At 57.3% G+C, this 57,671-nt stretch carries 53 protein-coding genes (2 of these 53 cut by a window edge); 28 read left to right on the top strand and 25 right to left on the bottom strand.

Translation table 11 applies throughout. The features are described from left to right. On the top strand, positions 1-81 hold the 3' portion of the coding sequence (crcB, locus tag AC2TCY_RS09745; RefSeq protein WP_480847120.1) for a fluoride efflux transporter CrcB. It extends 291 nt beyond the left edge of the window; the window shows 81 of its 372 coding nt (coding positions 292-372); its start codon lies beyond the left edge, outside the window; its stop codon occupies positions 79-81. Here the strand turns inward: crcB and AC2TCY_RS09740 are convergent. Genes AC2TCY_RS09740 through AC2TCY_RS09725 form a run of 4 tightly spaced genes read right to left on the bottom strand, consistent with a single transcriptional unit; the run spans position 74 to position 4,071 of the window. Then, entirely contained in the window at positions 74-400 is a 327-nt protein-coding gene (locus tag AC2TCY_RS09740; protein WP_480847119.1) for a cytochrome o ubiquinol oxidase subunit IV, read from the bottom strand. The two genes, crcB and AC2TCY_RS09740, sit on opposite strands and share 8 nt — an antisense overlap. Beyond that, entirely contained in the window at positions 393-1,025 is a 633-nt protein-coding gene (locus tag AC2TCY_RS09735; protein WP_480847118.1) for a cytochrome c oxidase subunit 3, read from the bottom strand. The genes AC2TCY_RS09740 and AC2TCY_RS09735 overlap by 8 nt, the downstream gene beginning before the upstream one ends. Continuing rightward, entirely contained in the window at positions 1,022-3,112 is a 2,091-nt protein-coding gene (locus AC2TCY_RS09730) for a cbb3-type cytochrome c oxidase subunit I (protein WP_480847117.1), read from the bottom strand. Before AC2TCY_RS09730 ends, AC2TCY_RS09735 begins: the two co-directional genes overlap by 4 nt. After that, on the bottom strand, positions 3,109-4,071 hold the full coding sequence (locus tag AC2TCY_RS09725; protein WP_480847116.1) for a cytochrome ubiquinol oxidase subunit II: 963 nt from the start codon (positions 4,069-4,071) through the stop codon (positions 3,109-3,111). The genes AC2TCY_RS09730 and AC2TCY_RS09725 overlap by 4 nt, the downstream gene beginning before the upstream one ends. 162 nt (positions 4,072-4,233) lie before the next feature. Here AC2TCY_RS09725 and AC2TCY_RS09720 point away from each other — a divergent pair, with 162 nt between their 5' ends. The 8 genes from AC2TCY_RS09720 to AC2TCY_RS09685 all read left to right on the top strand — a co-directional run bounded on the left by AC2TCY_RS09720 (position 4,234) and on the right by AC2TCY_RS09685 (position 15,249). After that, complete coding sequence (locus AC2TCY_RS09720; RefSeq protein ID WP_480847115.1) at positions 4,234-5,469, top strand: lytic murein transglycosylase; 1,236 nt, start codon at positions 4,234-4,236, stop codon at positions 5,467-5,469. 392 nt (positions 5,470-5,861) lie between these two features. Next, entirely contained in the window at positions 5,862-7,490 is a 1,629-nt protein-coding gene (locus AC2TCY_RS09715; protein WP_480847113.1) for a peptide ABC transporter substrate-binding protein, read from the top strand. 65 nt (positions 7,491-7,555) lie between these two features. After that, positions 7,556-8,479, top strand: a complete 924-nt coding sequence (gene oppB, locus AC2TCY_RS09710) for an oligopeptide ABC transporter permease OppB (RefSeq protein ID WP_480847112.1) — start codon at positions 7,556-7,558, stop codon at positions 8,477-8,479. Positions 8,480-8,489: 10 nt separating this feature from the next. Then, a complete protein-coding gene (locus AC2TCY_RS09705) occupies positions 8,490-9,419 on the top strand; it encodes an ABC transporter permease subunit (protein WP_480847111.1) in 930 nt (309 codons plus the stop codon). A 1-nt stretch (position 9,420) separates the two neighbouring features. Then, a complete protein-coding gene (locus AC2TCY_RS09700) occupies positions 9,421-11,226 on the top strand; it encodes an ABC transporter ATP-binding protein (RefSeq protein ID WP_480847110.1) in 1,806 nt (601 codons plus the stop codon). A gap of 304 nt (positions 11,227-11,530) precedes the next feature. Next, a complete protein-coding gene (galU, locus tag AC2TCY_RS09695; protein WP_480847109.1) occupies positions 11,531-12,424 on the top strand; it encodes a UTP--glucose-1-phosphate uridylyltransferase GalU in 894 nt (297 codons plus the stop codon). Positions 12,425-12,496: 72 nt separating this feature from the next. After that, positions 12,497-13,933: a mannose-1-phosphate guanylyltransferase/mannose-6-phosphate isomerase gene (locus AC2TCY_RS09690; RefSeq protein ID WP_480847107.1), complete on the top strand. Its 1,437-nt coding sequence runs from the start codon at positions 12,497-12,499 to the stop codon at positions 13,931-13,933. 239 nt (positions 13,934-14,172) lie between these two features. After that, positions 14,173-15,249, top strand: coding sequence for a DUF2793 domain-containing protein (locus AC2TCY_RS09685; RefSeq protein WP_480847106.1), 1,077 nt, complete (start codon positions 14,173-14,175; stop codon positions 15,247-15,249). A 30-nt stretch (positions 15,250-15,279) separates the two neighbouring features. On the opposite strand, the gene fcl is transcribed toward AC2TCY_RS09685, so the two are convergent. Together fcl and gmd are read right to left on the bottom strand one after the other, a co-directional pair. Then, entirely contained in the window at positions 15,280-16,257 is a 978-nt protein-coding gene (gene fcl, locus AC2TCY_RS09680) for a GDP-L-fucose synthase (protein ID WP_480847105.1), read from the bottom strand. Positions 16,258-16,266: 9 nt separating this feature from the next. Next, positions 16,267-17,391 carry a GDP-mannose 4,6-dehydratase gene (gene gmd / locus AC2TCY_RS09675; RefSeq protein ID WP_480847103.1) on the bottom strand — a complete coding sequence of 375 codons (1,125 nt, stop codon included), beginning with the start codon at positions 17,389-17,391 and terminating at the stop codon, positions 16,267-16,269. Positions 17,392-17,551: 160 nt separating this feature from the next. Between gmd and AC2TCY_RS09670 the strand changes: the two genes are divergently transcribed. Further along, the gene (locus AC2TCY_RS09670) at positions 17,552-18,856 is read left to right on the top strand and encodes a UDP-glucose dehydrogenase family protein (RefSeq protein WP_480847102.1); all 1,305 of its coding nucleotides are present in this window, start codon (positions 17,552-17,554) and stop codon (positions 18,854-18,856) included. Between the two features lie 18 nt (positions 18,857-18,874). Here the strand turns inward: AC2TCY_RS09670 and AC2TCY_RS09665 are convergent, their stop codons facing one another. Together AC2TCY_RS09665 and AC2TCY_RS09660 are read right to left on the bottom strand one after the other, a co-directional pair. After that, positions 18,875-19,699, bottom strand: coding sequence for a 3-methyl-2-oxobutanoate hydroxymethyltransferase (locus AC2TCY_RS09665; RefSeq protein ID WP_480847100.1), 825 nt, complete (start codon positions 19,697-19,699; stop codon positions 18,875-18,877). Positions 19,700-19,768: 69 nt separating this feature from the next. Next, positions 19,769-20,770, bottom strand: coding sequence for a sterol desaturase family protein (locus AC2TCY_RS09660; RefSeq protein ID WP_480847099.1), 1,002 nt, complete (start codon positions 20,768-20,770; stop codon positions 19,769-19,771). A gap of 108 nt (positions 20,771-20,878) precedes the next feature. On the opposite strand from AC2TCY_RS09660, the gene AC2TCY_RS09655 reads away from it, so the two are divergent. Continuing rightward, positions 20,879-21,769 (top strand): LysR family transcriptional regulator, encoded by an 891-nt coding sequence (locus tag AC2TCY_RS09655; protein WP_480847097.1) that lies wholly within the window; start codon positions 20,879-20,881, stop codon positions 21,767-21,769. On the opposite strand, the gene AC2TCY_RS09650 is transcribed toward AC2TCY_RS09655, so the two are convergent. The 3 genes from AC2TCY_RS09650 to AC2TCY_RS09640 are packed head-to-tail and all read right to left on the bottom strand — an operon-like array spanning position 21,742 to position 24,181. Then, positions 21,742-22,815: a helix-turn-helix domain-containing protein gene (locus AC2TCY_RS09650; RefSeq protein WP_480847096.1), complete on the bottom strand. Its 1,074-nt coding sequence runs from the start codon at positions 22,813-22,815 to the stop codon at positions 21,742-21,744. The two genes, AC2TCY_RS09655 and AC2TCY_RS09650, sit on opposite strands and share 28 nt — an antisense overlap. A 59-nt stretch (positions 22,816-22,874) precedes the next feature. Continuing rightward, positions 22,875-23,612 carry an anti-sigma factor gene (locus AC2TCY_RS09645; protein WP_480847094.1) on the bottom strand — a complete coding sequence of 246 codons (738 nt, stop codon included), beginning with the start codon at positions 23,610-23,612 and terminating at the stop codon, positions 22,875-22,877. Then, positions 23,609-24,181, bottom strand: coding sequence for an RNA polymerase sigma factor (locus tag AC2TCY_RS09640; protein WP_480847093.1), 573 nt, complete (start codon positions 24,179-24,181; stop codon positions 23,609-23,611). Before AC2TCY_RS09640 ends, AC2TCY_RS09645 begins: the two co-directional genes overlap by 4 nt. A gap of 48 nt (positions 24,182-24,229) precedes the next feature. On the opposite strand from AC2TCY_RS09640, the gene AC2TCY_RS09635 reads away from it, so the two are divergent. Continuing rightward, positions 24,230-24,811: a YceI family protein gene (locus AC2TCY_RS09635; protein WP_480847092.1), complete on the top strand. Its 582-nt coding sequence runs from the start codon at positions 24,230-24,232 to the stop codon at positions 24,809-24,811. Here AC2TCY_RS09635 and AC2TCY_RS09630 read toward each other — a convergent pair. The 7 genes from AC2TCY_RS09630 to AC2TCY_RS09600 all read right to left on the bottom strand — a co-directional run bounded on the left by AC2TCY_RS09630 (position 24,745) and on the right by AC2TCY_RS09600 (position 31,227). Continuing rightward, positions 24,745-25,017 (bottom strand): hypothetical protein, encoded by a 273-nt coding sequence (locus AC2TCY_RS09630; RefSeq protein ID WP_480847091.1) that lies wholly within the window; start codon positions 25,015-25,017, stop codon positions 24,745-24,747. The genes AC2TCY_RS09635 and AC2TCY_RS09630 overlap by 67 nt on opposite strands. 27 nt (positions 25,018-25,044) lie before the next feature. Next, positions 25,045-26,079 carry a trans-3-hydroxy-L-proline dehydratase gene (locus tag AC2TCY_RS09625; protein ID WP_480847089.1) on the bottom strand — a complete coding sequence of 345 codons (1,035 nt, stop codon included), beginning with the start codon at positions 26,077-26,079 and terminating at the stop codon, positions 25,045-25,047. A gap of 10 nt (positions 26,080-26,089) precedes the next feature. After that, on the bottom strand, positions 26,090-27,325 hold the full coding sequence (locus AC2TCY_RS09620) for an NAD(P)/FAD-dependent oxidoreductase (RefSeq protein WP_480847088.1): 1,236 nt from the start codon (positions 27,323-27,325) through the stop codon (positions 26,090-26,092). After that, on the bottom strand, positions 27,325-28,257 hold the full coding sequence (locus AC2TCY_RS09615; RefSeq protein WP_480847087.1) for a 4-hydroxyproline epimerase: 933 nt from the start codon (positions 28,255-28,257) through the stop codon (positions 27,325-27,327). Before AC2TCY_RS09615 ends, AC2TCY_RS09620 begins: the two co-directional genes overlap by 1 nt. Continuing rightward, on the bottom strand, positions 28,248-29,207 hold the full coding sequence (locus AC2TCY_RS09610; protein WP_480847086.1) for a dihydrodipicolinate synthase family protein: 960 nt from the start codon (positions 29,205-29,207) through the stop codon (positions 28,248-28,250). Before AC2TCY_RS09610 ends, AC2TCY_RS09615 begins: the two co-directional genes overlap by 10 nt. A gap of 158 nt (positions 29,208-29,365) precedes the next feature. Continuing rightward, positions 29,366-30,424: an ABC transporter ATP-binding protein gene (locus tag AC2TCY_RS09605; RefSeq protein ID WP_480847085.1), complete on the bottom strand. Its 1,059-nt coding sequence runs from the start codon at positions 30,422-30,424 to the stop codon at positions 29,366-29,368. Positions 30,425-30,429: 5 nt separating this feature from the next. Beyond that, positions 30,430-31,227 carry an IclR family transcriptional regulator gene (locus AC2TCY_RS09600; protein ID WP_480847083.1) on the bottom strand — a complete coding sequence of 266 codons (798 nt, stop codon included), beginning with the start codon at positions 31,225-31,227 and terminating at the stop codon, positions 30,430-30,432. Between the two features lie 142 nt (positions 31,228-31,369). Here AC2TCY_RS09600 and AC2TCY_RS09595 point away from each other — a divergent pair, with 142 nt between their 5' ends. The 13 genes from AC2TCY_RS09595 to AC2TCY_RS09535 all read left to right on the top strand — a co-directional run bounded on the left by AC2TCY_RS09595 (position 31,370) and on the right by AC2TCY_RS09535 (position 46,239). After that, positions 31,370-32,629 (top strand): ABC transporter substrate-binding protein, encoded by a 1,260-nt coding sequence (locus tag AC2TCY_RS09595; protein ID WP_480847082.1) that lies wholly within the window; start codon positions 31,370-31,372, stop codon positions 32,627-32,629. A 60-nt stretch (positions 32,630-32,689) separates the two neighbouring features. Next, entirely contained in the window at positions 32,690-33,616 is a 927-nt protein-coding gene (locus tag AC2TCY_RS09590; protein WP_480847080.1) for a carbohydrate ABC transporter permease, read from the top strand. A gap of 1 nt (position 33,617) precedes the next feature. Then, on the top strand, positions 33,618-34,466 hold the full coding sequence (locus AC2TCY_RS09585; RefSeq protein ID WP_039543893.1) for a carbohydrate ABC transporter permease: 849 nt from the start codon (positions 33,618-33,620) through the stop codon (positions 34,464-34,466). A gap of 22 nt (positions 34,467-34,488) precedes the next feature. Next, complete coding sequence (gene melA / locus AC2TCY_RS09580; protein ID WP_480847078.1) at positions 34,489-35,829, top strand: alpha-galactosidase; 1,341 nt, start codon at positions 34,489-34,491, stop codon at positions 35,827-35,829. 25 nt (positions 35,830-35,854) lie between these two features. Further along, positions 35,855-37,564 (top strand): IlvD/Edd family dehydratase, encoded by a 1,710-nt coding sequence (locus AC2TCY_RS09575; protein ID WP_480847077.1) that lies wholly within the window; start codon positions 35,855-35,857, stop codon positions 37,562-37,564. Next, complete coding sequence (locus AC2TCY_RS09570; RefSeq protein ID WP_480847075.1) at positions 37,564-38,331, top strand: SDR family NAD(P)-dependent oxidoreductase; 768 nt, start codon at positions 37,564-37,566, stop codon at positions 38,329-38,331. The genes AC2TCY_RS09575 and AC2TCY_RS09570 overlap by 1 nt, the downstream gene beginning before the upstream one ends. A 4-nt stretch (positions 38,332-38,335) precedes the next feature. After that, positions 38,336-39,229: a 2-dehydro-3-deoxygalactonokinase gene (locus AC2TCY_RS09565; protein ID WP_480847073.1), complete on the top strand. Its 894-nt coding sequence runs from the start codon at positions 38,336-38,338 to the stop codon at positions 39,227-39,229. Then, entirely contained in the window at positions 39,226-39,831 is a 606-nt protein-coding gene (locus tag AC2TCY_RS09560; RefSeq protein ID WP_480847071.1) for a 2-dehydro-3-deoxy-6-phosphogalactonate aldolase, read from the top strand. The genes AC2TCY_RS09565 and AC2TCY_RS09560 overlap by 4 nt, the downstream gene beginning before the upstream one ends. Beyond that, positions 39,828-40,688 (top strand): SMP-30/gluconolactonase/LRE family protein, encoded by an 861-nt coding sequence (locus AC2TCY_RS09555; protein ID WP_480847070.1) that lies wholly within the window; start codon positions 39,828-39,830, stop codon positions 40,686-40,688. The genes AC2TCY_RS09560 and AC2TCY_RS09555 overlap by 4 nt, the downstream gene beginning before the upstream one ends. Beyond that, a complete protein-coding gene (locus AC2TCY_RS09550) occupies positions 40,685-42,589 on the top strand; it encodes a beta-galactosidase (RefSeq protein ID WP_480847068.1) in 1,905 nt (634 codons plus the stop codon). Before AC2TCY_RS09555 ends, AC2TCY_RS09550 begins: the two co-directional genes overlap by 4 nt. A 95-nt stretch (positions 42,590-42,684) precedes the next feature. Beyond that, positions 42,685-44,589 (top strand): family 1 glycosylhydrolase, encoded by a 1,905-nt coding sequence (locus AC2TCY_RS09545; RefSeq protein ID WP_480847066.1) that lies wholly within the window; start codon positions 42,685-42,687, stop codon positions 44,587-44,589. A 41-nt stretch (positions 44,590-44,630) separates the two neighbouring features. Continuing rightward, complete coding sequence (locus AC2TCY_RS09540; protein WP_480847065.1) at positions 44,631-45,557, top strand: carbohydrate kinase family protein; 927 nt, start codon at positions 44,631-44,633, stop codon at positions 45,555-45,557. 16 nt (positions 45,558-45,573) lie between these two features. Next, positions 45,574-46,239: a D-lyxose/D-mannose family sugar isomerase gene (locus AC2TCY_RS09535; protein WP_480847064.1), complete on the top strand. Its 666-nt coding sequence runs from the start codon at positions 45,574-45,576 to the stop codon at positions 46,237-46,239. Between the two features lie 113 nt (positions 46,240-46,352). On the opposite strand, the gene AC2TCY_RS09530 is transcribed toward AC2TCY_RS09535, so the two are convergent. Then, on the bottom strand, positions 46,353-47,267 hold the full coding sequence (locus AC2TCY_RS09530; protein ID WP_480847062.1) for a GlxA family transcriptional regulator: 915 nt from the start codon (positions 47,265-47,267) through the stop codon (positions 46,353-46,355). A 102-nt stretch (positions 47,268-47,369) separates the two neighbouring features. Between AC2TCY_RS09530 and AC2TCY_RS09525 the strand changes: the two genes are divergently transcribed. From AC2TCY_RS09525 to AC2TCY_RS09515, 3 genes are all read left to right on the top strand, one after another. Continuing rightward, entirely contained in the window at positions 47,370-48,530 is a 1,161-nt protein-coding gene (locus AC2TCY_RS09525) for an acyl-CoA dehydrogenase family protein (protein ID WP_480847061.1), read from the top strand. 101 nt (positions 48,531-48,631) lie between these two features. After that, positions 48,632-50,647, top strand: a complete 2,016-nt coding sequence (locus tag AC2TCY_RS09520) for an acetate--CoA ligase family protein (protein WP_480847059.1) — start codon at positions 48,632-48,634, stop codon at positions 50,645-50,647. Positions 50,648-50,650: 3 nt separating this feature from the next. Beyond that, positions 50,651-51,430: a carnitinyl-CoA dehydratase gene (locus AC2TCY_RS09515; RefSeq protein ID WP_480847058.1), complete on the top strand. Its 780-nt coding sequence runs from the start codon at positions 50,651-50,653 to the stop codon at positions 51,428-51,430. 36 nt (positions 51,431-51,466) lie between these two features. On the opposite strand, the gene AC2TCY_RS09510 is transcribed toward AC2TCY_RS09515, so the two are convergent. From AC2TCY_RS09510 to AC2TCY_RS09485, 6 genes are all read right to left on the bottom strand, one after another. Further along, entirely contained in the window at positions 51,467-52,279 is an 813-nt protein-coding gene (locus AC2TCY_RS09510; protein ID WP_480847056.1) for an HpcH/HpaI aldolase/citrate lyase family protein, read from the bottom strand. Beyond that, a complete protein-coding gene (locus tag AC2TCY_RS09505) occupies positions 52,273-53,109 on the bottom strand; it encodes an HTD2 family dehydratase (protein WP_480847055.1) in 837 nt (278 codons plus the stop codon). Before AC2TCY_RS09505 ends, AC2TCY_RS09510 begins: the two co-directional genes overlap by 7 nt. Before the next feature lie 9 nt (positions 53,110-53,118). After that, positions 53,119-54,231 (bottom strand): CaiB/BaiF CoA transferase family protein, encoded by a 1,113-nt coding sequence (locus AC2TCY_RS09500; protein ID WP_480847054.1) that lies wholly within the window; start codon positions 54,229-54,231, stop codon positions 53,119-53,121. Then, positions 54,231-55,391, bottom strand: a complete 1,161-nt coding sequence (locus tag AC2TCY_RS09495) for an acyl-CoA dehydrogenase family protein (protein ID WP_480847052.1) — start codon at positions 55,389-55,391, stop codon at positions 54,231-54,233. Before AC2TCY_RS09495 ends, AC2TCY_RS09500 begins: the two co-directional genes overlap by 1 nt. Before the next feature lie 140 nt (positions 55,392-55,531). Further along, positions 55,532-56,470 carry a LysR substrate-binding domain-containing protein gene (locus AC2TCY_RS09490; protein ID WP_480847051.1) on the bottom strand — a complete coding sequence of 313 codons (939 nt, stop codon included), beginning with the start codon at positions 56,468-56,470 and terminating at the stop codon, positions 55,532-55,534. Between the two features lie 267 nt (positions 56,471-56,737). Beyond that, positions 56,738-57,671, bottom strand: partial view of a ferritin-like domain-containing protein gene (locus tag AC2TCY_RS09485; protein WP_480847050.1) — the 3' portion only. Its footprint extends 155 nt past the window's final position; 934 of the gene's 1,089 nt are visible here — the last part of the coding sequence; its start codon lies off the right edge, out of view; its stop codon occupies positions 56,738-56,740.

Genomic DNA, 57,671 nt, shown 5'->3' with positions numbered 1-57,671 from the left:
GCCGGAAACATCCTGCTCAGTCTTATGCTGTGCTGGCTGGCCTTGTGGGTGGGATTGGTTCTTACGGGCGGTATTACATAACGTGCATATGCATGCGGATTGCCAGATTCCCCAGGATCCAAACTGTTCCACCAATGATGATCAACAATACAAGCGTTGAAAAAAGGATCAGATCCAGATCTTCGCGGCTGCTTCGGCGTCGATCAATGTGCAGGAAATACACCAGCTGTACGACCAACTGCGCCAGGCCCAGCAAACCAATGGACAGGTAGACACCCTTTGTTTCTATCCCGACCCAGTAGGCGATTAGAAAAACTGCCAATGTCAGCAACAACGACCCGCCATAGCCGATCACATACCGCCGACGCTCGCGATGGTGCATCTCGGTTCGTCTATCCATAGGCCAACCCTCCGAAATACACGATGGTGATGATGCCGATCCAGATCAGGTCGAGGAAATGCCAGAACAGAGCCAATCGCACGACGCGCGACATCAGCAGATCAGTCAGGCCCATCACCCGCAACTGGATGCCCAGCACGATCAGCCAGAGGCATCCTGCCGCCACGTGCAGACCGTGCAATGGCACCAACCCATAGAATGCCGACAAGAACCCGCTACGCTGAGGGATACCTCCCTTTTCGGCCATGGCCATGAAGTCGCGGATTTCAAGAACCAGAAAGCTGAGGCCTAACAAAAGCGTCACTGCGAACCAAAGAACAATGCGCGCCCGCGGCAAGTTGTATTTCAGTGCCAACATGGCCAGACCGACCGTCAAGCTGCTGGTCAGCAGGATCATGGTTTGGGCAAAGATGCTTTTGAGGTCAAACAGCTCGTGCGGTCCGGGCCCGCCAGCTTGCGCATCAATCATCGTGATGTAGATGGCGAACATCAGACCGAAATAGACCAGGTCGCTCATCAGAAACACCCAGAACCCAAATGTGACAACCTCAGAGAACTTGTCGGCGCTGGCGTGGTCTTCACCAAGGTTCAGGCCCGGATAACTTTGCGATGGTGCGCGTCTCATGTCGCGGCCTCCATGTCAGGACGAGCAAGGCCGCAGTTTTCCGTTGCTGTTTCATGATCGCGGTCAACTGCGCTTGAACTGTGAACCAGTGCCAGCCAGGCCTCGTGTTCCTTTCGGACTTCTTCCGCCGGGATGACCAGTTCAGTACTGGTATCAAAGGTCCAGACAATGATGGACAGGATGATTAGAACGGTGATCAACGCCGCCAGCCACCAGATCCACCAGACCAGTGCAAACATCCAGATGCCGCTGAGAACACAAAGGACAAAGCCAATACCGGTGTTGCGCGGCATTTCAATATCTTCATACGCGTCGGGCGTCGGATAGGCCTCGCCCCGTTCTTTGGTAGCTGCAAAGTCATCCCTATCAGTGACTTCAGGGATAATAGCAAAGTTGTAGGGCGGTGGCGGCGATGGGATTGACCACTCTAACGTGCGCCCGTCCCAAGGGTCGCCCACAGGCACGCGTGTCTTATCCCGGTCTCGGATGCTGACCCACAGCTGGATCAGGATCGAGAACAGCCCGCAGGTGATAACCAATGCGCCGATGACGGCGACGATCATATAAGGTTGAAATGATGGGTCAGCGTAACTGAAAGACCGCCGGGGCATCCCCATAAGCCCGACAAAGTATAGCGGCATAAATGTCAGCAGGAACCCAACGGTCCAGCAGAAAACTGAGACGCGGCCCCAGAATTCGTTCAGACGGAACCCGAAAGCCTTGGGGAACCAGTAGTTGTAGGCCGCCAACAGGCCGAACAGCACACCCGGCAGCAGCGCGTTGTGGAAATGCGCCACCAGAAACAGGGTGTTGTGAACCTGATAGTCCACAGTCGGGTTGGCCAGTACAACACCACTGAGCCCGCCGATCACAAACAACATCAGAAACGCCAGGCTATAGAGCATCGGCACCGAAAACCGAATGCGCCCACGCCACAGCGTCGCCATCCAGTCATAGACTTTTACGCCGGTCGGGATGGCAATCAACATGGTCGCGATGCCAAATACCGCATTGATCAAAGCGCTTTGCCCCATCGTGAAGAAATGGTGCAGCCAGACCGTGAAGGACAACACCGCAATCGACATGGTGGCGATGACCAGTGAGTTGTAGCCGTACAGCCGTTTGGCTGAGAATGTGGCGAAAACCTCGGAATAGATTCCATAGGCAGGCAGGACGAGCAGATAGACCTCTGGGTGGCCGAACAGCCAGAACAAATTGGCATAGTTCATCATGTTGCCGCCGAGGTCGTTCGTGAAGAAATGGAAGTCCAGATATCGGTCGGCAGCTAGCAGTAGCGCGGCAACCCCTAAAGGCGGCATTGCAAAGATGATCAGGATCGAGCTGCATATGATCGTCCAACAATACATCGGCAACCGCATGAACTTCATCCCAGGCGCACGAAGCTTATAGATCGTCACGGCAAAGTTTATGCCTGTCAGGGTGGTACCGACACCTGAAACCACGATGGCCCAGATCCAGTAATCCGGCCCAACGCCAGGATTGAACGCGGCCCCGGTATATGGCGGATAGGCAGTCCAGCCGCCAGTCGAAAACTCTCCGACCACCAGCGAGACCATCAGCATCATCCCGGCCGAGACGGTAATCCCAAGCCCGATCTGGTTTAGTCTGGGAAACGCCACGTCCCGCGCGCCGATCATCAGCGGGATCACATAGTTCGCGACGCCAAAGACAAAAGGTACAGCCACAAAGAAGACCATGATCGTGCCATGGGTGCTGAACAACTCCGCGAAATGTTCGGCCTCAAGAAATCCATCGCCTGGCCCCACCGCCTGTTGCGCGCGCATGACCACGCCTTCCAACACCCCCCGCGCCAGCATCACGATGGCAAAGACGATATACATGATGCCGATTTTCTTGTGATCCGCGCTGGTCAGCCAGTCTCGCCACAGCGGCCCCCAAAGTCTAAACCATGTCAGCAAGCCGACCACCGCCAGAACACCAATAATGACAATTGCCGCCGCAGCATTGGCGATAATCTCGTTTGTGCTTGGGTTCTGGATCAGCCCAGCGACAGGAAACGCATCCCAAGTGAGGCGACCAAAGAACCCAGTATCTGTGGTTGTCATTGACTAGCCTCCTGCCCGAAGGTTGACGTTCCGGGTTGTTGGTCCTGTGGCAGCGGCTTGCCATTGTGGTAACGTTGCAGAATGCTGTGGAAAAGATCGCCGTCATCCAACGTAAAATACAACGCGGTTTCAGGCATCTTATCTGTCCCGAGTGCGGCCTGAACCTCGTCCCGGTCCGTGCGCATGGCAAGCGTCTCATACGTTGGCGGATCCAACGTAATGCCGTTCTGACGCACGCCCTCGACCCATGCGTTGAATTCATCCGCTTGCATGGCGACCGTACTGAATTTCTGCTTGGTAAAGCCGCGTCCGTTATACTGCGTGTTTTCGCCTTGCATCGTCTCGGGCGTATCGGCCACTACATGCAGCTGCGTTGTCATCCCCGGCATGGCGTAGATCTGGCCCGCCAGCGCCGGGATCATGAAGGATTGCATAACGGTGTCCGTCGTCAAGGTCATCGCGACCTGCTGTTTCACTGGGATGCCCAGCTCTCCGACACTGGCAATGCCGAGATCGGGATAGATGAACAGCCACTTCCAATCCAATCCGACAACCTGCACCCGCAGCGCTGGTTCTTCGCCAAAAGGGGCGGAATAAGGATCCAGTCGGTGTGTAGCTTTCCAAAGATAAAACGACAGGATGGCCACGATGACTACAGGCACACCCCACATAAGAAACTCCAGCCCGGGTGAGAAATCCCAATTGGGCCTGTAGGCGGCGGCACTGTTCTTACGCCGGCGATAGCGCAGAGCAATCAACGGAACCAGAACCAGTACCGGAATCACTGCGATCAGGATCAGCCCCGTCGCACGCAGCAGATGCGTTTTTTGCACCGCTGCAATCGGTCCTTGAGGATCCATGAAACTGTCACTGGCCAATGCGCCCTGCGAGGATGCAAGAACCGCAGCAACACCCAAAAGTGCTGGCACGGTTGCACAGAACATCCTGAAAATGGTCACGCCTGCTCGCCCTCAAATTATAAGTCCAATACGGTCAACTATCGGCAGAGTCTGACAATTTCTCAAGGAATATTCCGAACGACACCGTACAGGGACAGATAATGGTGGCCCGTACTAGTACATTATTGACATGCAATAGCCGTCGGGCGAGACCTGAGGGTGATGTTTCGGTTTGCTATCACCTTTCTGTTCTGCCTGCATGCAACAGCAGCACTGGCGCAGGATCGAGCGGCAATCGAGCGGCAGTTTCAGGACTGGATCTGGCAAAATGTATGGCCACAGGCATCGGCCAAAGGCGTGTCCCGCAGCACTGTTGAGCAGGCCTTTTCCGGAGTGACATTGAACTGGGATCTGCCGGATCTAGTGCCCCCCGGTCACAAACCCATTGGTCGCAAAAAGCAGCAACAGGCCGAATTTGGCTCTCCTGGCCGGTATTTCAATGCAAACGCGGTGCAGGGCGCCACGTCCGTTGGCCGGAAGATGGCCAAGCGACACGCACAAATTCTTGCACGGGTCGAGACGGAAACGGGTGTTCCGTCAAGCATCCTGTTGGCGATCTGGGGCCGCGAAAGTGGGTATGGCCAGGTGCCGATCCGCCACGATGCGTTTCAGGTTCTTGGCACCAAGGGGTTTATGAGCACCCGAGCGGATTTTTTCACGGGCGAACTCATCGCCGCTTTGCAGATTGCCGAAGCGGGCCATGTCTCGGGGCGGGGGATGAAAAGCAGCTGGGCCGGAGCATTGGGGCAACCGCAGTTCATGCCGTCCAGCTTTCTGACCTACGCCGCCGATGGCGATGGCGACGGTCGCGCCGATATCTGGGCATCGCCTGCAGATACACTCGCCTCGATCGGTAATTATCTTGACAGGCACGGCTGGGTCGAAGGGCGGGACTGGGGGTTCGAGGTGGTCGTGCCAGGCGATGTGTCCTGCACTTTGGAAGGCCCGGATCAGGGGCGGCTGATTAAAGATTGGGCTGCCATGGGGATCACAAGAGTATCGGGGCGACCGTTTCCGGCACATGAACTGTCGGCAGAGGGCTACCTAATGATGCCTGCGGGGCGCAATGGTCCGGCCTTCATCGTTACTCCGAATTTCTATGTCCTTAAAGATTACAACACCAGTGACCTCTACGCGCTGTTTGTCGGCCATGTAGCGGACCGTATCCACTACGGTGTCGGGGATTTCAGCAATCGGTGGGGCAATGTCGGTGGCCTCTACCGTACGGACATCGCCAGAATGCAGCAGGCGCTGGAACAACAGGGGCATGATGTCGGCGGCGCGGACGGGCTACCGGGTTACAAAACCCGCAGATCCATCGGGCGCTGGCAAGAGGCAACCGGTCGCGCGCCAACCTGCTTTCCTGAGGCCCGCATGAAAGCCCAACTGGCCCCCTGAAAGCCCAAGCGATTCGCGGCGGACAACGGCTGCGCGGGACTCATATAAACAGCTGAATATTTGTGCTTCACGAAAATGTCATGGCTGCCGGGAGTTTCAAAATATTATTTCAGCGGCCGACCCTGTTACGGTTCCATTCGGCCTTCCCCCGCTCATTTCACCACAAAACCTTTTACCTTTGTTAAAAAGGTGCCACCTTCCGCCGCAGTGAAAGAAGGCTTTCGCAATTGGATTTCCGACATATCACTGGAGTCAGTACGACACGAGTTTCGCGTTCCCGCACGATCTGGATCAAAGCGAATCCCAATTGATTACCGGAAATACAACAGATCAGGGTCGCCACGCACCTGAAGTTGCGAGCACCCGACACCAAAAAAATGGGAGTAAGACATATGAAGAAAATCATCCGAACCTCACTGGCAGGACTATTGTCCTCAACCATGATCACCGGCGCTGTTATGGCGGCCGGAACTCATCCTGTTACCGGCGAAGCGCTGGCAGATGATCAAACCTTTACCTATCGCATTCTGGACGAACACAGCTCGGTTGACCCGCAGGTCGTCGAAGACGTTTCTGGCGCGGAAATCGTACGTGACCTGTTCGAAGGTCTAATGAACCAGGACGAGGACGGGAATCTGGTTCCGGGTGTTGCCACAGGCTATACCACCAACGACACCAAAGACGTCTATACCTTTACTCTGCGCGACAATGCGAAGTGGTCGAATGGTGATCCGGTGACCGCAGGCGACTTTGTGTTTGCCTGGAAACGCGCCGTCGATCCCGCCCTGTCGTCGCCCTACGCGTGGTTCATGGAACTGATGTCGATCGAGAACGCCGCCGAGATCATCGCAGGCAACGCATCGATTGACGATCTGGGCGTCAAAGCCATCGACGACAAAACGCTGGAAGTCCGTCTGAGCGCACCTCTGCCCTACTTCCCGCAGATGACAACGCATTCGACCACCTTCCCTGCGCCGCAAAAAGTGATTGAGGAATTTGGTGACGCCTGGACGAAGCCGGAAAACATCGTTTCGAACGGTGCCTATGTTCTGACCGAGCACCTTCCGCAGGAACGTTCCGTGCGCGAGCGTAACGAAATGTACTGGGACAACGACAACACTATCGTTGAAAAAGTTGTGGCGCTGGTCATCAACGACGAAAACGTCGCGCTGACCCGCTATCTGGCCGGTGAGCTGGATCGCACTGAAATCCCAGCCGGTCAGTACCCGCGGCTGAAGCAGGAGCATCCGGACGAGGCCATCAGCTTCCCGCGCCTGTGTAACTACTATTACACCTTCAATGTGTCCGACAGCGGCCCCGAAGCCTTCAAGGATCCGAACGTCCGTCAGGCCCTTTCGCTGGCTGTAGACCGTGCGATCATCACCGAAAAAGTATTGGCTGGTGGTCAGCCCGAGGCCTACACTTTCGCGCCCGAAGCAACTGCGGGTTTCACCGTACCGGCAGTCGAAATGGCGTCGATGTCTCAAGCCGAGCGTGACGAACTGGCGAAGGAACTACTGGCAGAAGCCGGTTATGGCCCGGATAATCCGCTGAGCTTTGAAATGGTTTATAATACCGCAGAGAACCACAAGAAGGTCGCCGTTGCGTTGAGCCAGATGTGGAAACAAAAGCTGGGCGTAAACGCCGAACTGGCCAACATGGAATGGAAGGTCTTCCTGGAAGAACGCGGTAACCAGAACTTTGAACTGGCCCGTGGCGCATGGTGTGGCGACTATAACGAAGCGTCCACCTTCCTGGATCTGCTGCAGTCGGACTCAGGCTACAACGACGGCAAGTACAACAACGCCCGCGTTGACGAATTGCTGACCGAGGCGAAAACCTCGGATGATCCGGCCCCGCTGTACACCGAGGTCGAGCGCATCATCGCCCAGGAAACTCCGGTTATCCCGATCTACCACTATGCTGGTGTCTACATGATGGATAGCGACGTCGGGAACTGGCCGGTGAACAATGTCGAGCAGAACTGGTACTCGAAGAACCTGTACAAGCTCGCAGATTAATCATCCTTTGATCACGCACTGCCCCGGGACACTTTCCGGGGCAGCGCCAATAATGGGGGCATGGAATGCTTGCCTATAGTTTGCGGCGACTGCTGGTTGCCATTCCGACGATCCTATTGCTGATCGTCGCCTGTTTCTTTCTGATGCACTTCGCGCCCGGAGGGCCCTTTACCTCAGAGCGGCCCTTGCCGCCGCAGGTTCTGGCCAACATCGAGGCGCGGTACGGGCTGGACCAACCGCTGTGGAAACAGCTGTGGGATTACCTGTACAACATCGTCGTGCATTTCGATTTCGGCCCGTCCTTCAAGTTCAAGGACCGGGACGTCAATGACATCATCGCGCAAGGTTTCCCGATTTCGCTGACTTATGGCTCGCTGTCGTTTCTTCTTGCGACCGCAGTGGGCGTCAGCCTCGGCATCGCGGCGGCGATCAAGCATAATAGCTGGATCGATTACTTCGCCGTGGGTCTGGGGATTGCGGCGCAGGCGCTGCCGAACTTCATCATGGGACCGATCCTGATCCTGACCTTCACCTTGTGGCTGGGATGGCTGCCGGGCGGTGGCTGGAACGGTGGTCAGTGGCAATACCTGATCATGCCCGTTATCGCACTGGCGACGTCATATATGGGATCTATCGCGCGGATTACGCGATCATCGATGCTTGAGGTTCTGAACTCGAACTTCATTCGCACCGCGCGGGCGAAAGGCCTGCCCACCAGAACCGTGATCTGGCGCCATGCGCTGAAACCCACGCTGCTTCCGGTCGTGTCCTATCTGGGGCCAGTCTTTGTCTACGTGCTGACAGGTTCTGTCTTTGTCGACATCTACTTTTCGACCGGCGGCCTGGGCCAGGCCTACGTGGGCTCTGCTCTGTCCCGCGACTACGCGGTGCTACTGGGGGTAACGATCCTCTATGGCGCGCTGACTGTAATCGTCAACCTGCTGACCGATCTGGCTTATGCCTGGTTCGATCCGAAAATCCGGTACTGAGGGACTGGCAATGCTTGGAAAATCACAAAAAGCCGCCCATCTGGCCGAAGAGATCACCGATTACACGGTCGTTCAGGGGCGTTCACTCTGGCAGGACGCGCGCATGCGTTTTGTCCGAAACAAAGCTGCAATGGCAAGCGTTTTCATTTTGGGTCTGATCGTGCTTTTCACGATCATCGGTCCCTATTTCGCGGTGTGGAGCAACGAGGAAATCGACTGGAACGTCATGGGTGACGTGCGCGGGATGGGTATGCCATCCGTCGAATCCGGACACTATTTCGGTGTCGATGATCTGGGGCGTGATCTATACAGCCGGGTCATTCAGGCGACGACCACGTCGCTGCTGGTTGGCCTGATCGGGGCAGCGACAGCTCTGATCGTCGGAACCTGTTACGGCATTGCTGCCGGGTATATCGGCGGCCGGACGGACAGCGTCATGATGCGGTTCGTGGATATTTTGCTGGCGATCCCTGCAACACTTGTCATCATCCTTCTACTGGTTGTGGCCGGGCGATCATTCTTCATGCTGTTCATCGCGCTCGGTGCGGTCGGTTGGCTGACCATGGCCCGGATTGTCCGAGGCCAAACACTGACCTTGAAGAACCGCGAATTTATCGAGGCCGCGCGTGCCGCCGGTGTCAGTGAATTTACGATCATGTACCGTCACATCCTGCCCAACTTGCTGGGTGTGGTGATCGTGTATGCCTCGCTGCTGGTGCCCGAGATGATCCTGACAGAAAGCTTCATCTCATTCCTGGGACTTGGGATTTCAGAACCCTACACCTCGCTGGGCCGTCTGATCGCCGAAGGGGCTGGAACCATGGGCTATGGCACCCTGTGGCAGCTGATATACCCCCTGACATTCTATGTCGCCATCATCATCACCATGTTCTTCATCGGTGATGGTTTGCGTGACGCTTTAGACCCGAAGGATCGTTGATATGAGCCTGTTCTCTGTTAAGGACCTGAGCGTCCGCTTTGATACACCTGATGGTGTGGTCGAGGCCGTCAAAGGCATCAGCTTTGACATCAATCCCGGCGAATGCCTCGGCATCGTCGGCGAAAGCGGGTCGGGCAAAAGCCAGACTTTCATGGCCGCGATGGGGTTGTTACCGACGGCCGGGCGTGCATCCGGATCAGCCCTGCTGAACGGCAAGGAAATCCTGAACCTACCCGTGAACAAGCTGAACAAAATCCGCGGTGACGATGTCGGCATGATTTTTCAGGATCCGCTGACCGCCCTGACCCCGCACCTGCGGATTGGCCAGCAAATGCGCGAAGTGTTGCAGGTGCATGAAGGCCTGCAAGGTTCAGCTGCGCGGGCGCGCTGCCTGGATTGGCTGGATCGTGTCCGCATTCCAGAGGCAAAGCGCCGCCTGGATCAGTATCCGCACGAATTATCGGGCGGTATGCGCCAACGGGTCATGATTGCCATGTCGATGCTGTGCAACCCAAAGCTGCTGATTGCGGACGAACCGACGACTGCGCTGGACGTCACCGTACAGGCCGACATTCTTGATCTGATGGTACGCCTGCAAAAGGACGAAGGCACCGCGATCGCCCTGATCACCCACGACATGGGCGTCGTCGCGCGGATGTGCGATCGGATTCAGGTCATGCGGATGGGTGCATTCGTCGAAGCCGGAGACACGCGTGAAATCTTCCGCGCACCGCAGCACGAGTACACCCGCACGTTGCTCGAGGCGATGCCGCGGATCGATGCCGGTGACGCACCCAAAGCATTGGGCAAGACGGATGAACCGCTGCTTAAGGTCGACGACGTCAAAGTTCACTTCCCGATCCATGTTCCGGGCGGCCTGTTTGGGCACAAGGTACCGCTAAAGGCCGTTGACGGAGTCAGCTTTGATATCCGCAAGGGCGAAACGTTGGGAGTTGTGGGTGAATCCGGCTGTGGCAAGTCCACGCTTGCGCGTGCGGTACTGCAACTGATCGAACCCAGCGGCGGCAATGTCAGCTGGCTGGGCCATCCAATCGTCGGGCTGAAACGGGCCGAACTGAACAAGTACCGTAAGGATCTGCAAATTGTATTTCAGGATCCGCTGGCCAGTCTTGATCCGCGCATGACGATTTCAGCTTCGATTGCCGAGCCACTGAAGACCTATCGCCCCGACCTGACCGAGCGTGAACGTAAGGAATTGGTCGCCGAAATGATGGAGAGGGTGGGGCTGAAGGCCAATATGATCAACCGCTACCCTCACGAGCTATCTGGAGGGCAGAACCAGCGTGTGGGAATCGCGCGGGCAATGATCAACAAGCCCAAGCTGATTATCTGCGACGAGGCCGTTTCAGCCTTAGACGTGTCCATTCAAGCTCAAATCGTGGAATTGTTGCGCGAATTGCAACAAGAGTTCGGCCTGTCGATGATCTTCATCAGCCACGACCTATCGGTGGTTCGGGCGGTGTCGAACCGGATCATGGTTCTGTATCTGGGACGCATTGTCGAGCTGGGCGATGGTGAAGTGATCTGCTCTGAGCCGATCCATCCCTACACGAAGTCGCTGATCTCGGCCGTGCCGATTCCCGATCCGGATGTGGAGCGCAGCCGCACACGCCTGAAACTGCCCGGTGAGTTACCCTCGCCCATGGACCCCAAGGCGGCACTTCGGTTTTTGCCCAGTCGCTTAGCGGCTGGTGAGGCAAACTACGTTCCGAAGTTGAGCGAAATCGCTCCGGACCATTTCGTAGCCGAACACGACCCGCTCGAAACCATTATGGGCAACGCGTAGACTGTTCCCCAAAGCCGTCAAACCGGCTTTGGGGATGCTTTGTGTGACGTGTCGCAAATGTTTTTCCACTTGCAGGCCAGAGCAATGCAAACTTCGCGACAACCTGCCGCAATTCAACAGTGTTTAGCACGATACCGGCAATTTCCCGCGCTCAAGCTTTTGACTCTGCCTCCCGGAAAATGGCAGATTTTAACTAATACGAGTCAGCTACGTTGCACGACATTGATTAACCTGGCTTCGCAGAATATGAGCTATTCTCAAAATGCTGCGGATTGTCCAAAGTAAATTGAATTTGAGAGGTCACATGACACGTAAGGTCACTAAGGCGATTTTTCCCGTAGCAGGGCTGGGCACCCGGTTCTTGCCAGCGACAAAATCTGTCCCCAAAGAGATCATGACACTTGTTGACCGACCCTTGGTTCAATATGCGATCGACGAGGCCCGGGCAGCCGGTATCAAGGAATTCATCTTTGTGACTTCGCGCGGGAAGTCCGCGCTCGAGGACTATTTCGACCATAATCTGGTGCTCGAACAGGAACTGAAGGCCAAAGGCAAAGACGAATTGCTTGAGACCTTGAACGCAACAAATATGGAAAGCGGTGCTATCGCTTATATCCGACAGCACAAAGCGCTGGGTTTGGGCCATGCTGTCTGGTGCGCACGGCGACTGATCGGGGACGAGCCCTTTGCTGTCATGCTGCCTGATGACGTCATCGCTGGCGACAAGCCTTGCCTTCAGCAGATGATCGAGGCGTATGAGGAAACCGGAGGCAACATGGTTGCCGCGATGGAGGTACCGGCGGAAATGACAAGTTCTTACGGCATCTTGGATGTCAGTGAGAACGTTGGCGCCGTGACCCGTGCGAAAGGGATGATCGAAAAGCCAAAGCCAGAAGAGGCCCCGTCAAACCTTGCGGTAATCGGGCGATATATCCTCGGGCCTTCGGTTCTGTACAATCTGAACCAGATGAAAAAAGGCAGCGGGGGTGAAATCCAGCTGACCGATGCCATCGCAGAGGACATCGGGAACGGTGTGCCAGTCTTTGGCTACAAGTTTGACGGGCAACGGTTTGATTGCGGGTCCAAGTCGGGTTTTCTGCAGGCAACGGTGGCATTTGCGCTGGCCCGAGATGACCTGCGCGATGATTTGAACCGGTACCTGCATGACCTCATTGTTGCGAACAGGGCTGCTCAGTAACTGAATGCCTTGCGCTAATCCGGCAACTCTCAAGAACCTCGGGTTTCAATGCGGTCACACGGCGGGTGCACCATGAAGAAAATTTGCCCTGTCATCCTTTGTGGCGGATCCGGAACGCGCCTGTGGCCACTCTCGCGCAAGAGTTACCCCAAGCAGTTTGTGCCCTTGATTGGCGACAACAGCCTTCTTCAGGAATGTGCCGACAGACTTCGTGGACCGGCAGAGGCGCGTTATGCCAAACCTTTGATTCTGACCAACGAAGCCTTTCGCTTTGTAGTGCCTGAACAACTGGCCGCAGTTGACATCGATCCCGGACCGGTTCTGATCGAGCCCGAGGGGCGCAACACGGCTCCGGCCGTTCTGGCCGCAGCCTTGTATCTGGCAGAGTCCGATCCTGATGCTGTGATGCTGGTGGCACCGTCCGACCATGTCGTTCCAGACAAGCCTGCTTTTCATGCGGCCGTCGCGCGAGGCGCCGAAGCTATAGAAGAACGAGGCGATCTGGTGACCTTCGGCATCACACCTGACAGGCCAGAAACGGGATATGGCTACCTAAAGCTCCGCCACGCACCTGACATCACAGACGCCACGGTTCCGCTGGATCGGTTCGTTGAGAAACCAGATCTGAACAGCGCCCAGGCCATGGTGGACGAAGGCACATACCTTTGGAATTCAGGTATATTCCTTTTTGGCGTCAAAGATATCATTGCTGCCTTTCAACAGCACGCTCCTGATCTGTTGGGCCCGGTTCAGGCCGCTGTCAAAGGGGCCAAAACGGATCTTGGCTTTTTGCGCCTCGACGCTGATGCATGGGCAAAGGTTCAGGATATCTCGATCGACTATGCCGTTATGGAAAAAGCCAGCAATCTCAGCGTAGTACCTTATGCGGCCGGGTGGTCTGACGTCGGCAGCTGGTCTGCCGTGCAAGAGCTGAGCAATCCTGATGCTAGTGGCGTTGCCACAACCGGCGAAGTCACCGCCATTGACTGCCACAACGTGTTAGTGCGCTCGGAGTCGCCCACGCAAGAAGTGGTTGCGATGGGTCTTGAGAACGTAATCACAGTTGCCATGCCTGACGCTGTTCTTGTTGCAAGCATGGACAAGGCGCAGGACGTCAAACAGGCAGTTGCAGCACTGAAGGCAAAAGGCGCGAAACAAGCCGAAGAATTACCCGTCGATCATCGCCCGTGGGGCTGGTTTGAAAGCTTGGTCGTCGGAGAGCGGTTTCAGGTCAAACGCATTCACGTCCATCCGGGCGCGGCACTGAGCCTGCAATCGCATCATCACCGATCCGAGCATTGGATCGTGGTCGAAGGCACGGCCAAGGTTACGATCGGCGAAGAAGAACGCCTCGTGTCCGAAAACGAGTCCGTTTACATCCCACTGGGCGCGGTTCATCGAATGGAGAACCCCGGTAAGGTCCCCATGGTGTTGATCGAAGTTCAGACCGGGACCTATTTGGGTGAAGACGACATTGTCCGTTACGAGGATATTTACGCCCGAGATTGAGGGGCGTTACAGGATTCCCCGGTGATCACCGCAATACCTGCCGATAGGTAGAATCCATCACTCTGCCCCACCAACTTGCGAAACAATAGCCGCGCTTCCATAGCTTCTGTTTCGACGATGGAAATTCACTGGTTAACAAAGTTCTTCCGGGGAGTGCGCCCCGGTGAGGCGGGATTCAGACCTGCCACGGCAGTTTGGCGCGCAATCATTGATGGACCGATGGTCTCAGGAGGACGCCCATGTCGCAAAGCTCACCCCGATTGAACCTACCCTATCTGCAACCTGCACAGGCGCAGAAACACGTCACCCATAACGAAGCGCTGCGACAGCTGGATCTGGTCGTGCAGCTGACTGTTGCTTCGCTGCAAGCAACAACCCCGCCCGCCGTTCCCGAGCAAGGTGAAGTCCACGCGCTTGGCGGCAACCCTGTCGCTGAATGGAACGGTCAGGCGGGCAAGCTGGCCGCATGGCTGGATAATGCCTGGCATTTCGTCGTGCCCGAAATTGGGTGGCGGGCGTGGGATCAGGCAGCGAAGCAGCTGAAAGTCTGGGATGGCACAAACTGGATCGATCCGCCAATCGCGGCCCAGAACTTAGGCGGTCTGGGCATCGCAACCGGGTATGACAGCACCAACCGTCTGTCCGTTCGGTCTCCGGCCACGTTGCTAAGCCATGACGGCGGCGGTCATCAACTGAAAATCAACAAGGCAGGTGCCGGTGATACTGCCTCGCTGTTGTTCCAGTCGAACTGGATGGGACACGCGGAAATGGGCCTGTCGGGCGGCAACGGTTTCTCCATCAAGGTCTCAGCGGACGGAAGCTCTTGGACCGAAGCACTGAGTTTCGATCCTGCAACGGGTATTTCCAACGGGGCAGCCGTTCAGGCAAGCGCAGATGACACGACCATGGGCCGTCTCATGCGCGCGGATTACGGGTATGGGCCCGGCAACTTATTGGGGTCAGTATCCGAAAACGGCGGCGCCCCTACCGGCGCAGTGATTGAACGAGGCAGCACAGCCGATGGCGACTATGTCCGATTTGCCGACGGAACGCAGATTTGTTCCGCTGCGTTGACCGCAGTCGGATGCACCGCAACGGACGGTGCTTTGTTTGCAAGTAGCTCAAGTACGTGGAATTTCCCGTCCAGTTTTGCTGCAGGCACCACACCTGTCCTAAGCGGTACCGCTGGCAAGATCGCGCGGTTCCTCAGCTTTGATGCCGCTTCTACCACGGACGTCACCTGGCAGGTGCTGTCAACCTCTTCAGATGCCTCGTTGGCCGTTCCGGCGCTCACGGCAATCGGGCGATGGTACTGAAAACCACCGCCCGGGCGTGAGTCCGGGCGGTTATTTGTTGCGTAGGTCCGTGTCGGCCTGCTTAAGAAACCAAGCATAGGTTTCGCGGATACCGTCATCCAGTTGAATTCGATCCTGCCAGCCCATATCACGCAAGCGGGACACATCCATAAGCTTGCGCATAGGGCCATCCGGTTTGCTGGCATCCTGCGTTATGCGTCCGGTAAAACCTGTCGTTTCAGCGACCAGCACGGCGAGATCGGCAATCGAGATATCATGTCCACTTCCGATATTGATATGGCTGAGCATCGGTTGGGTGTTCGCATCATAGACGTCGCGCGGAAGGTCCAGAACAAACAGCGCCGCATCGGCCATGTCATCCACATGCAGGAATTCGCGTCGCGGGGTGCCGGTGCCCCAGATCACCACCTCGTCAACCCCATCGCGCTGTGCTTCGTGACAGCGACGGATCAGGGCGGGTAGAACATGGCTGTTTTCCGGGTGAAAGTTATCTCCGGGCCCGTACAAGTTGGTCGGCATGACTGAGCGATAGTCGACCCCGAATTGCCGGTTGTAGCTTTCACACAGCTTGATCCCGGCGATCTTGGCCACCGCATAAGGTTCGTTTGTGGGCTCGAGCACACCGGTCAGCAGCGCATCCTCGCGCATCGGCTGGAGAACATCTCGCGGGTAAATACAGGAACTGCCAAGTTGCAGAAGGCTTTGAACACCAGCGGCAAAGGCCTGATGAATCACATTGCATTCGATCATCAGGTTTTCATAGATGAAATCGGCCGGAAAGGAGTTATTGGCATGAATGCCGCCCACCTTTGCGGCCGCCAGGATTACGACATCCGGACGTTCGGCCTGCATGAAGGCGCGCACTGCGGCCTGATCGGTCAGGTCCAGTTCGGCGCGGGTGCGGGTGACCAGCTCCAACGCTTCACCTGCTGATTGACGCTGCTGCAACCTGCGCAGGATCGCACTGCCAACCATACCGCGATGCCCTGCGATATAGATCTTGCGCATATCGTCCCCTTAGCCATTTTCCAATGTGACGGGTATTTCCAGACCGTGCTGTTTCAGCAAGGCATGGCGCTTGGCGGTTATCAGGTCTTCGGCGACCATTTCCGCACACATCTCCTGCACGGAAAGCTCGGGCTCCCAGCCCAGTTTCTGTTTCGCTTTTGATGCATCACCCAACAAGCTGTCCACCTCGGCGGGGCGGAAATACTGGGGGTCAATCCGCATGATCACGTCGCCCGGCTTTAGGGCTGGGGCATTGTCACTTTCAACGGCGGTGACCGTCGCAATCTCATTCACGCCTTCGCCGGAAAACTCCAGACGGACGCCAAGCTCGACCGCGGACCATTCGATGAACTGACGCACCGAATATTGCTTGCCCGTGGCAATTACATAATCTTCGGGCGTTTCCTGTTGTAGCATCAGCCACTGCATCTGCACATAATCTTTGGCATGACCCCAATCGCGCAGGCTGTCGATATTTCCCATGTAGAGACAATCTTCGAGCCCCTGGGCGATATTGGCCAGCCCCCTAGTAATCTTACGGGTGACAAATGTCTCGCCCCGACGCGGGCTTTCGTGATTGAACAGGATGCCGTTGCAGGCATACATCCCATAGGCCTCACGATAGTTCACTGTGATCCAATAGGAATAGAGCTTGGCCACCGCATATGGCGAACGAGGGTGAAATGGAGTTGTCTCGCGTTGCGGCCTTTCCTGCACCAGCCCGTATAATTCGGAAGTCGAAGCCTGATAGAACCGGGTTTTCTTCTCAAGCCCCAGAAACCGGATCGCCTCAAGCAAGCGCAACGTACCCAAGGCATCAACGTCAGCTGTATACTCCGGCGCTTCGAAACTGACGGCAACATGGGATTGGGCGCCCAGGTTATACACTTCATCCGGCTGAACCTGCTGCATGATGCGGGTCAGGTTCGATGTATCGCTTAGATCGCCGTAGTGCAGACGCAGCTTGGGGTCCGGCTCGTGCGGGTCCTGATAGATATGGTCGATCCGCTGAGTGTTGAACGAAGACGCGCGCCGTTTGATGCCATGAACCTCATAGCCTTTACTCAGCAAAAGCTCGGCTAGGTAAGACCCATCCTGACCTGTAATGCCTGTAATCAACGCAGTCTTGGCCATGAATACGCCCCGCCCTGTTCCAAAACACTTTTCTTCTGTTCCAAAGACAGTAAGAAGCCGCGGAAAGCAACCCAAGGTCCCATAAGGGATTGAATCCATCTTCGGTTTCTAGGACTGTGCCTTCTCTAAGGGCGCCTATAACAAAAAAGGAATTTGAACTATGCGCATTGCGATGATTGGCACCGGGTATGTGGGGCTTGTGTCGGGTGTGTGTTTCTCGGATTTCGGGCACGATGTGATCTGCGTCGACAAGGCCGCCAACAAGATCGAGATGCTGCAGGCCGGCGAAATTCCGATCTACGAGCCCGGGCTGGATGTCTTGATGGCCAAGAATGTCGCCGCAGGCCGTCTGAGTTTCACCACCGATCTGGCCGCGGCCGTGAGCGGCGCGGATGCTGTGTTCATTGCAGTTGGCACGCCTACCCGTCGCGGCGATGGTCATGCAGACCTGACTTATGTCACAGCCGCCGCAAAAGAGATCGCGCAGGCTGTCACAGGCTATACTGTGATCGTGACCAAATCGACGGTGCCGGTCGGAACAAACCGGATGGTTCATAATGTGATCTCAGAAACAAATCCGCAGGCCGAGTTTGATGTTGCCTCGAACCCGGAGTTCCTGCGTGAAGGGGCCGCCATTGACGATTTTATGCGCCCCGACAGAGTGGTTGTCGGCGTTGAAACAGATCGCGCCGCTGAAGTCATGAACGAGGTTTATCGACCCCTTTACCTGCGCGACTATCCAATCCTGACCACCGATCTGGAAAGCGCGGAAATGATCAAATACGCCGCCAATGCCTTTTTGGCGACCAAGATCACCTTCATCAATGAAATTGCGGGTCTGTGCGAACGGGTCGGCGCGGACGTCAAGGAAGTGTCGCGTGGCATCGGCCTGGATGGACGGATTGGCAACAAATTCCTGCACGCTGGCCCCGGGTATGGCGGCTCATGCTTTCCGAAAGACACCGCGGCATTGGCTCGGATCGGTCAGGAATATGCCTACCCGATGCAGATCACCGAGACAGTCATTCGTGTAAATGACGGGGTCAAGAAACGGATGATCGAGAAAATCCGCGAGGCCTGCGACGACAATTTCAACGGCAAGACCATCGCGGTTCTGGGCGTCACCTTCAAACCCAATACCGACGACATGCGCGACGCGCCGTCGCTGACCATCGTGCCCGCGCTGATCGGCGGAGGCGCAAAGGTTCGGGTTGTCGACCCGCAGGGCCGGTCCGAGGGCGAAGCTCTGCTGCCCGGCGTTGACTGGGTCGAGGAGCCTTATGCGGCGGCCAAAGATGCGGATGTCGTGGTATTGCTGACCGAGTGGAACGAATTCCGCGCGCTAAATCTGAATGAGATGGCTGAGACCATGCGAACTGCCCGCATGGTTGATCTGCGCAACATCTATTCTGAAAGCCAGGTGCTGAAATCCGGTTTTGATACCTATGTAGGCGTCGGGCGCTGAGAGCACCGGGTAGGGTCGTCAGACTTTATCCAACGCTTCCTGCAGCTTTGCCAGCTCACCGTCGCGCATCGCAATAGACTGTGCCGGATAAGGAAAATTTCTGGCGCGGACTTCGGACTGGAACTCTTTTAGCGCCGCTACCCGTTCCTGATACACTTGCTTGTGCAGACGACCCAGATCGCCAAAGGCATGCGCGTGGCGCGGAGGGTTTTCGGCCTCGCCGCATATGTCGGCCATAAACAGGAAAATCACATCGCCCGCATTGCCCGACCCCAGCGATATGGTAACGATCGAGGTCTTGTCGTTCAGCAAGTTCAGCGTGTCCTCGGCCACGCATTCGATCTCGCACGCTATGGCGCCAGCATCTTCGTAGCGTTTGAAGGTTCGATAGATCTGCATCGCCTCATCTGAGGTCCGACCAAAGGCACGCAACCCGCCCGCCCAATGGCTGAGAGACGGAACCAGACCCATGTGAACCTGCACTGGGATGCTCTCACGCGCCAGCATTTCAACCACCTCGTATGAGCGGTTGGTAAAATACATGTCGGCGCCTTTTTCCATGCACTCGATAGCGTGGCGCATGATTTCGTCATTGGTGGAAAACTGGCCCCAATTCATCGCGGTGCCCGCGAAATGGTTGGGTGCAATCTCTCGCGCCATGTCCAGATGCACGTCCCAAAGTGTCAGCAGGTCAATTCCGGCGTCAACGCATGCCTGGATTTCGGCCTCGTTCACCGGATTGCACATGGTCAACCGCTGGTCAGTTTTCTTAAGGTCCAACAGGTCTTTGACGGTGTAGTTCCTCTGCGCCGGGCGGCGGCCAAATGTGTAAATATTCTTCATGAAGATCCCTGTTGTTAGATAGCAATAGCCGGGTCCCGAAAGACCCGGCAGCTGAGAATTGCTGATTGATTATTCGGCAGCCCAGATTTTGCGGCGGCGTTCCTTGACCATTTCATTCCCTTCGTCTGTTCCGTCATGGAAGGTGTTAAACCATTCATCCCAGGGCGTTTCCCAGGTGCCATAATTGCAGTCGAAAAACTTGTGATGCAGTTGGTGGAAGAAATCACCCACCTGGAACTTGGCATTTTTGCCGAGTTTCAAGTGCTCAAATCCGGCGTGAGACACAGGCGCACCGATCCCATGATGGAACAGCAGGAAGATGGCGTGGATCGGGTGCGACGGCAGCAGGAAAAAGATCATCGTATCGAACATCAGAAAGAAGCTCTCGACCGGGTGCATCGCCAGTCCGGACCACGGCCCGGTATTGATATTGCGGTGATGCCAGGCGTGGACTTTGGTATAAAGGGTCCCGACATGTAGCAGGCGGTGCAGCCAATAGAAATGAAAGCCCGCCCAGATCGGAATGAAGACCACCATCGCGACAAACCAGACCGGGTAGCTGTCGAAGGTGATCATTGTGACCCAGCCATTGGCGTAGGAATAGAGGATGAAACACTCCCAAAACGTCCAGAAGGTCAGTGCCGGCCCGAGGGTCCAGAACATGTTGTCCCAGACCTGATTTTTAAAGGTAAAAATCTTGGCACCCTTCATCATCGGGCGCATGTCGTAACGGTATTCGTCCTGCTGCGTGCGGAACTTCCACAATGCCAGGTGAAGACCTCCTGCAACCACCATCAGAATGCAGAAATTGCGAAACCAAATCTCGGCCACCCAATCCCAGCTTAACGTCTCGATCCGTGCCAGCGAAGGGGTCAGGTAAGTCCACGTTATGATGGCGAACACCAACAGAAACGCGCGCAACGCCAGTGGATTCCAGCTTTGCAGCAGGTATTTCAGCACAGCCAGCGGCTTCATCGGCCAGTCCCAATAGGGAGAGGTCTGGATTGGCAGTTGCGGTGTGTAGTTCCAAATCTTGCGTTTGGGGCGTGTGGGTAAGGTCGGTTCGGTCATGGCGTGACTCATCTGTTCTATTCGCTGGTCGAATTCTTACCTGCAATCGCGGATACCTCAGAACGCTATGTCTTGCAGGTCAGGCCAAGTTTTGCTTAGCCTGCACACATGACCACTCGTATCCCCTCTCTCAACTGGTTGCGCGTGTTCGAGGCCGCGGCCCGCACCGAAAGTTTTGCACGGGCGGCGGTACAACTGAACATGTCCGCAGCCGCCGTCAGCCAACAGGTCAAGGCGCTGGAAACCCGATTGGGCACGCCCCTGTTTCACCGACACGCCCATGCAGTGACACTGACCGAGACCGGGCGGGCCTATCTTCCCTCGGTACAGCAATCGCTGTTGATGCTTGAAACAGCCACCACCGGGCTGTTCGGGGAAACGCGGGAACAGAGACTGTTTGTGCAATCCGTCCTGCTGTTTGCCCATGGGGTGCTGGCGCGGGGATTGCCCGAGTTTCAGGCCACGCAACCACAAATCAACCTGTCGCTCTCCACGGGCAACTTGATCTCGGATTTTGCCAATCGTTTTACCGACTTGCAGATCGTTTTCGGAAACCCTGCATTGTTCGGTACCGAAAGCGACGAACTGTTGCGCGAGCAACTATACCCGGTTGCGCCGCCGGATATCGCTGCTCAGATCACCAAACCGCAAGATTTGCTGAGGTTCACTCTGATCGAAGTCTCGACCCACCGCGCAAGTTGGCCGCATCTATTCGAAACGCTCCGGTTGTCGACGGGTCAGGCACACTATTTCTTTGCCGACAATTCACTGATGGCCGCCGAGCTTTCAGCTTGCGGAGGCGGTATCGCGCTGGCCCGCGCGCCTGCCTCGGATCGGATCATGAGCCTGTCCGGACTTGTGCCCTGTCTTCCGGACATCATCTGTCCGGGGCAAGAGGCCTATCATCTGACCTACCCATCCCGCACCGCTTTGCGTCCCGCAGCGCGCGTATTTAGAGAATGGTTGCTGGACTACAGCGCAGCGCTCCAGACGCGATAGCGCCCTTGTCCAGTGACCTCACGGATCAGGCCGCGTTTGGTGAACAGGTCCAAGTTTCGTTGCACCGCAGCTCGCGAGGCTTTTGTCAATTCTTCGGCCAGAGGGGCCGAGACCATTGGCCAAGCCGTCAGGACCTCGATCAGAACTGGCGGCGTGCGCCCGCTCAGGTCCGCGGTGGCCTCTGTCGCGCGCTGTTCCCATGTGCGGACCCGATCAAGATGGAGCAACGCCGCCAGTGCCGCTTGACCAGCACCACGAATCCAAGCGGACAGTTTTTCATTCGGCTCTCCAGCACTACGCAAAGCGCCAGGACCAGATAAGGTAAGCGGCATAAACAGTGCACCGCCCCGACCCATAGTCGCAGCGTGGCGTGCTGCAATTATAGCGGCTTCTGTATCTTGCCCGATGCCCTGTGACAGTGCGCGCCAGGCGTGGAAGGCGATCGCAGATTGAGTTACCGGATGTAGGCCAGCGGCGTTGCCCATCAATTCCGCCAAATCAGCGACGGTTTCTGGTATCTCATCAATGCCTTGCGCAATACGGTCAAGAAATGCGGTCAAACCGATCTCCCACCCTCCGTCTGACGGTTCGGCTCCGGACGTCAGCCGCCGGACCGCCCATCCGGCTCGGAACAGGGCCTGCACGTCGTCGCCGGTCGCCCCGATCCGCAGCCCTGTCCATAAGGCCAGGCGGTCGACACTGATCCGGTCGCCGGTCCACCATCCGAGGTCTGAAACCTCCATCAGCGCCAGACGATGGCCCCACCCTTTGGGCCCTGCGCGTAGACGTTCGTCCAGCGCCCCAAACGTCGCCGCCAGATCGGCCAGCTCAAAAGACAATTCTGCTTGCGCCGCGCGCCAGTCTCTATGATCAAACAGCAGCCGCTGGTCCGCACGTCTGTCGGGGAACAGAAAATCGCTTTCGGAGTCTTCGTCCAAAGGCGGCATGAACCACAGGTCTTCGTCCTCGGGCGGCTCTGTGTCATAGATACTTGCCGGGCCATCCTCGGCCTCTTCCAGTTCGGGTAGGATGCGCTTGGATTTCATGGCCGGTATTCTTCGGGCATTTCGGTTCGTTCTCAAGTGGTTTTACGACAAAGAACCCATCATCCGGCAAAGCTGGATGTAAGAACGTTTAGCTGACCTATCAAATCGGTCTGTGCATCATGGCCTAACACCATATAGCCATACCCGCCCTGTGCCCAGGTTGCGGTTGCCAACCCGCTGAGAACAGCGTGTTTTACCGGCTTATCCTCGGCCGCAGGCCCTTGTCGAATGACGCAGAACGCAAAAGGCTGCCCTTGGTCATCCGAGTATACGACCTGAACCAGAGGCTTTCCGTTGAACGACAATACCTGCGCCCGCTTTAAATCGAGACCCGGTAAGTTTTCCAACACCTCACGGTTTAGGGAACGCCCCAGCTGCGCCTCGGCCAGTGTGAACTGTGCGTCTAGCGTAACTGGAGAGTTGTCCAGCTCTGCAATTGTGTCCGGCACATAGAGCGATTGGTAGATCGCAGCCTGCTCAGCCCAACCGAGATCAGACGGCCGTGTAGCCCAGAAAGTCGCGGAAACAGCAATGATCGCCACAGACGCCGCCACCCCGATCAGACGAAAAGTGCCAGCCGCATGCGACACCGGCGCCGGGGTCGGCAGATCTATTTCAGGGGGTTTCGCCGGGACGTTCTGGAACACCTCCTGAACTACATTCGCAATCGGGTCCAATGCCATCAGGCGGGCCTCGAGCGTGGGATCGGCCTCAATTGCATCCTCAATTACGCGGCTCTGGTCTTCGTCCAGATCGCCTTCCAGATACGACAGCAGCGTCTCATCAGAAAACTTCATTTGCCACCCCGTCGAACGGTGTCAGGTGCATCGTGCTGCATTGCGGTTTTCAATTTCTGCCGGGCATTTGACAGCCGACTCATGATTGTGCCGATGGGAACCTCGAGCAACGCCGCGGCCTCGCGGTAGCTGTAGCCTTCGACAAACACAAGCATCACTGTTTCCCTCTGCGCTTCTGGCAGTTGCATCACTAGGGTAAACACTTCAGCGGCAAAAATATTCGTTTCTGCATCCGGGCCTGTCGCCACCAGTTCTGCCTCGGGCGTGACCGACAGCGCCTGTGCCCTGCGAACGGACCGGGCGCGCAGTTCGTTCAGCCAAATTGAACGGCAGATCGTCATCAGCCAACTGTCCAGCCGCGCATGCGACGTCACCTGATGATGACGCTCCAACGCGCGCAGGCAAGTTGCCTGCAACAGGTCATCGGCAATGTCCGAAGCCCCAGACAACGCAAGACCAAACCGCCAAACGCGTTTGGAGTGCGTCTGGATCGCGCCGCGTACGGCCTGTTCGGAACTCAATTCACCGCTCATCGAATAAATTGCGACCTGTGTGTGTTTGTCTTTCACGAGCCGGGCCCGCGGGTTCAGGACTGACACAGACTCTGGAGGAAAGAAATGAAACTTCTGTTCAAGGCGATCACGATTGCGTCGATAATTATTGCAGCTCCGGCCTTTGCGGCCAATTGGACGCTGAACTCGGATGCTTCACATCTGGCCTATGGTACGGTCAAAATCGACGACATCGGAGAGGTCAATTCCTTCACCAATCTGTCCGGTCACGTAAGTGAGGACGGTTGGGTAAAGATTGATGTCGACCTGTCCTCGGTCGAGACCAATATCGACATTCGCAATGAACGCATGATCGAGCACGTGTTCCGCAAAGCGGCATCGGCCACATTGTCAGCACGGATTGACATGGACGCAGTCTCGAAACTTGACGTGGGCAAAAGCGAGACCCTCGAGGTCGAGGCCAAATTGTCGCTTGTGGGCACCGATGTGGATTTCACGACCGAGATGTTCGTTCTGCGCATATCCGAAAATTCCGTCATGGTCTCAACCAATGACATGGTCTTTATCAGCGCCGAAGACGCCGGCGTAACTGCAGGCGTGGACAAGTTGATGGAACTGGCTCAGTTGCCGGGCATCACGCGGACTGTGCCTGTGACCGCTCGGCTGATGTTCACTCTGGACAGCTGAGACCGCTGAAACTCTGTGCCATGTCGGGCAGCCATCAGTGTCAGCAACCGCTCCTTCGCTTCCCCGATATGCGCCGCCAACTGAGCGCCGGCCACGTCGACCTGACCGGCCTGAGCCAAGCGCAGCAATTCCTGATGATCCTGCCGCTTATTCGCCAACACCACCAGCCCTTCGGCATCCAGCTGCTTTGGCAGCTTGTTTCTCATTTCGTTGCCAACGGACTATCCGCTTTCTTAGGGCGAACCAGCCCCCCAAGTGTCGCTTAGGCGGTATCCACCGGGCCAGGGATCGTCCGGGTCCAGCATGTGCTGATGCACACCGGTAATCCAGCCCCGGCCAGAGACTTCAGGTATGATCGCATTGCGATCGCCGATACGGGCTGCCTGTACAATCCGGCCCGTGAACTGCGATCCGATGATGGAAACCGCCTGAAAACTCTGCCCAATTTGCATTTCGCCCTTTGCCGCCATCAGCGCCATGCGCGCCGAAACCGCCGTTCCGGTCGGGGATCTGTCGACCTTGCCCGGCTGGATCGCGACCGCAGATTTTCCGCGCAGGCCAGTTGCTGTCTTTTCCAATGGGCCGCAAAACGCACAGAACGAGATGTGATCCCAATCGGGGTTTTCAGGATGCGAAAAGCCAAGCTGGTCATTCGCGGCATTGGTGATCGCGACGCCCAGACACGCAATATCGCGGGCCTCGGCCTCGACAATATCAATGCCCAACGCAGCGGCTTCGACCACAACAAAGCTGTCCCCGCCATAGGCCGTGTCCACGCTCAGAGTCCCAACTCCCGGCACTTCAAGCGGAACCGCGATCTTGTCCGCAAAGCTGGGTAGGTTCTGCACAAAGATCCGCTCGGCCTTGCCATTACGGCATTCGGCCCGAACCCGAACCAGGCCGCCAGGGGCTTCAAGGGTCATACGGGTTTCCGGCTCCTGCATAGGGATGATCCCGCCGTCCAACAGAACGGTTGAAACACAGATCGAATTCGAACCGGACATAGGCGGAGTGTCTTCCGGTTCCATAATGATAAAGGCAGCATCAGCCTCAGGGTGTTTGGGCGGCACCAACAGATTCACATGGCGAAAAACGCCCCCTCGGGGCTCGTTCAGCACAAAGTTTCGTAATGTCTGATCACGGGCGATGAACGCGCGCTGATCCCAAACCGTATCACCCGGTGGCGGAGCCACCCCACCGACGATCACGTCGCCGACTTCGCCCTCGGCATGGGCTGAAATGACATGAATGGTTTTGCTGCTGCGCATTTTTGCCCTTTCAAAACCGTGTTGCAGAGAACGCGCCAGGTGAAATCGGCGGCATTTGGCAAGCGACCATTGCCCCTACCATCTCGGCCGTTCCGGCCGATTGCGTCAGACCCAGGTGGCCATGCCCAAACGCATATATAACATTCGGGGATTTCGGCGACGCACTGATAACCGGAATGCTGTCTGGCAGCGATGGACGAAATCCCATCCATTGCGTACCGCCCTCGGTTTTCAGTCCCGGCAAGAATTTCTGCGCCTTCTTCAACAGCGTTTCGGCGCGTTTGTAATTGGGGGGCAAGTTCAGTCCACCCAATTCAACCGCTCCGCCGACACGCACGCCGCCGTTGATGCGGCTGGCCACAAAACCGTGACTGGAAAATGTCAGATGCATCCTAAGATCGAACGCCCCTTCCGGAAGGGTCGTATTATAGCCTCGCTCTGTCTCGAGCGGAATTTTATCACCGAGCGTCCGGGCCAGATGGTGGGACCACGCGCCCGCCGACAATACCACTTTGGCCACTTCTGTCGTGCCATTTGCGCAGGACACTCGAACACCATTGGAAATCGGCGCTAAACCCAACACTTCCTGTTGCTCGATCTGCCCCCCGCGGTCGCGGAAGACCCGGGCCAGATGCTCGACCCATGTTTTCGGGTCGACGACATTCAGCCAATTGGGCGTGAATCCTGCATGTGTGAATCGCGGGCACAGGCCTGGTTGTTTCTCGGCTATCGCCTCAGGGCTTTCCAGCAGTTCGAATTCGATCCCGTGGCGGCGGCGCAATTCCCAAGTGGGAAGGCTGGCATGGTATTCCGCCTCGCCTTCATAGAGTTGCATCTGGCCGTCGCGTTGCATCAAAGCCTCGCCATCAACCGAGACAATCTGCCGTGTCAGGGCTGCGCTGGACAATTCCATCAGGCTGGCCTGGGCGCCCAACAGGTTTTGATAGCGATCCGGGCGGCTAGCGCGCCAGAACCGATACATCCAAGGTGCAATCTGAACCGCATATGCTGTCGGAATCGACAGTGGACCCAACGGATCCACCAACCATTTTGGAGCCTTACGCATAATGCCCGGCGTCGCCAGCGGCTCGACTTCTGAAAAGGCGAAAGCGCCTGCGTTGCCAGCCGACGTCTCCGCCGCCACGCCCTTGCGATCAAAAACGCGTACTTGGTGACCCAGCCGTTGCAGCTCGAGCGCTGTGCTGATGCCGATGACGCCTGCCCCAATGACGATAACCTGCGGCATCAGGTTTCAATGCCTTCTCTGAACGGGTCTTTGGGGTCAAAGATCAATCGCCCCTCGGACATCACAAAGGCCTGCCCCGTGATCATGGGGATGACGCCCCCGCCCGGCCCCGACCGATAGGACAGATGATAAGAGCTGCCAATGACGCTTTCCTGCACGATTTCTTCTCCGGCGGCCAATTGACCTTCGGCCGCCAGACAGGCCAGCCGCGCGGAGCTACCGGTCCCGCATGGGGATCGGTCATAGGCGTCATCCGGACAAAGGACAAAGCTCCGGCTGTGCACGCCTTCATGCGGAGAAGCGCCCTGAAAGATCACATGATCCACAGGCTCGCCCTTCTCGCCCCCAATCCCCTGCGCGATTGTGGCCTCGCGAATGGCAATTGCGGCGTCGGTCATCTGACGAATGTTGCCGGGCTCAACAGGGATCGGGCTGGGATCGATGATGAAGAACCAATTGCCACCATAGGCGACATCTCCGGTCACTGACCCGAAACCGGGCACGTTCAGCGTTACTGCACGGCGCACCCGACGACTTTCGATATTCGTTACTGTCACGGTGTTTGGATCATGCAACTCAACCGTGACGACCCCAGCCGGGGTTTCAATGCGATGTGTGCCGACATCGATCCGCCCCAAATGCGCCAGCGTCACCGCCAAACCGATAGTCCCGTGGCCGCACATGCCCAGTACGGCATCCACATCGAAGTAAATCACGCCAGCCACGCATGTGGGATCTACCGGTTCAACCAACAAAGCCGCGACCATTGCCGGCTGCCCGCGCGGCTCCAGCATGACCGAGCGGTAAAACACTTCGTGCTCGGTCGCCAACTGGTGGGCACGTATGGCCAATGGACCGGATCCCAGGTCAGGCGCTCCGTCTAGGATCACCCGTGTGGGTTCACCTCCGGTGTGGCTGTCGATCACATGCATTCAGCAATCACTCCGCCTTGCTTCGACCAGTCGGCAAACCAGTTGCGGAACAGGGCATATTGTTGTTCGCAATAGTTGCGCTGTGCATCGGTCAGTTCGTCGGTTTCATTGAAGTGTAGACGGTATTCGGGTTCTCCGTTCAAGACCAGCAGGTGCTTGTAATAGAGAACCAGATCCGGCCCTTCATCGAAGCTGGACAGAACATGGAAGGCATCGGTCAATTCTTGTGCGCGCTGGCGTGCTTCGGCATGACCCTGAGCTGCTTTTTGCGACAGAGCGGCCAGCAACAGCGCCGCATGCGGCAGAGCAGTGCCGATTCCGGTGATTGAGCCGGTTGCGCCGCAGTTGACAAAGCCATGATAGACCTCGGTATCGACACCGACCATCAACGTGACCTGATCATCCTGGCTGGTGATGTTTTCAGCCGCATATCGCAGGTCGTCCTTACCACCGAACTCCTTGAACCCTAGCAGGTTAGAGTGTTCGGCTCGCAGCGCAAAGAACAGGTCTGCCCGTGTCGCAAAGCCATAATACGGGCTGTTGTAAATGATTGCGGGCACATCCGGTGCGGCGGACAGGATTGCTTGGAAGTGGTTTTTCTGCGCAGCAGGAGAACTTCCCCGCGACAGAACTCGTGGGATCACCATCAGACCTGCCGCGCCCACTTTCTGCGCGTGTGCAGCATGAGCTACCGCAGATTTCGTGTTGATAGCCCCAGTGCCGACCACAACCGGAAGACCAGCGCCAATCAGTCGCTCGACCCCTTCCATCCGCTGCGCGTCCGTCAGCAGTGGCCAGTCGCCCATCGAACCGCAGTAGACAACGGCCGACATCCCGGCCTCAATCATCTGTTGACCCTTGCGTACCAACGCGTCGAAATCAGGCGCGCGGTTTAGTGTACAGGGTGTCATGAGGGCAGGCATGGTACCGGAGAAAACGTCTGATTGCATGAATTCTTTCCTTTGACGGGCAATTGCGTGTGCGCTGGTTTCGCGTTCAAATACGGCGTATCGGTTATTGGATACGCGAACCATTGGATTCGTTCGAAGAAAAAAACGCGGTAACCCGTGTGGGGCACCGCGCTCATTTCTGCTTCAGGGTTTTACGATTACCGCAGCCTCAGCCCGGTGTCCGGATCAAACAGCATCGCACGTTCCGGACGGACAGATATACCGATCATGTCACCCTGCTTGCTACGCTGATCATCGCGCTCTTCCACAATCAGCTTGTCGCCGTTTGGTGTCAGCAGATAGGAATACGACACGCCGCCCAAGGCCTCTGTAAGATCGACGGTGCATACACCGCCAGAGCGATCAACTTGAATGTGTTCCGGTCGGATACCCAATGTCACCTTGGCTGCATCCGCTGGCACCGAATTGGTGACCGGAATCGAGTCGGTTAACGCGGGGTGACGGACAAATCCATCTACTACATCGCACTCGAGGAAATTCATCGCGGGCGACCCGATGAAGCCCGCTACAAAGCGGTTATCGGGATCGCGATACAGGTCCATCGGGGCACCGACCTGTTCGATGCGCCCATCGCGCAGCACCACTATCTTGTCGGCCATGGTCATCGCCTCGACCTGATCGTGAGTCACATAGATCATCGTCGCGCCAATTTCGTTGTGCAGACGTGCGATTTCCACACGCATCTCAACGCGCAATTCGGCATCAAGATTGGACAGAGGTTCGTCGAACAGAAACACTTCGGGGCCACGCACGATGGCCCGTCCAATAGCGACACGCTGACGCTGACCGCCCGACAGGGCCTTTGGTTTGCGTTTGAGATATTGATCCAGTTTCAGAATGCCCGATGCCTCCTGAACCTTTTTGTTTATCTCGGCCTTTGGCACCCCGTTCATACGCAGACCAAAACCCATATTCTCCGCCACACTCATGTGGGGGTAGAGAGCATAGGTCTGGAACACCATCGCTACGCCGCGCTTGGCCGGGTCCATGTGGGTGACGTCGCGCGCACCGATGTGGATTTCCCCCTCGGACGTTTCCTCAAGCCCCGCGATCATGCGCAACAGCGTGGATTTTCCACAACCCGAGGGACCAACAAAAACGCAGAATTCGCCGTCTTCGATTTGTAGATCGACGCCGTGGATCACTTGCGTCTGGCCATACCGTTTGATCGCACGGTTCAGAGTTACACCTGTCATGTCGCTTACATCCTGTCGTTATTGGCCATCCGGCGGGTTTCAGGGAACCGCCATGCCTGTGCCTCGGTCCCGATCTGTTCAGCCACGTGCCGCACGCGGGGAACCCAGGCTTCCAATTGATCGAAATCCATACGTCCGGTCGAACCTGTCACTGAAATCGCACCCAGCATCCGCCCACCCGAAGTCAGGATAGGGCAAGCGATACAGATAATGCCGGGTTCATGTTCTTCGTCGTCGACGGCGTATCCACGGCTGCGGATCAAGTCGAGATCAGCCCGCAGTTCTTTCTCAGAGGTCAGCGTCTTGTCGGTAAAGCGGTGAAAGCTCTGCTGAGACATCGCCTTGTTCAGTGCATTTTCATCAAGAAATGCCATCATCGCCTTGCCGACCCCAGTGCAATAAGCCGGGCCAACCTTGCCAGCCTGCGAATACATCTCGACCGGCTGCGCCGCGTTCCGCTTGTCTACATACAGGACCTGGCTGGAATCGAGCTGCGCCAGATGAACCGTTTCTCCGGTCTCGCGGCTAAGCGCATCCAAAAACGGCCGCGCAATAGGAGCCAGCGAACTCTGCGTCCAGGCCGCATGGGCCAGCCGCACCAATCTTAGGCCCGGGGCATAGGTCTGCCTGTCTGGGTCATATGACAACATTCCCTGATTGGTCAGGGATTGCAGAAAACGATACAGCGACGCTTTAGGAAAATCGCTGTTGTCCAGCAATTCCGCAAAGCGCACCGGGCGTTGAAACGCCGCTACTTGCTCAAGCACGTCACATGCTTTGCCTATTGTTCCGTCGCCAGCCACGGGTGCTTGATCTCCTCCACATACCCCACAGCGTCAGTGCGGGGGTCTTGACAACGCTAACCGATTCGATGTGTAGTTTTCAATATATAAAACTTGGTTTCATTATTTGGAACCTCAAAAATGGAAGCTAAGGGAGGAAACCATGCATTCCATCTTCAAGCGCACTGCGGCAGCACTGGCTGCCAGTGTGGCAATTGCAGCGCCGGCGTCGGCTGAACTGACCGGCGAGCTGCGGATCTTTCTCGACACATCGAACCCGGCGCCCCGCGCGACGATGGAAGCGATGATCGAGCGGTTCCAGGCACAGCACCCGGACCTGACCATCGAAACCACCGTTATCGACCGTGAGGCTTACAAGACCCAGATCCGCAATTTTCTGACTGCGGACACGCCCGACGTTGCGACATGGTACGCGGCAAACCGGATGAGACCTTACGTCGAGGCGGGATTGTTCGAGGACGTATCGGACCTGTGGGCAGAGCCTGCGATTGGCGACAATCTGGCCTCGACCAAAGGTGCGATGACCATCGATGGCAAACAGTGGGGTGTGCCCTATTCCTACTACCAGTGGGGCGTCTACTACCGCAAAGACATCTTTGACGAACTCGGTCTGAGCGAGCCGACCACCTGGGAAGAAGAGCTGGCCAACTGTCAGAAGATCATCGATTCCGGGCGCGCATGCTACACTATCGGCACCAAGTTCCTGTGGACCGCGGGCGGCTGGTTCGACTACCTGAACATGCGCACCAACGGGTTCGATTTCCATCAGGATCTGGCTGCAGGCAAGGTCAGCTGGGAAGATGACCGGGTCAAACAGACCTTCGCCAACTGGAAACAGCTGATCGACATGGGCGCCTTCATCGACAACCACCAGACCTATAGCTGGCAGGAAGCCCTGCCCTTCATGGTCAAGGGCGATGCGACCGCTTACCTGATGGGCAACTTTGCCGTGGCACCCCTTCGTGAAGCGGGTCTGACCGACGATCAGCTGGACTTCTACCAGTTCGTAGCGATCAATCCCGATGTCGAACTGGCCGAAGACGCGCCGACCGACACGTTCCACATTCCAGCAAACGCTTCGAACAAGGAAGCCGCACGCGAGTTCCTGCGCTTTGTCGTTTCCCCGGACGAACAGACCGAGATCAACAATGGCAAGAACCTTGGGCAGCTGCCTGTGAACGCCAATTCCTCAGTTGATGACGACAAGTTCCTGAATCAGGGATTTGAAATGCTGTCGTCCAACAGCCCCGGAGGCGTCGCCCAGTTCTGGGATCGTGACGCGCCTGCGGAAATGGCCAAGGCCTCGATGGAAGGTTTCCAGGAATTCATGGTCAAACCTGACAACGTGGACAAGATTCTGGCCAAGCTGGAACGGGCCCGCGGTCGTATCTACGACCAGTAATCTCTGGACCAGGGCCGGGCAGCAGCCCGGCCTACCCCCAAAAAACCGGAAAATCTATTCATGACCGTTGCCGTCGACATCCCCGAACAGGAAAGCTGGTTCCATCGCAACCAGCAACGCCTTGCCCCCTGGCTGTTTCTCGCACCGGGTCTGCTGTTCTTCATGGTCTATGTGATCATCCCGGTATTTCAGTCCTTCAACCTGTCGCTTTACGAATGGGACGGGCTGGGCGCCGCCGAATATGTCGGCGTTCGAAATTACGAGGATCTCTATTGGGAATGGGTCGACCGCGATGCGTTCTTCATCTCGCTCAAGAACAACCTGATCTGGCTGATTCTGTATCTCGCAGCGATCCCGGCGGGCCTGTTCATCGCGTTGTTCCTGAACCAGACAGTTGTTGGCATCCGCCTCTATAAATCGCTGTTTTTCTTTCCTTTCGTGATTTCTCAAGTCGTTGTGGGCCTTGTGTTCACATGGTTTTATGATCCGACCTTCGGCCTGCTGAACGAATTCCTCGGGCTGTTCGGAGTGGGCCCGCTGAATGTTCTGGGCGATGAGCGGTTCGTGACCTACGGCATTATCTTCGCCGGTCTCTGGCCGCAAACCGCCTATTGCATGATCCTGTATCTGACCGGTCTGAACGCCGTCGACCCCGAACAGATTGAGGCCGGCCGTCTCGACGGTGCCAAAGGCGCGCGGATGTTGTGGCACATCATCCTGCCGCAGCTGCGCCCCGCCACGTTCATCGCCTTTGTCGTCACAATTATCGGCGCGTTGCGGAGCTTCGACCTGATCTCGATCATGACCCAAGGCGGCCCGTTCGGCTCGTCCCGCGTGTTGGCCTATTACATGTTCGAGGTCGCGCTGTCCGAATACGGTTTCCGCATGGGATACGGAGCGGCCATCGCCGTGATCCTGTTCCTGATTATGCTATGCTTCATCGCCTATTTCCTGTGGTCGATGTACCGCGAAGAGAAGGGGCACTGAGATGTTTCCCAAACCTATCGAAAAACAACCCCGCGCAGCGCAGATCACTTATCAGGCCATGCTTCCCTTGGCATTGTTGTTGTGGCTCGGCCCGCTACTGGCGGTCGCCCTGTTCTCGGTCAAGCCCGAGGCGGACTTCACCAACGCAAATTACTGGGGCATGCCGTCCAGCTTTGAAGGCGCGTTCAACTATGGGCAGGTGTTCTTCAACTCAGACATGCCGCGCTATCTGCTGAACTCGTTCCTGATCACGGTCCCCACGGTGATCGGAGCCGTGGCGCTTAGCTGCATGACCGGCTTTGCGCTGGGGATCTACAAGTTCAAATCGAACCTCTGGATTTTCTTCATGTTTGTGGCGGGCAACTTCGTCCCGTTCCAGATCCTGATGGTCCCGGTGCGCGATCTGACCCTGCAACTTGGCCTGTACAATACAAAAACCGGCTTGGTTTTGTTCCACATCGCGTTCCAGACCGGGTTCTGCACGCTGTTCATGCGCAACTTCATCCGCGCCCTGCCCTTTGAATTAATCGAGGCCGCCCGGGTGGAAGGCATCAGCGAATGGCGCATCTTCTGGTATGTGGTCCTGCCGCTGATGAAGCCTGCAATTGCGGCGCTCAGCGTGCTAATCTTCACCTTCATCTGGAACGACTATTTCTGGGCCGTTGTTTTGACCCAAGGCGCGGAAAGCCAGCCTGTCACCGCAGGCATCACCAGCTTTAACGCCCAATTCAGGGCCGCCTATCAGTTAATGAGTGCAGGCTCCATCGTCGCGGCGCTGCCGCCGGTGGCCATGTTCTTCCTCATGCAGAAACACTTCATCGCGGGTCTGACCCTCGGTGCCGTAAAATAACGCCAAACCAAGGGTTTGCAGAATGACTAAGATCACGTTTATCGGGGCGGGCTCCACGATTTTCATGCAGAATATCGTGGGCGACGCTCTGCTGACCCCGGCGCTTGCCGACAGCCACTTTGCGCTGATGGATATCGACCCGGTTCGTCTGGCTGAAAGCGAAGCCGTCGCAAAAGCCATGATCCGCTCTCTCGGCACCGGCGCGACAGTGTCCACGCACACAGATCGCCGTGCAGCGCTGGAAGGGGCCGATTTCGTGATTACCGCATTCCAAATCGGTGGTTACAAACCCTGCACGGTAACGGATTTCGAAATCCCCAAGCAATATGGCCTGCGCCAGACGATTGCCGATACGTTGGGCATCGGAGGCATTATGCGCGGACTGCGTACGGTTCCGGTGCTTTGGGATGTGGCTCGGGACATGATGCAAGTCTGCCCGAATGCGACTCTGCTGCAATACGTCAATCCGATGGCCATCAACACTTGGGCGCTGTCCGAGCGCTTCCCGTCGCTGAAACATGTAGGGCTTTGCCATTCGGTGCAGAACACGGTCGAAGAACTGGCGCATGATCTGGACATTCCCAAAAACGAGTTCCGCTACAAGGTCGCGGGCGTCAATCACGTCGCCTTCTTCCTGCGATTGGAACATCAGGGGCGCGATCTCTACCCTGCCCTACGTCAGGGATATGCGGATGGTCGCTTCCCGAAACCTCCGCTTCTGATGCCGCGCTGCCCCAACAAAGTGCGGTACGAGGTGATGGAGCACCTGGGTTACTTCTGCACCGAAAGCTCGGAACATCTGGCCGAATACGTGCCGTGGTTCATCAAAGACGGGCGCGAAGATCTGATCGAACAGTTCAGCATCCCACTGGACGAATACCCATCACGCTGCCAGGAGCAGGTTGCAAGCTGGAAGGAACAGGCCAAGACCCTGACCGACGGGCGGGATATCGAGGTCATTCGCAGCCACGAGTTCGCCGCCGACCTGATGAATGCAGTCGTCACCGATACGCCCTACACGGCCTACGGCAACCTACCCAACACTGGACAAATACCCCAGTTGCCGCTGGGGGCTGCGGTCGAGACCCCGTGTCTTGTGGACTCCAACGGTGTCCAGCCATCGGTCGTCACTGACGTTCCACCGCAATTGATCGCGCTGATGCGCACTCAGATCAACGTACAGGAGTTAACTGTTCGGGCGCTGGTTGAGCAGAACCCCGAGTTTATCTATCACGCGGCCATGATGGACCCCCACACCGCAGCAGAACTGGACCTGCGGCAGATCCGAAATCTGGTAAATGATCTTCTGGTAGCGCATGCCGACTGGTTGCCCGATTGGTGCAAACCTGCCAAGGCCGCCTGAGCCCAATTTTAGAAGGCTGAAAACAATGACAAAAAAACGCCGTTCACAGCATTGGTATGGCAAGCTGGACAAAGATGGGTTCATCCACCGATCGTGGATGAAAAACCAGGGTTTTCCGGATCACGCTTTTGATGGTCGCCCCATTATCGGCATCTGCAACACGTGGTCTGAACTGACCCCCTGCAATTCTGGCCTGCGGGATCTGGCCGAAGGCGTCAAACGCGGTGTCTGGGAGGCCGGCGGATTTCCGGTCGAATTCCCGGTGATGTCTTTGGGCGAGACGCAGATGAAGCCCACTGCCATGCTGTTCCGCAATCTATTGGCGATGGATGTCGAGGAATCCATTCGTGCTTATGGCATAGACGGCGTGGTCCTTCTGGGTGGCTGCGACAAGACCACACCGGGACAATTGATGGGCGCGGCTTCTGTCGATTTGCCGTCGGTCGTCGTCAGTTCCGGCCCGATGCTGAACGGCAAGTATCGCGGGCAGGATATCGGCTCGGGCACCGACGTTTGGAAATTCTCCGAGGCCGTTCGCGCTGGTGAGATGACCCTCAAGGATTTCATGAGTGCCGAGTCCGGCATGTCGCGCAGTGCCGGGGTCTGCATGACGATGGGCACGGCCTCGACCATGGCCTCATTGGTCGAAGCGATGGGCATGAGCCTGCCCACCAATGCCGCTCTGCCCGCTGTCGACGCCCGCCGCATGGCGCTGGCGCATCTGACCGGCAAGCGGATCGTTGAGATGGTGGACGAAGACCTGAAACCGTCGGATATCCTGACCAAGGAAGCGTTTGAAAACGCCATCCTGACCAACGCCGCCGTGGGCGGGTCGACCAATGCGGTGGTTCACCTTCTGGCGCTGGCGGGGCGTGTGGGCGTGGATCTGACGCTCAAGGATTTCGAGATCGGCTCGGAAATTCCGTTGTTGGTTAACTGTATGCCTTCGGGCAAATACCTGATGGAAGATTTCTGCTATGCCGGCGGCGTGCCGGTCGTTCTGAACGAACTCAAACCCTTCCTGCGCCCGGCCAAAACCGTTCTGAATAAGGACATCTCGGCCCATTATGACGGCGCCGAGTGTTTCAACACAGATGTCATCCGCCCCTTCAACGAGCCGGTAAAACCTGCTGCGGGCCTGCGTGTCCTGCACGGCAATCTGGCCCCGAACGGCGCCATTGTAAAACCCTCGGCGGCAACAGATGAATTGTTGGAAACCGAGGCCGAGGCTTACGTTTTCGAAAATATCGAAGACCTGAAAGCCAATATCGACCGCGACGACCTGCCGGTCACGCCCGAGACCATTCTTGTGCTCAAGGGGTGCGGCCCCAAGGGCTATCCCGGCATGCCAGAGGTCGGCAATATGCCGATCCCGGCCAAGCTGGTGAAGGAAGGTGTGCGCGACATGATCCGTATCTCGGACGCGCGCATGTCTGGCACCGCCTATGGCACCGTCATCCTGCATGTCAGCCCCGAAGCCCAGGCAGGCGGCACGCTGGCGCTGGTCAAAACCGGTGATCGCATTCGGGTTTCCGCCAGCAAAGGCGAGCTGGAGCTGTTGGTCGACCAAAAGGAACTGGACGCCCGCCGCGCCGAATGGCAACCGGACGCGCCGCATTACACCCGCGGCTACGCGAAACTCTATATCGATCACGTCTTACAGGCCGATCAGGGCGCAGACCTTGATTTCCTCGTCGGCAAAGACACACGCCTTGTGACAAGAGAGAGCCACTGATGGACCAACCAGCCACATTTCACGACCTGAGCGGCGCATCGGTCTTCATCACCGGCGGCGGATCGGGAGTTGGCGCCGCGCTGACGGACGGTTTCATGGAGCAAGGTGCGAAGGTTGCCTTCATCGGCAGATCCGACGCCAGCGGTTTCGTCGAAGAGATGCGCGACAAACACGGCCGCGCGCCTTTGTTCCTGCAAGGCGACATGACCGATACTAAATTGCTGCATGCCACCATGGCCAAGGCCGCCGAGGCGCATGGCTCACTGAACGTACTTGTCAACAACGCCGCCAACGACAAACGCCACTCTCTGGACGAAACTACGCCCGAATTCTGGGACTGGATGATCGAGGTGAACCTGAAGGCCTATTACTTTGCCTGCCAAGAGGCCGCACGCCAGATGCAGGGCAAAGGTGGGGCAATCATCAATTTCAGCTCGATCAGCTATATGATGGGCAACGCGGGATACCCGATCTACACCACATCGAATGCCGGGATCACCGGGATGACAAGATCGCTGGCGCGCGAATTGGGGCCTCAGAAAATCCGTGTCAACGCTCTGGCACCGGGATGGGTGCTGACGCAAAAGCAGTTGGATATGTGGGCCACGCCCGATGATCTGGCCGCACATCTGGGCCGCCAATGCCTCAAAGAGCATCTGACACCCGAGGACATGGTTGCACCGACACTGTTTCTGGCTTCCAACGCCAGCCGGGCCATGACCGGCCAGTGCATGGCCGTCGATGGCGGCGTTGTGGTATCGGGGTGAAGCTATGAATACAGAATGGATTGCCGTCGACTGGGGAACGTCTCACCTTCGGACCTGGGCCATGCGAGGCGGCACAGTACTGGATGCCGCGCAGTCGGATCATGGTATGTCCCGCGTGGCCAAGGGTGACTTCCAGGACGCGCTGCTTACGCTGGTGGGGCACTGGCTCGGCGATGCTCCGGTCGATGTGATTGCATGCGGCATGGTAGGTGCGCGACAGGGCTGGGTCGAGGCACCGTATACGGCAGTGCCCTCTGCACCTTTGCCCGGTGTTCCAATCCGGGTGCCGAATACCGACTCTCGCATCCGCGCCTTTGTGGTGCCCGGTTTGAAGCAGAACACCCCACCGGACGTGATGCGGGGCGAGGAAACTCAGATCGCCGGCTTCCTGTCGACCCGCCCCAACTGGGACGGAGTGATCTGCCTGCCCGGCACCCATACGAAATGGGTACAGGTCAGCGCCGGCGAAGTCGTCAGCTTCCGCACCTTCATGACGGGCGAATTGTTCGACCTGCTGCGCAGCCAATCGGTTTTACGGCACTCGGTTGGGGATGGCTGGGAAGACACCGCCTTCGTCGAAGCCGTCGAGGATGCGCTGTCGAAACCGGAACAGCTGGCTGCGCGTCTGTTCGGGCTGCGTGCTGCGGACTTACTGCATTCTCAGAACCCGAACGTTGCACGGGCACGCCTGTCCGGATTGCTGATCGGCGCGGAACTTGCGGCCTCGCGCCCCTATTGGCTGGGCCAACAGATCGCAGTCGTCGGAGCCGAGGGTCTGTCCGATTTCTATGTCAAAGCTCTGCAAAAACAGGGTGCATTTGTCGAAACGGCGAATGCCACGCAATCCACTCTGGCCGGTTTGACCATGGCCCGCAACCTGACGAGGCAAACTGCATGAGCCGCCCCATCATCGCAATTCTGCGCGGCCTTAGGCCCTCCGAGGCGGCGCCCGTAGCGCACGCCCTGATCGCAGCCGGCATAGATCGGATCGAAGTACCGCTGAACTCACCAGAACCGCTTGAAAGCATTAGAATTATGGCCGACCAATTCGGGGATAGTGCCCTGATCGGGGCTGGCACTGTTCTAAGCACAGATCAGGTCGATGCGGTGGCAAATGCAGGTGGCAAACTTATCGTGTCGCCGAACTGCGACACTGAGGTGATCCGACGCTCGGTTGGGCTGGGGTTGGAGAGTTGGCCCGGTGTTTTCACGCCGACGGAAGCCTTTACCGCCTTGCGGGCCGGGGCCTCCGGTTTGAAACTGTTTCCCGGAACGATGGCCGGGCCCGAAGGACTGTCCGCGCTGCGGGCTGTACTACCCGCGGGCACTCTGGTTTTCGCCGTTGGCGGTGCGGGCTCTGAAAACTTCGGCACGTGGATCAAGGCTAGTGCGGATGGGTTTGGCATCGGTTCGGCGCTTTACAAACCGGGCTTATCGATTGACGACGTCGCTGCGCGCGCGCAGAAGATCGTTTCGGCCTATGATGAGGCTATTGCATGAGCCAGATTCATGATGACCGCGCCTGCGAGCTGGGTGAAGGCCCGCTATGGCACCCGGCCCGGCGGCAACTGTTCTGGTTCGACATTGTCGGCCGCCGGATGATGTCCCAAGAAAATGGGAAGCCAAAAAGCTGGACGTTCGAAGAAAACGTCTCAGCAGCGGGCTGGGTGGACCGCAGCACGCTGCTGATCGCCTCGGAAACCGGTTTGTGGCGGTTCAGCCTGCTAGACAGTCAGAAAGAACTGGTTGCTCCGCTGGAGGCCAACAACTCCGTAACACGTTCGAATGACGGGCGTGCCGATCCCTGGGGCGGCTTCTGGATCGGCACCATGGGTAAGAGCGCCGAACCCGGAGCCGGAGCGATCTACCGGTTTTGGCGCGGCGAACTGCGCCAACTTGTGCCGGACGTGACCATCTCGAACGCTATCTGTTTCGCACCAGACAAATCCTGCGCATATTTTTCGGATACAACGACGAAGCAGGTCATGCGGTGGGCCCTGAGCCCTGACACCGGCTGGCCCGAGGGCGGCCCGTCTGTCTTTCTCGACCTGCGCGCGGACGGGCTGAACCCGGACGGTGCTGTCGTAGACAGCGCGGGCAACATCTGGATTGCACAATGGGGCGCCTCCCGCGTGGCCGCTTACGACACCGAGGGCCGGTTCCAGAAGGCGATCAGGTTCGCGGCGGCTCACACATCTTGCCCCGCCTTTGGCGGGGAGGATCTGACAACGCTTTTTTGCACGACGGCCCGCGAGGGGCTGGATGCGGATACGCTTGAAATTCAACCGACAAACGGCATGACCCTTGCGGCACCCAACGCAGGGCGTGGTCAGCCCGAGCACCGAGTCCTTCTATGAAACCCGAACTTGGCGTTTGCTACTACCCGGAACACTGGCCCGAAGCGATGTGGACGACGGATGCAACCCGCATGGTTGAAACCGGTCTGACATGGGTCCGCATCGGTGAATTTGCGTGGAGTCGGATGGAACCTTCACCAGGTGATCTGCGCTTGGATTGGCTAGACCGGGCAATTGAATCGCTGGGCAGCGCAGGGCTGAAAGTCGTTCTGGGCACACCGACGACAACACCACCACGCTGGATGTTGGACAAACACCCGGACATGCTGGCGGCGGACGAAGGCGGCGCTCCGCGCAAGTTCGGCTCGCGGCGCCATTACTGCTTCAGTCATCAGAGGTACATAGACGAATGCACGCGCATCGCCCGGATCATGGGCGAACGATATGGGCGCAACCCGCATGTGGCAGCTTGGCAGATCGACAATGAATATGGTTGTCATGACACCACGCTCAGCTACAGCCACACTGCCCTGAAGTCCTTTCGGATTTGGCTGGCGGATCAGTACGGCTCGATCGAGGCACTGAACGCAGCTTGGGGCAACGTGTTCTGGTCGATGGAGTATGGTAGCTTCGATCAGATTGACTTGCCCAACCAGACCGTGACCGAGCCTAACCCGGCGCATGTGCTGGCCTTCCGCCGGTTCAGCTCGGACCAGGTGGTGGCGTTTAACAAGGCGCAGGTGGACGTGCTGCGCCCGCTGACAGATGCGCCCCTACTACATAACTACATGGGGCGCATTCTGACGTTTGACCATTTCAAGGTTGGTCAGGACTTGGACATCGCGACATGGGACAGCTATCCCATCGGCTTTCTGTCGGACAGGCTTGAAGCCGATGCCGTGCACAAATCCGCCTTTCTGCAGCAGGGTGACCCGGACATGCAGGCCTTTCACCATGACCTCTACCGTGCGGTTGGGCGCGGGCGCTGGTGGGTGATGGAACAACAACCCGGCCCCGTGAACTGGGCTCCGTACAACCCGGCCCCTCTGCCCGGCATGGTCCGCCTTTGGTCGCTGGAGGCCATAGCGCATGGCGCCGAGGTCGTTAGCTATTTCCGCTGGCGACAGGCACCGTTCGGACAGGAACAAATGCATGCAGGGCTGCAAACACCCTCGGGCCGGGACGCCCCCGGACTGGCCGAGGCCCGCCAGACTGCCGATGATCTGGCCAAACTGGGCGACGTCTCACTCTACAAAGCCCAAGTGGCAATCCTGTTCGACTATGCCTCGGACTGGGCGTGGGCAACGCAACCTCTTGGAGCCGGTTTCGATTACTTCCGTCTTGTTTTCTCGGCCTATCGTGCGTTGCGACGGGCCGGACTTTCGGTTGATTTTGTTTCAACCTCAAATGTCCCGCCTGACCGCTACAAGCTGATCCTCGCCCCCGGTTTGGCTACACTCGACGAAGGATTGGTCCAGAATTTGACCGAAGGCTGCGACCTTGCCGTACTGGGGCCGCGCACGGGCGCAATCACCCGGGACTTCCAGATCCCCGGTCCGGGGCGTCCCGGCCTGCCAGCCATGGATTGCGATGTTGATTTGGTCGAAACAATACCGCCGGGCTCTGAACGTCCAGTACAAGGAGGCGGTACCGTTGCTCATTGGGTGGAGCGCCTATCCGGCACGGCCCCAGACTTGTTGTCCTACCAAGATGGAAATCCGGCGCTGAAGGGGGTTGACGGGATATGGTATCTGGCCGGCTTCCCGGACGATGTATTATGGGATCGAGTGATCGCAATGGCCGCTCAACAGGCCGGGCTGCCCCTCCACCCCATGCCCGGAGGCTTGCGCAGACGTCAGACAGCAAGCCACGACGTGCTGATCAACTACAACGCTGATCCGGTCACCTGGAACGGTATCGAGATCAATGGGTGTGACGTTATCTTTGCAGACCCGGACTGATAGCCTCTGAAATCTGACATCCGAAAGAATTGATACCGCTAACATAACCTGATAGGTGGCTTGACGGCAGATCAGGCCACAAACAGGTTGTGATAATGAACAAAACCCGATCCGATTTTCCCAGGTCCTTTCTCTTTGGTCTGGCGGCCCCTGCAAAACCGGTTCGCGGGTTTGATGCCTATCGCTTTTCGATCTGCTGGGCGCACGTTGTCCCGCATGGGCGCGGTCAGTTTGATCCAGTCGCGCTGGATGATTGCGACAAGTTGGTTGATGACGCATTAGAATATGGGCTACGCCCATGCGGCATACTGGACCACTCTGTCTTGCCTCCGGAATTGGAAGATCTGGGTGGTTGGCGCAATAGCGACGTCGCCAGCTATTTTGGCGATTTCGCCGAGATTGTCATGGCCCGCATTGGCGACCGCGTGTTCAGTGCCGCGTCTCAGATAGAGTGTCCATCAGGATTGGCTGCAGGCAATCAAAAGCAGGATCTTCGTACCGCGGCCCGTAGCATGCATCATCAGCTAATGGCCAATGGTCGCGCGATACAAGCGATGCGTGGCTATGGGATGACCAATCTGGGAGCAGAAATCTGCACGGAAACCCCGGTAGGCTCTGTTCTGTTCAATATGATGTTTAACGGCGAATATCCAGTCGATCTGCTTGAAACACTTGAGCCCCACTTGCCGGAAGGATGGGGAAACGATCTTGAAACAATTTCAGAACCGGTCGACTGGTGCGGCCTGAAAATTCCTGAAGCTAACCAGGTTCAGCTTACAGAGTGTCTTCAAGGCATCCAGCGCGATTATACAAAGAACCTTCCTATATTTGTCACGGCACCTGCCACAACACCGGCTGACCTTTCTGATCAACTCGACAACTTGTCGGCAATTCTGGATAGTTCAGTCCCGGTGCAGGGATTTTTTCTTCAAACGACAGACGAGGCAGCGATTGGCGCCTTGAAATCCGTCGTGACCTCAGACGGGATGCCCTCACCATGGGTGAGTTCACCGGGAAATGTGCATGATCACTGGAACCTGGTGGCCGATATCGGTGGCACCAACACGCGGCTTGGCGTGGTGACAAACGGAGAGCTAACGGACCTGCACAAACACCCCACCGGTACGCTGGCCGATCTGCGCGAAGCACTGCACGACCTACGCGACGCGATCGGAACTGATCCGCGCGCTGTGGTGGCCGCCGGGGCAGGACCGGTGAAGGACGGAAGCATCCGCCTGACAAACGCCAATCTGGACTTGTCCGAGACGGAACTGGCGCGCGCCACCGGAGCGCAGCATACTTTTGTTATCAATGACTTCACCGCCGCTGCGTGGTCAGTGGCCGAGATCACCAGTGAAGACGTCGAGGTTCTTCAAGGTGCCACCACTCCGCCAATGGGTACGCGGTTGGTCGTTGGTCCCGGTACTGGGTTGGGGGTCGGCGCGCTGCTGTATTCCGAGGGGCATTTCCACACCCTCTCGGGTGAAGGCGGCCATATGGGCCTATCCCCCCGCCACCGGGATGAAGTCGATGTGTTTGACGCCGCAAGGAAAATTGCACCGGACTGTTTCTTTGGCGACAGCCTGACGCTGGAAGCCGAGATGTTCCTAAGCGGCACCGGCTTGCCGATCCTGTACCAGGCCGTAGGGATTGCCGGAGGACAATCTGACACTCCCGTCCGGTCCGCAAAAGACATTCTGCAGGACGCCCGGGACGGGAATGACGCATGCGCAGTCAAAACCGCACGGATGTTCACAGAACACTTGGGGGCTATTATGGGCGATCTGGCTGTAGCGCTGGTGCCCGCAGGGGGGATCTTTCTGGTCGGTGGAGTCGCGGAAAAAAACCGCTGGCTCTTTGGGCAGGATTTCCTGCGCGCCTTCAGCGCGGGCGGCCGGTTTGACGCGTTGCGCCAGTCGATGAACCTATATGTTTCAGAACAAGATGAATTCGGCATTGTTGGCGCTAACAATTTCTGCAAAAATGCGCTCGAGCACTAAGTAAACCGTATTAAGGCCTGCCACCTGAAAAGGACGCTGAAATGATCCTGTGCTGCGGAGAAGCCCTGATCGACATGATTGCCGAACCCACGGTTTCTGGAACTGAAGGGTATGTTCCGCATTCCGGCGGTGCCATCTTCAATACGGCCATCGCATTGGGCCGTCTGGGTGCGCCGGCAGGTATGCTGACGGGCCTGTCGACAGATATGTTCGGAAAACAACTGGCAGACGCATTGCAGTCCAGCCACGTGGATACGACCCATTTGATCCGGTCGGACCGTCCAGCAACTCTGGCGTTTGTACAGCTGCAAGACGGTCACGCCACATACAGTTTTGTCGACGAAAACTCAGCCGGTCGTATGCTGCGTCCCGAGGACATGCCAGATCAATTGCCAACCGCAAGTGCGCTCTATTTCGGAGGGATCAGCCTCGCATGTGAGCCCTGCGCAGACGCTTATGCGGCCCTGCTGGAACGTCATGGTGCGGATCGCGCCGTTATGATGGATCCAAACATTCGCCCCGGTTTCATCAAGGACCAAACCCGCTACCGCACCCGGCTAAACCGGATGATCGCTCAGTGTGACATCGTCAAGGTGTCAGATGAGGATCTGGACTGGATCATCCCTGGTCCCGAGAGCCTCGCCGAAAAAGTACCTCTTTTGTTGCAGGCCGGTCCCTCCGTAGTGATCGTTACGCGCGGCAGCGAAGGCGCGACCGGTTATCTGACAGATGGAACCGAAGTCTCGGTACCCGTCAAACCCGTACAGGTTGTCGACACCGTCGGCGCAGGCGACACGTTCAATGCGGGCGTTCTGGCGGAATTGGAACAAGCCGGTCACTTGAACAAACTCGCCCTGCGCGCCCTGCCCCCCGAAAACCTGCGCGCAGCTCTGGCCAAGGGCGCTGAAGTAGCAGCCGTAACCGTGTCCCGCGCCGGAGCAAATCCACCCTGGGCGCATGAACTTTGAAAAAGATGAGACGTCCATGAAACGTTCCGACATCAACCGCATCAAGACTGAGGCGCAGGCCTTCATCCATTCGTTTGGCGCTGTTCTTCCGCCCTTTGCCGACTGGTCACCTGACCAGATGCGCAGCGCTCAAGCCGCAGGTATCCGCGAACGCGGGCTGGGCTGGGATATTACGGATTACGGACAGGGCCGGTTCGATGAGCTGGGTCTGTTCCTGTTCACCCTGCGCAACGGCGACGTGAACGACCTGAGCCAAGGGCGCGGCATGCTATATGCGGAAAAGCTTCTGATCTCGCAGGAGAAGCAGCTGTCGCCGATGCATCGCCACATCCTCAAGGCCGAAGACATCATCAACCGGGGTGGCGGCGACCTGGTGATGGAAATCTATGCCTCGAACCCTGAAGGTGGCATTGACCGCGACACGCCGGTCGTGGTTCCCAGTGACGGTTGCCCCGTCACGATCCAACCCGGCGAGCATTTGCGATTGAAGCCGGGTCAAAGCGTTACCCTGATGCCCGGCATCTGGCATGCATTCTGGGCAGAACAAGGGGACTGCCTGATTGGCGAGGTCTCGACCGTCAATGACGACCGCACCGACAACGTGTTCGAAGACCCCATTCCGCGCTTTGCCACCATCGAGGAAGACACCGACCCCGATTTTCTGCTGGTCGCGGACTATTAGGATCAATTCGCTTCGACCGCTTTTGTGTTTCCTGAGCATCAGCGTCCAGAGCACTCAATCGCTGGCAAATTTGGCGAATTTACACTTTCAGCCCGCAAGAAATGCCACTTGGGTCATGCACCAATTCTGAAAGCGGTGGGAGTTTGTCCGAACTCAGCCCGAAACGCCCGCGTCATTGCGCTGGGGTTTTCATAGCCACAGCGACTGGAAATTTCGGCTACCGATTGCTCGGTCTCTGCAACAAGCTTGCGGGCGAGATTCAATCGTAGCCGCCGATATAGCGCACGTGGAGTTGTTCCTAGGTCAGTTTGAATGCAGGATTCTATTTTCTTTTGTGAACACCCCAACTGCCTAGCAATCTCCGGTATTTGCATCGGTGTTTCGAGCGTGTTCTGCATGATGGCCAGCACGCGGTTTACAAGCGAATGCTCGGACTTCATCGGAAGCGAGTAGGCTTGCGGCGTGCCCCGATTCATAAGCAGGTGCGCGACTTCCATGGACAACAGCGGCCCATGATCAGCACGGATCAAAGCATCGGCCAGCTCATAGGCGGCCATCGCACCCGGGCATGTCATCCGGTTTCCGTCGATCACATATCTTTCCTGAACCACGTCGACATTGGGAAAAGTCTCTTCAAATCGCGAAAGTTCGTCCCAATGAATGGTCGCACGGTGATTATCAAGCAGACCAGCGCGGGCCAATAGCCAACTGCCGGTATCCAGACCCGCCAGTTTTGCATGTCGTTTGGCAGCAGGCCTGAGCGCGCGCGTCAGTTGGGCGGTGTCCAGCCGAAGATACCCATAAGAGGGCATGACGACCAGCGCTTCGCCGCTTTCTTGCCCCAACGCGTCATGCGGCGAAACCTGTAAGCCGCTAGAGCTTTGAACGGGCTCTCCGTCAGGGGAATAGAATCGCCAGGCATAGAGCGGCTTACGGGATAGGGTGTTCGCCGCGCGTAAGGGCTCAACCATGTTGGCAAGGCAGAGGTTCGAGAACCCGTCAAACAGAAGAAAGTTGAATCTCTGCATCAAATTTATTCCAATTCTGCACGAACAGGCACCAATTTGGCATGCCGTTGCATAATGCACTGCGGTTTCATTCGTCAATCACCTATCAAAGGAACCCGCGCTATGAACTTTGGTTTGTCCGACGAACAGGAAATGATCGTTTCCACCGTCCGCAGCTTTGTGGAAAACGAAATCTACCCGCATGAAGCAGCCGTCGAACACTCGGGTCAGGTACCGCATGAGCTTGGCAATGAGATCAAGCAGAAGTGCATCGATCTGGGATTCTATGCCTGCAACTTCCCCGAAGAAGTCGGCGGTGCCGGACTGTCCCATCTCGATTTCACCCTTGTCGAGCGGGAACTGGGCCGCGGATCCATGGCGCTGACCCATTTCTTTGGTCGACCGCAAAATATCCTGATGGCCTGCAATGACGAGCAGCGCGAACGCTACCTGTTGCCAGCCGTGCGTGGGGAAAAGATGGATGCGCTGGCGATGACCGAACCGGATGCGGGCTCGGACGTGCGTGGCATGAAATGTCAGGCCGTACGCGACGGCGGTGATTGGGTCGTCAATGGCTCGAAACACTTCATCTCGGGCGCCGAGCACGCAGATTTCTTTATCGTCTTCATTGCCACCGGTGTCGATGAAACCCCGAAAGGCCCGAAGAAGCGGATAACCACCTTTCTGGTGGATCGGGGCACACCGGGCTTTGAAGTACGAGAAGGCTATAACTCTGTCAGCCACAAGGGATACAAGAACTATATCCTGTATTTCGACAACTGCCGCTTGCCGGACGCGCAGGTGCTGGGTGAGGTCGATGGCGGTTTCGCGGTGATGAACGAATGGCTCTACGCCACGCGTCTGACAGTAGCGGCCTTCTCGGTCGGCCGTGCGCGCCGGTGTTTTGACTACGCGCTGAACTACGCCGCCGAGCGTAAGCAATTCGGCCAACCCATCGGCAAGTTCCAGGGCGTAAGCTTCCAGATCGCGGACATGATCACTGAAATCGACGCAGCCGACTGGCTGACCCTGTCCGCTGCCTGGCGTCTGGATCAGAACCTGCCATCGAACCGCGAAATCGCGTCAGCCAAGCTATATGCGTCCGAGGCGCTGGCACGGGTCACGGATACAACGCTGCAAATCTTTGGTGGCATGGGACTTATGGATGACTTCCCGATCGAACGCTTCTGGCGCGACGCTCGTGTTGAACGGATTTGGGATGGCACCAGCGAAATCCAGCGCCACATCATCAGCCGCGATCTTTTGCGTCCCTTGGGTGCATAAGACCAATTCCCGGTGGTGAAGAACATTCAACGGGTCGCGCTCTCAGCCTGTTGAAACGATTCACCGCCGGGGCCTATCCAACGATACGATCAGGACTGTCGATGCACAAAGATCTTACCAGGCTGTTGCGCCCGAAAACCATTGCCGTCGTTGGTGGCGGCGCCTGGTGCCAACAGGTTATCCTGCAATCGGGACGCATGGGTTATGCGGGGCAAATCTGGCCGGTGCATCCCAAAGCCAAAGAAATCGCGGGCCACTCAGTCTACGGGCACCTCGAAGACCTGCCCGAGGCGCCGGACGCCGTTTTTGTCGGCATCAACCGTCACGCTACAATCGAAACCGTTGAGGTACTGTCGCGTATGGGCGCAGGCGGCGCGGTCTGTTTCGCCTCGGGCTTTTCGGAAGCGGTAGCTGAGGACGACACCGGTGGAGATCTACAGGATCGGTTGATCGCCGCCGCTGGTGACATGCCCATTCTGGGGCCCAACTGTTATGGGTTCATCAATGCACTGGACGGAGCGTTGCTATGGCCGGACCAACATGGCGCCACACCGGTCGACAAGGGCGTCGCGATCCTGACGCAGAGCTCGAACATCTCGATTAACCTGACCATGCAGAAACGCGCGTTGCCGATTGCCTATATGGTGACCTGCGGGAACATGGCGCAAACCAGCCAGGCGCAGATCGCGACTTCCCTGATTGACGATCCGCGTGTAACAGCGGTGGGCCTGCATATAGAGGGGTTCAAGGATATCCGCGAATGGGAGGCGCTGGCCGCAAAGGCGCACAAAAAGGATATCCCGCTGATCGCGCTCAAGGTTGGCGCATCCGAGCAGGCGCAGGCAGCAACCGTGTCTCACACAGCCTCGCTGGCCGGCAGCGATGCCGGGGCTCAGGCCCTGCTGAACCGTCTCGGCATTCCGCGCCTGTCTTCCCTGCCCGACTTCCTTGAGACGCTGAAATTGCTGCACTGCTACGGCCCGCTGCCGGGCGGCAACATCGCCTCGATTAGCTGTTCGGGGGGCGAGGCCAGCCTGATCGCAGATATGAGCGTTGGTACAGGTTTGACCTTCCCTCGTCTGTCTGAAGACAAACAAGCGAGATTGCGCGATGCACTTGGGCCGATGGTAGCGTTGAACAACCCATTGGATTACCACACTTATATCTGGCGCGACAAAGAAGCGATGGCACAGGCATGGTCAGGGATGACCGGAGATGACATTGATCTGACCTTCTCGATTGTCGACTACCCGACCACCGATGCGGCGGATTGGACATGCGCTTCACGTGCGGCACTAAAAGTTCGGGCCGAAACCGGTGCGCGCTTTGCCATTGCCGCAACGCTGCCGGAACTTCTGCCCGAAGATGTCGCGCAGGTTCTGATGGAGGGCGGCGTTGTCCCACTGATGGGCCTGCGGGAAGCACTGTCTGCCACACGCGCAGCGGGTCAAGTCGCTGAACCCGCGGCCGATCCCGTCTGCCTGCCGGGCAGCGCCGAAGCGACGCGGACCTTGAGCGAGGGAGAGGCCAAACAAACGCTGGCCGAATTCGGGTTGCGCATCCCGGGCAACCGAACGGTGCGCCGCGCAGCTGAGGCTCGTGCCGCTGCACAGGAACTTGAAGCACCATTTGCGGTGAAAGGCGTCGGGCTGGCGCATAAGTCCGAACATGCCGCTGTCCGCTTGGGCGTACAGGCCGCAGATGTGGCGGACGTGGCCGCAGATATCGGCACCGAAGAGATTTTGATCGAAGAGATGATCACCGGATCCGTGGTCGAGCTGTTGGTTGGCGTCGTGCGCGATCCTGCGCACGGGTTCGTCCTGACGCTGGGTGCGGGCGGCGTCCTGACCGAAGTACTGCGCGATACGGCATCTCTTTTGGTCCCCGGTACGCCGAATGACATCCGGGCAGCCCTGGGAAGCCTGAAAATCGCACCGTTGTTGGCAGGCTACCGTGGTCAGCCAGCGGCTGATATGGATGCAATTATCCGCGCAATTCAGGCCGTTCAGGCCTATGTCATGCAAAATGCCGACACGCTTGGCGAGGTCGAAATCAATCCGCTCCTTTGCACGCCGGACAAGGCCGTTGCAGTGGATGCCCTCATAAGAAAGGCCTGAGATATGGACCCGATCAAAACCCGCCGCGAAGGAGCGATCCTTGAGGTTACACTCGACCGGCCCAAAGCAAATGCTATTGACCTGGCCACCAGCCGGATCATGGGAGAGGTTTTTGCCGAATTTCGGGATGATCCGGAACTGCGTGTCGCTATCCTGACCGGCGCAGGTGAAAAATTCTTTTGCCCTGGCTGGGACTTGAAAGCAGCAGCCGACGGCGATGCTGTCGACGGAGATTATGGCGTTGGCGGCTTTGGCGGCCTGCAGGAACTTCGTGATATGAACAAGCCGGTTATCGCGGCAGTGAACGGCATCGCCTGCGGCGGCGGGCTGGAACTGGCCATCTCAGCTGACATGATCCTGGCTGCTGAACATGCGACCTTCGCCCTGCCTGAAATCCGCTCAGGCACTGTTGCCGATGCGGCCAGTGTCAAGCTTCCCAAGCGCATTCCCTACCACATCGCGATGGAACTGCTGCTGACCGGGCGCTGGTTTGACGCCGAAGAGGCCAACCGGTGGGGCCTGGTAAACGAGATTGTTGCTGCCGATCAACTAATGGACCGAGCGTGGGAGCTGGCCCGCCTGCTGGCTTCGGGCCCACCGCTGGTTTACGCGGCGATCAAGGAAGTCGTACGGGACGCGGAAGACAGTAAGTTCCAGGATGCATTGAACCGCATCACCAATCGCCAGTTGCGCACAGTCGACGTTCTATACGCCAGCGAGGACCAGTTGGAAGGTGCGCGTGCCTTTGCCGAAAAACGCGATCCGGTCTGGAAGGGAAAGTGATCTTCGGCGGAGGGAAAAAGGCTCAATGGCGGATCGTTAACCCCACTTTTCGAGAATGCGCCGTGCTTTCTCGACAATAGGCTTGTCAATCATGCGGCCATCCAATTGGAAGGCTGCGCCCTTTGCATCGGTTTCTGCATTCAAAACCCGTTTCGCCCAATCCAGCATGTCATCAGAAGGTGTAAATGCGGCTTGAATAGTCGAAATCTGCCTGGGATGTATGGCCATTTTTCCACCAAACCCAAGTCGGGACGCGTAGGCGCAGTCGCCTTCAAGAACGATTGTATCTGATAATTCAGTGCACACTCCGTCAATGGGCGCCGGCAATCCGGCAACCCGAGACCGTAAGACAATCTCTACCCTCGCCTGATACAATGCTTCCCTGCAAGGGCTGCAATTCAGATCAAGCGAGTAGTCCACCGAACCAAATGCGATCTGTGCGACGTTCGGAGCAGAGGAAATTTCTGGTAGCTTGACCAGGCCAACGGCTGTCTCGACCAGTGCAAGAACCGGGACGTCGTTTCCCAGCCTCCGCGCTACATGATGCAAGTCATCAGAGCTTTCAGTCTTGGGCAGCATGATACCGGCAATCGGAATGCTCTGCGCGGCGTTAAGATCCAGCTCCCACCATTCCGTGCCAATAGCGTTGACCCTCAAGTAGACCGGGACCTGAACACTCGATAGCGCTGCGCCCAGATTTTCCCGGGCGCTGCCCTTTTCCTGAGGTGGAACCGCGTCTTCAAGATCGACAATGATTGCATCGGCGCCGCTTGCAGCCGCCTTTGAAAAGCGTTCGGGTTTGTTGGCGGGTACAAAAAGCGGCGCGATCAGGGGAAAACTCTTCACCATGTGGCTTCTCCGGACATAGTTTCCACGCCGTTTTGTGCGACGACGGACAAAGCAAATGTGTCGGCGTCCGAACGCCGTAGCCCCAATTTCAGTGCCTGTGTGCCCGTTGCCGGGGCGACTCCGCGGTAGGAGAACGTCTTGGGCATTGCTCCGCGTGCGCTGGAGGCAAAATTCAACAGGAAAGTCGCCTGTAACGGGCCATGAATGACAAGATCAGGATAGAATTCAACGTCTCTGGCGTAGGGCAGATCATAGTGGATCCGGTGGGCGTTGAAGGTCAGCGCCGAGTAGCGGAACAGTCGCACCGTATCGACCGCGACGTCGACCTCCCGTTCAAAAACCTTGGTGCAGATTTCCGGGGTTGTGGGTCGCACAGGTCCGAAGGGCGCATCGCGATATACGATGTTCTGGTCTTCACGGATCGCCACGCCGCGTTCGGTCGCGTAGTCGTGGCGAACCGTGACAAAACACAAGCTGCCCGACTTGCCGTTTTTCCATTCAATCGACTTGATCCGTGATTTTTTGCAGACCTCATCACCCGATTGGAGTGGGTGGCGAAACTCAACACGACCACCGGCCCACATGCGCCGGGGCAACGGAACCGGTGGCAGGAACCCCCCTTTTGCGGGATGACCATCGGGGCCAAGTTCATCAGGACTTGCCGAGGATGGCGCAAGACACCAATGCACGCCCGCCGGCGCACCTTCAACTTTCGCCGTGGTTTCACCTAACGTGGCTTCAAAGCCAGCAATCAACCTTGGAGTGATGGCTTCTGGTTCCGCGGATTTTGTGCGCCCAAGCCATGGGGTGAAGTCCGTATTGCTCTCCATCGTCGGACCTCACCTAAACTCGTTTCGGATGGCGTTGGTCTGGTCCCCTAGCCCCGGCACAGGGCCCGCTTGAAAACCGTCGCCCCGCCCTGCTGGGCGCGGCATGGTCACAACCTGACCATCGGGCAAGGACACCGATGTACGACGCAATGCGGGATGATCGCCCAGATCGTTGAGTTCCGTGTATCGCCCATAGGCGACCCCGGCTTTTTCCAGTCGCTCGACAGCGTGATCTACCGAAAGCCGCGCAAATTCCGGTTCGAGCTCGTCGTCCAGCAAGACGCGATTTGCAACACGCTCGGCATTGCTTTGAAATTCCGGTCGGTCCAGCAGGTCCGGGCGCTGAACGACCCCCTCGCAGAGGCGCGACCATTCGGCGTTGTTCTGAATCGCCACGATCAGTGTTCCGTCAGCGCAGCGGAAAGGCCGATAAGGGTAGATCGAGGCATGCGACAGACCATATCGCCCGGTCACTTTACCAGTGTGCTCAAAGTGAAGCAGCGGAACGGACATCCAGTCGGCAATTCCGTCGAACATGGATATCTCGATATGTTCGCCGTGCCCAGTGTTGCTCCGCTTCAAGAGGGCCTCCAATACGGCGGCATGAGCATTCATACCGGTGGCAATATCGGCAGCTGATACACCGATCTTGGACGGAGTGTCCGGAGTTCCGGTGACAGCGCACAGCCCGCTTTCGGCCTGCACCAGCATGTCATAGGCGCGCATGCCAGCGTAAGGCGTGTCCCGCCCGTAACCCTGGATCGACACGGAAATCAGTTGCGGAAAATCACGCTTCAAGGCGTCTGGAGACAACCCCATCCGGTCCATAGCACCGGGGACCAGGTTCTGCACGAACACATCCGCCTGTAGAAGTATCGCGCGTAACACTTCTAAGTCATTCGTATCCTTTAGGTTTAAGACGGCGCTTTCCTTACCACGATTGAGCCAGGCAAAATAGGCCGACGTCCCCTTGACGGCCTTATCGTAATTTCGCGCTGTCTCCCCCACCTCTCGCTCGATCTTGATCACCCGGGCCCCGGCATCTGCGAGGCGCACGGTGCACATCGGCGCGGCCACCGCCTGTTCGATGGCCACGACCAGAATGCCGTCCAACGCACCCATCAAAACGACCTCGGCATGCCCAGCACGTGCTCGGCAACGTAAGACAGGATCAGGTTGGTCGAGATCGGCGCGACTTGGTACAGCCGCGTTTCTCGGAATTTGCGTTCGATGTCATATTCATTGGCGAAACCGAACCCACCATGGAACTGAATGCAGGCGTTGGCCGCCTCCCACGAGGCTTTGGCCGCGAGGTATTTGGCCATGTTGGCCTCGGCCCCACAGGGCGCGCCAGCATCGTACAAAGAGCACGCCTTGTAACGCATAAGATTGGCCGCTTCGACTTCGATGAAGGCTTCGGCAATCGGGAATTGCACACCTTGGTTCTGCCCGATCGGCCGCCCAAATACAGTGCGCTCGCTCACATAGTCGGTAACTTTGTCAGTAAACCAATAGCCGTCACCGATGCACTCTGCGGCGATCAAAGTCCGCTCGGCATTGAGACCGGTCAGGATGTACTTAAATCCTTTGCCCTCCTCGCCGATCAGGTTTTCCTCGGGTATTTCGAGGTTGTCGAAAAACAACTCGTTGGTTTCGTGATTGACCATGTTGGCAATAGGCTTGACCTGCATGCCGTTTTTCATCGCCTCTTTGATATCGACGAGGAAGATCGACATGCCTTCCGATTTCTTTGTCACCTCGGAAAGCGGCGTGGTGCGGGCCAGAAGGATCATCAAGTCGGAATGCTGGACGCGAGAGATCCAAACTTTCTGCCCGTTGATAACGTAGCGGTCGCCTTTTTTCACGGCGGTGGTCTTGATCTTGGTGGTATCGGTGCCCGTGGTCGGTTCTGTGACGCCCATGGATTGCAGCCGCAACTTGCCTTCGGCGATCAACGGCAGGTATTTCTGCCGCTGTTCTTCAGACCCGTGCCGCACCAGCGTGTTCATATTGTACATCTGGCCGTGACAGGCACCGGAGTTCCCACCTGCGCGATTGATCTCTTCCATGATTACGCTGGCTTCGGTCAGGCCAAGGCCCGAACCGCCGTATTCCTCGGGGATCAGAGCAGCCATCCAGCCTTCACGGGTCAAGGCGTCGACAAATTCTTCCGGATAGGCGCGGTCTTCGTCGATCTTGCGATGATATTCAGCGGGGAACTGGGCACAAAGAGCGCGTACGCCATCGCGTATGTCAGAATAGGTTTCAGTCTGGGCGGACATGGGCAGGCTCCAATAGTATCTGTCTTCCTGCTGTTACCTGCCGTCGTGCGATAAAACAAAGATAAGGTTTTGCTATCAGCTATATGAAAATTCGATAGCTGGTCTATGGCGCCAAAATTCGATCTCAGCGAGGCTGGAACCTAGCTTTCCGTCAGCATTCTGCCTGACCAGATTTCGCGTTCGACAAGATCGCGCGTGGTATCGACCAGCACCTTCCCGGCAAATTTCGCCAGCCGGGTCGTCGGACGGTCGGACGGGAAAGACATCATCAAGCGACGCATCGGAGCGGGTGAAACCAAAGGCGCATGGGCCAATTGTCCACGCGTGATCTCTTCGTGAATCGGTGCAAGTGGCAGAATGGTATAGCCATGACCGGATTTCACGAGATTCTTCAGCGTCGAATAACTGTCCGCTTCAACGCCAACATTCAATGTCACCCCCGCGCCAGACGCACAATCATCGACGATCTTGCGCAGCCCGTGATCGCTACTTGGCAGCAACAGCCTTTTGTCTTCCAGGGCCTTAAATCTTACCGGATCTTCCCGCCACAAACCTGAGTCCGGTGATCCAATCAGGTGCAGTTCTTCTTCAAGAAGCGCATCGGAACGCAAAGATCGTGACGGCCGGGTTTCATACAGGATTGCAACATCAACTTGCCCCCTGTGCAACCAATCAAGAAGATACCCAGAGTAGGCGCTGGCAATGCGCAAAGTAGCCTCTGGATGCCGCTCCTGAAAAGCGGAGACCAGCGGGACGGACAGAATGTCGGCAACAGTGGGAGACATACCGATCGACACATGTCCCCTTAATGGCGCACCCTCGTCAGCGACTGAGGCTCGAATTTCTTCCATCTCGTTCATGATACGCTGAGCGTGGCGCAGCACTTCCTGCCCAGCCACAGTGACGACCATCCCCCGGCCATGGCGGTCGAACAAGCAAACACCAAGCTCCTCTTCCAATAAGCGCACCTGACGGCTGAGCGCTGGTTGGGCAATACGCAACCTGTCGGCGGCCTTCGAGAGGCTTCCAAGTTCGGCAACGTGAATAATTGTTCGAAGCTGAGTTACATCCATTTCCATACAATATCGCTATACATCAGCGGGAAAAAGAGGTCGTGCTATCGCGGATTTGGAACAGAGTGCCAGCTGGGTCCGTCGATAGATGAACCCAGCATTCTGTTTTGCGGCGTCAATCAGGCACTTCTGCCGGACTATCTCATTAGGGATCGGGCAAACAAAGCCCGCATCATCGTACTGATTACCGTGATGCAGGCTGTATTCGCCCCGCCCTGATCGAAGATGATTTCGGGTCAGACCATCAATTTCAAAAGCACTTGCAACTTCGTTTCAGCCCTTTCCATTTCCCCGATAGGTCCAGGTCGGTCCGGCGGTTTCGCCAGACCCGTCCGGCAAGGGTATCCGCATCAACTTTTGCGCCAGAGACTTGATGTCGTACATAGCCGGAACCAAAGCACGCAATGCGGCCTTGTCTTTGTTGAACGCAATTTGCAGGCCATCCAGCAGACCGGACCAAGCATCATTGAAGTCCGCAGATATCGCGGCGATTTCGGGCGCATTCTTGAAATCCCTCTCGGTCGGATCGTCACGCATTGGAGAAACGGCGCTCCAGTCGACGATCAGATCACCACCGGTCGGCGGGCCGTCGACGCTATCGTCAGGGTGATAGTACCGGCTGTGCAGGATTTCGTTGAATTTGAAATAGTGCGCAATATCTTCGTGACCTTCAGGTCCGGGAATGATGTCTCCGTCTCCGGCCCTGTGTCCCAGATCAGCACCCTCCCCTTCCTCCATGATTTCCTTGATCGCTTTCAACGCGGCTTTGCGGCGCTTCGCCGGTGTACCGCTCACCTCGATCACCTCGCCTCCGGCGCCAAAATAGTCGGCATTTGTGATTTGCCGCTGGTCATCACCGACAAAAATCGCGCCGTCGCCAAAGGTATCACACGCCTTTTGCAACTGTTCCCGGATGTATATGTAGAACCCTCCGATCGTGTGATAGTCCCCCCGTTTGGCAGGGCTGGTGTCTTTCGGTGCGGTTTCGATCCGTCGAAAGCTTTTTACCTGCTCCGGGGTGAACCTTCGTAGATGTACAGTCGGACCACGCCCGCCCAGCAGCGCCGCGGGGTAACGTGGCAATAGCTTGGGGTTGTTCAGTTCCGGTTTGCCTCCGATGGCGTTCAAGACATTTGCCACCAGCACCATGTGCAACATTTCCTCGACCATGACTTGACGGATCACTTCGATGGGCTCGGCATTCACA

This window comes from Ruegeria sp. HKCCD7181, assembly GCF_057221055.1.
The sequence above is the reverse complement of the archived record's forward strand: the minus strand, read 5'-3'. Positions and strand labels throughout refer to the sequence as shown.

Bases quoted from the DNA above. Each gene is read 5' to 3' on its own strand.
- AC2TCY_RS09740 (WP_480847119.1), bottom strand. From the start codon at position 400: ATGGATAGACGAACCGAGATGCACCATCGCGAGCGTCGGCGGTATGTG.
- AC2TCY_RS09735 (WP_480847118.1), bottom strand. From the start codon at position 1,025: ATGAGACGCGCACCATCGCAAAGTTATCCGGGCCTGAACCTTGGTGAA.
- AC2TCY_RS09730 (WP_480847117.1), bottom strand. From the start codon at position 3,112: ATGACAACCACAGATACTGGGTTCTTTGGTCGCCTCACTTGGGATGCG.
- AC2TCY_RS09720 (WP_480847115.1), top strand. From the start codon at position 4,234: ATGTTTCGGTTTGCTATCACCTTTCTGTTCTGCCTGCATGCAACAGCA.
- AC2TCY_RS09715 (WP_480847113.1), top strand. From the start codon at position 5,862: ATGAAGAAAATCATCCGAACCTCACTGGCAGGACTATTGTCCTCAACC.
- oppB (WP_480847112.1), top strand. From the start codon at position 7,556: ATGCTTGCCTATAGTTTGCGGCGACTGCTGGTTGCCATTCCGACGATC.
- AC2TCY_RS09705 (WP_480847111.1), top strand. From the start codon at position 8,490: ATGCTTGGAAAATCACAAAAAGCCGCCCATCTGGCCGAAGAGATCACC.
- AC2TCY_RS09700 (WP_480847110.1), top strand. From the start codon at position 9,421: ATGAGCCTGTTCTCTGTTAAGGACCTGAGCGTCCGCTTTGATACACCT.
- galU (WP_480847109.1), top strand. From the start codon at position 11,531: ATGACACGTAAGGTCACTAAGGCGATTTTTCCCGTAGCAGGGCTGGGC.
- AC2TCY_RS09690 (WP_480847107.1), top strand. From the start codon at position 12,497: ATGAAGAAAATTTGCCCTGTCATCCTTTGTGGCGGATCCGGAACGCGC.
- AC2TCY_RS09685 (WP_480847106.1), top strand. From the start codon at position 14,173: ATGTCGCAAAGCTCACCCCGATTGAACCTACCCTATCTGCAACCTGCA.
- fcl (WP_480847105.1), bottom strand. From the start codon at position 16,257: ATGCGCAAGATCTATATCGCAGGGCATCGCGGTATGGTTGGCAGTGCG.
- gmd (WP_480847103.1), bottom strand. From the start codon at position 17,391: ATGGCCAAGACTGCGTTGATTACAGGCATTACAGGTCAGGATGGGTCT.
- AC2TCY_RS09670 (WP_480847102.1), top strand. From the start codon at position 17,552: ATGCGCATTGCGATGATTGGCACCGGGTATGTGGGGCTTGTGTCGGGT.
- AC2TCY_RS09665 (WP_480847100.1), bottom strand. From the start codon at position 19,699: ATGAAGAATATTTACACATTTGGCCGCCGCCCGGCGCAGAGGAACTAC.
- AC2TCY_RS09660 (WP_480847099.1), bottom strand. From the start codon at position 20,770: ATGACCGAACCGACCTTACCCACACGCCCCAAACGCAAGATTTGGAAC.
- AC2TCY_RS09655 (WP_480847097.1), top strand. From the start codon at position 20,879: ATGACCACTCGTATCCCCTCTCTCAACTGGTTGCGCGTGTTCGAGGCC.
- AC2TCY_RS09650 (WP_480847096.1), bottom strand. From the start codon at position 22,815: ATGAAATCCAAGCGCATCCTACCCGAACTGGAAGAGGCCGAGGATGGC.
- AC2TCY_RS09645 (WP_480847094.1), bottom strand. From the start codon at position 23,612: ATGAAGTTTTCTGATGAGACGCTGCTGTCGTATCTGGAAGGCGATCTG.
- AC2TCY_RS09635 (WP_480847092.1), top strand. From the start codon at position 24,230: ATGAAACTTCTGTTCAAGGCGATCACGATTGCGTCGATAATTATTGCA.
- AC2TCY_RS09630 (WP_480847091.1), bottom strand. From the start codon at position 25,017: ATGAGAAACAAGCTGCCAAAGCAGCTGGATGCCGAAGGGCTGGTGGTG.
- AC2TCY_RS09625 (WP_480847089.1), bottom strand. From the start codon at position 26,079: ATGCGCAGCAGCAAAACCATTCATGTCATTTCAGCCCATGCCGAGGGC.
- AC2TCY_RS09620 (WP_480847088.1), bottom strand. From the start codon at position 27,325: ATGCCGCAGGTTATCGTCATTGGGGCAGGCGTCATCGGCATCAGCACA.
- AC2TCY_RS09615 (WP_480847087.1), bottom strand. From the start codon at position 28,257: ATGCATGTGATCGACAGCCACACCGGAGGTGAACCCACACGGGTGATC.
- AC2TCY_RS09610 (WP_480847086.1), bottom strand. From the start codon at position 29,207: ATGCAATCAGACGTTTTCTCCGGTACCATGCCTGCCCTCATGACACCC.
- AC2TCY_RS09605 (WP_480847085.1), bottom strand. From the start codon at position 30,424: ATGACAGGTGTAACTCTGAACCGTGCGATCAAACGGTATGGCCAGACG.
- AC2TCY_RS09595 (WP_480847082.1), top strand. From the start codon at position 31,370: ATGCATTCCATCTTCAAGCGCACTGCGGCAGCACTGGCTGCCAGTGTG.
- AC2TCY_RS09590 (WP_480847080.1), top strand. From the start codon at position 32,690: ATGACCGTTGCCGTCGACATCCCCGAACAGGAAAGCTGGTTCCATCGC.
- AC2TCY_RS09585 (WP_039543893.1), top strand. From the start codon at position 33,618: ATGTTTCCCAAACCTATCGAAAAACAACCCCGCGCAGCGCAGATCACT.
- melA (WP_480847078.1), top strand. From the start codon at position 34,489: ATGACTAAGATCACGTTTATCGGGGCGGGCTCCACGATTTTCATGCAG.
- AC2TCY_RS09575 (WP_480847077.1), top strand. From the start codon at position 35,855: ATGACAAAAAAACGCCGTTCACAGCATTGGTATGGCAAGCTGGACAAA.
- AC2TCY_RS09570 (WP_480847075.1), top strand. From the start codon at position 37,564: ATGGACCAACCAGCCACATTTCACGACCTGAGCGGCGCATCGGTCTTC.
- AC2TCY_RS09565 (WP_480847073.1), top strand. From the start codon at position 38,336: ATGAATACAGAATGGATTGCCGTCGACTGGGGAACGTCTCACCTTCGG.
- AC2TCY_RS09560 (WP_480847071.1), top strand. From the start codon at position 39,226: ATGAGCCGCCCCATCATCGCAATTCTGCGCGGCCTTAGGCCCTCCGAG.
- AC2TCY_RS09555 (WP_480847070.1), top strand. From the start codon at position 39,828: ATGAGCCAGATTCATGATGACCGCGCCTGCGAGCTGGGTGAAGGCCCG.
- AC2TCY_RS09550 (WP_480847068.1), top strand. From the start codon at position 40,685: ATGAAACCCGAACTTGGCGTTTGCTACTACCCGGAACACTGGCCCGAA.
- AC2TCY_RS09545 (WP_480847066.1), top strand. From the start codon at position 42,685: ATGAACAAAACCCGATCCGATTTTCCCAGGTCCTTTCTCTTTGGTCTG.
- AC2TCY_RS09540 (WP_480847065.1), top strand. From the start codon at position 44,631: ATGATCCTGTGCTGCGGAGAAGCCCTGATCGACATGATTGCCGAACCC.
- AC2TCY_RS09535 (WP_480847064.1), top strand. From the start codon at position 45,574: ATGAAACGTTCCGACATCAACCGCATCAAGACTGAGGCGCAGGCCTTC.
- AC2TCY_RS09530 (WP_480847062.1), bottom strand. From the start codon at position 47,267: ATGCAGAGATTCAACTTTCTTCTGTTTGACGGGTTCTCGAACCTCTGC.
- AC2TCY_RS09525 (WP_480847061.1), top strand. From the start codon at position 47,370: ATGAACTTTGGTTTGTCCGACGAACAGGAAATGATCGTTTCCACCGTC.
- AC2TCY_RS09520 (WP_480847059.1), top strand. From the start codon at position 48,632: ATGCACAAAGATCTTACCAGGCTGTTGCGCCCGAAAACCATTGCCGTC.
- AC2TCY_RS09515 (WP_480847058.1), top strand. From the start codon at position 50,651: ATGGACCCGATCAAAACCCGCCGCGAAGGAGCGATCCTTGAGGTTACA.
- AC2TCY_RS09510 (WP_480847056.1), bottom strand. From the start codon at position 52,279: ATGGTGAAGAGTTTTCCCCTGATCGCGCCGCTTTTTGTACCCGCCAAC.
- AC2TCY_RS09505 (WP_480847055.1), bottom strand. From the start codon at position 53,109: ATGGAGAGCAATACGGACTTCACCCCATGGCTTGGGCGCACAAAATCC.
- AC2TCY_RS09500 (WP_480847054.1), bottom strand. From the start codon at position 54,231: ATGGGTGCGTTGGACGGCATTCTGGTCGTGGCCATCGAACAGGCGGTG.
- AC2TCY_RS09495 (WP_480847052.1), bottom strand. From the start codon at position 55,391: ATGTCCGCCCAGACTGAAACCTATTCTGACATACGCGATGGCGTACGC.
- AC2TCY_RS09490 (WP_480847051.1), bottom strand. From the start codon at position 56,470: ATGGAAATGGATGTAACTCAGCTTCGAACAATTATTCACGTTGCCGAA.